The 57,671-nt window shown below is 74.3% G+C and carries 47 protein-coding genes and 2 tRNA genes (1 of these 49 running past the window's edge); 31 read left to right on the top strand and 18 right to left on the bottom strand.

The features are described from left to right. A protein-coding gene (locus ACYVI6_RS04765) for a prolyl oligopeptidase family serine peptidase (protein ID WP_460445267.1) crosses the window boundary here: on the bottom strand, positions 1 to 987 show its 5' end (the start). 1,170 nt of this gene lie to the left of the window's left edge; 987 of the gene's 2,157 nt are visible here — the first part of the coding sequence; the start codon lies at positions 985 to 987; its stop codon lies beyond the left edge, outside the window. A gap of 161 nt (positions 988 to 1,148) precedes the next feature. Between ACYVI6_RS04765 and malQ the strand changes: the two genes are divergently transcribed. Beyond that, positions 1,149 to 3,275, top strand: a complete 2,127-nt coding sequence (malQ, locus tag ACYVI6_RS04760; protein ID WP_460445266.1) for a 4-alpha-glucanotransferase — start codon at positions 1,149 to 1,151, stop codon at positions 3,273 to 3,275. 73 nt (positions 3,276 to 3,348) lie between these two features. Here malQ and pepN read toward each other — a convergent pair whose 3' ends face one another. After that, positions 3,349 to 5,901 (bottom strand): aminopeptidase N, encoded by a 2,553-nt coding sequence (gene pepN / locus ACYVI6_RS04755; protein ID WP_460445265.1) that lies wholly within the window; start codon positions 5,899 to 5,901, stop codon positions 3,349 to 3,351. 163 nt (positions 5,902 to 6,064) lie between these two features. On the opposite strand from pepN, the gene ACYVI6_RS04750 reads away from it, so the two are divergent. Continuing rightward, on the top strand, positions 6,065 to 6,667 hold the full coding sequence (locus ACYVI6_RS04750) for a mycothiol-dependent nitroreductase Rv2466c family protein (protein WP_460445264.1): 603 nt from the start codon (positions 6,065 to 6,067) through the stop codon (positions 6,665 to 6,667). Positions 6,668 to 6,784: 117 nt separating this feature from the next. On the opposite strand, the gene ACYVI6_RS04745 is transcribed toward ACYVI6_RS04750, so the two are convergent. Continuing rightward, positions 6,785 to 7,546: a DUF429 domain-containing protein gene (locus ACYVI6_RS04745; protein ID WP_460445263.1), complete on the bottom strand. Its 762-nt coding sequence runs from the start codon at positions 7,544 to 7,546 to the stop codon at positions 6,785 to 6,787. 27 nt (positions 7,547 to 7,573) lie between these two features. On the opposite strand from ACYVI6_RS04745, the gene ACYVI6_RS04740 reads away from it, so the two are divergent. Together ACYVI6_RS04740 and ACYVI6_RS04735 are read left to right on the top strand one after the other, a co-directional pair. Then, a complete protein-coding gene (locus ACYVI6_RS04740) occupies positions 7,574 to 8,053 on the top strand; it encodes a ribose-5-phosphate isomerase (protein WP_460445262.1) in 480 nt (159 codons plus the stop codon). A 4-nt stretch (positions 8,054 to 8,057) separates the two neighbouring features. Next, on the top strand, positions 8,058 to 8,882 hold the full coding sequence (locus ACYVI6_RS04735; protein WP_460445261.1) for an Fpg/Nei family DNA glycosylase: 825 nt from the start codon (positions 8,058 to 8,060) through the stop codon (positions 8,880 to 8,882). Positions 8,883 to 8,977: 95 nt separating this feature from the next. On the opposite strand, the gene ACYVI6_RS04730 is transcribed toward ACYVI6_RS04735, so the two are convergent. Further along, positions 8,978 to 10,234: a GNAT family N-acetyltransferase gene (locus ACYVI6_RS04730; RefSeq protein WP_460445260.1), complete on the bottom strand. Its 1,257-nt coding sequence runs from the start codon at positions 10,232 to 10,234 to the stop codon at positions 8,978 to 8,980. A 103-nt stretch (positions 10,235 to 10,337) separates the two neighbouring features. Here ACYVI6_RS04730 and ACYVI6_RS04725 point away from each other — a divergent pair, with 103 nt between their 5' ends. Beyond that, positions 10,338 to 11,459 (top strand): SpoIIE family protein phosphatase, encoded by a 1,122-nt coding sequence (locus tag ACYVI6_RS04725; RefSeq protein WP_460445259.1) that lies wholly within the window; start codon positions 10,338 to 10,340, stop codon positions 11,457 to 11,459. Positions 11,460 to 11,481: 22 nt separating this feature from the next. Here the strand turns inward: ACYVI6_RS04725 and ACYVI6_RS04720 are convergent, their stop codons facing one another. The 3 genes from ACYVI6_RS04720 to ACYVI6_RS04710 form a co-directional block, all read right to left on the bottom strand. Next, on the bottom strand, positions 11,482 to 12,039 hold the full coding sequence (locus ACYVI6_RS04720) for a dihydrofolate reductase family protein (RefSeq protein WP_460445258.1): 558 nt from the start codon (positions 12,037 to 12,039) through the stop codon (positions 11,482 to 11,484). A gap of 70 nt (positions 12,040 to 12,109) precedes the next feature. Beyond that, positions 12,110 to 13,348, bottom strand: a complete 1,239-nt coding sequence (locus tag ACYVI6_RS04715; protein WP_460445257.1) for an alanine racemase — start codon at positions 13,346 to 13,348, stop codon at positions 12,110 to 12,112. Continuing rightward, complete coding sequence (locus ACYVI6_RS04710) at positions 13,345 to 14,541, bottom strand: MFS transporter (protein ID WP_460445256.1); 1,197 nt, start codon at positions 14,539 to 14,541, stop codon at positions 13,345 to 13,347. The genes ACYVI6_RS04715 and ACYVI6_RS04710 overlap by 4 nt, the downstream gene beginning before the upstream one ends. A 137-nt stretch (positions 14,542 to 14,678) precedes the next feature. On the opposite strand from ACYVI6_RS04710, the gene ACYVI6_RS04705 reads away from it, so the two are divergent. Continuing rightward, positions 14,679 to 16,016: a D-arabinono-1,4-lactone oxidase gene (locus tag ACYVI6_RS04705; RefSeq protein WP_460445255.1), complete on the top strand. Its 1,338-nt coding sequence runs from the start codon at positions 14,679 to 14,681 to the stop codon at positions 16,014 to 16,016. A gap of 28 nt (positions 16,017 to 16,044) precedes the next feature. Here ACYVI6_RS04705 and ACYVI6_RS04700 read toward each other — a convergent pair whose 3' ends face one another. The 3 genes from ACYVI6_RS04700 to ACYVI6_RS04690 are packed head-to-tail and all read right to left on the bottom strand — an operon-like array spanning position 16,045 to position 20,477. Next, positions 16,045 to 17,166 carry a permease gene (locus tag ACYVI6_RS04700; RefSeq protein ID WP_460445254.1) on the bottom strand — a complete coding sequence of 374 codons (1,122 nt, stop codon included), beginning with the start codon at positions 17,164 to 17,166 and terminating at the stop codon, positions 16,045 to 16,047. A 45-nt stretch (positions 17,167 to 17,211) separates the two neighbouring features. Then, positions 17,212 to 17,976 (bottom strand): UdgX family uracil-DNA binding protein, encoded by a 765-nt coding sequence (locus tag ACYVI6_RS04695; RefSeq protein ID WP_460445274.1) that lies wholly within the window; start codon positions 17,974 to 17,976, stop codon positions 17,212 to 17,214. Between the two features lie 23 nt (positions 17,977 to 17,999). Next, positions 18,000 to 20,477, bottom strand: coding sequence for a patatin-like phospholipase family protein (locus tag ACYVI6_RS04690; RefSeq protein ID WP_460445253.1), 2,478 nt, complete (start codon positions 20,475 to 20,477; stop codon positions 18,000 to 18,002). 193 nt (positions 20,478 to 20,670) lie between these two features. Here ACYVI6_RS04690 and ACYVI6_RS04685 point away from each other — a divergent pair, with 193 nt between their 5' ends. The 3 genes from ACYVI6_RS04685 to ACYVI6_RS04675 all read left to right on the top strand — a co-directional run bounded on the left by ACYVI6_RS04685 (position 20,671) and on the right by ACYVI6_RS04675 (position 23,046). Further along, a complete protein-coding gene (locus tag ACYVI6_RS04685; RefSeq protein WP_284287739.1) occupies positions 20,671 to 20,961 on the top strand; it encodes a hypothetical protein in 291 nt (96 codons plus the stop codon). 91 nt (positions 20,962 to 21,052) lie between these two features. Further along, positions 21,053 to 22,171, top strand: coding sequence for a CDP-glycerol glycerophosphotransferase family protein (locus ACYVI6_RS04680; protein ID WP_460445252.1), 1,119 nt, complete (start codon positions 21,053 to 21,055; stop codon positions 22,169 to 22,171). 35 nt (positions 22,172 to 22,206) lie between these two features. Next, positions 22,207 to 23,046, top strand: coding sequence for a phytanoyl-CoA dioxygenase family protein (locus ACYVI6_RS04675; protein ID WP_460445251.1), 840 nt, complete (start codon positions 22,207 to 22,209; stop codon positions 23,044 to 23,046). 20 nt (positions 23,047 to 23,066) lie between these two features. On the opposite strand, the gene ACYVI6_RS04670 is transcribed toward ACYVI6_RS04675, so the two are convergent. Then, a tRNA-Gly gene (locus ACYVI6_RS04670) sits at positions 23,067 to 23,137 on the bottom strand. Between the two features lie 151 nt (positions 23,138 to 23,288). Here ACYVI6_RS04670 and ACYVI6_RS04665 point away from each other — a divergent pair. Both ACYVI6_RS04665 and ACYVI6_RS04660 read left to right on the top strand, forming a co-directional pair. Continuing rightward, the gene (locus tag ACYVI6_RS04665; RefSeq protein ID WP_460445250.1) at positions 23,289 to 24,530 is read left to right on the top strand and encodes an MFS transporter; all 1,242 of its coding nucleotides are present in this window, start codon (positions 23,289 to 23,291) and stop codon (positions 24,528 to 24,530) included. Positions 24,531 to 24,583: 53 nt separating this feature from the next. Further along, positions 24,584 to 24,660, top strand: a tRNA-Pro gene (locus ACYVI6_RS04660). Between the two features lie 16 nt (positions 24,661 to 24,676). Here the strand turns inward: ACYVI6_RS04660 and ACYVI6_RS04655 are convergent. Next, entirely contained in the window at positions 24,677 to 25,057 is a 381-nt protein-coding gene (locus tag ACYVI6_RS04655; RefSeq protein ID WP_460445249.1) for a VOC family protein, read from the bottom strand. Between the two features lie 119 nt (positions 25,058 to 25,176). On the opposite strand from ACYVI6_RS04655, the gene tig reads away from it, so the two are divergent. The 4 genes from tig to clpX all read left to right on the top strand — a co-directional run bounded on the left by tig (position 25,177) and on the right by clpX (position 29,544). Then, positions 25,177 to 26,556: a trigger factor gene (gene tig / locus ACYVI6_RS04650; protein ID WP_460445248.1), complete on the top strand. Its 1,380-nt coding sequence runs from the start codon at positions 25,177 to 25,179 to the stop codon at positions 26,554 to 26,556. Positions 26,557 to 26,718: 162 nt separating this feature from the next. Next, entirely contained in the window at positions 26,719 to 27,330 is a 612-nt protein-coding gene (locus ACYVI6_RS04645) for an ATP-dependent Clp protease proteolytic subunit (protein WP_460445247.1), read from the top strand. A 49-nt stretch (positions 27,331 to 27,379) separates the two neighbouring features. Beyond that, positions 27,380 to 28,042, top strand: coding sequence for an ATP-dependent Clp protease proteolytic subunit (locus tag ACYVI6_RS04640; protein WP_460445246.1), 663 nt, complete (start codon positions 27,380 to 27,382; stop codon positions 28,040 to 28,042). Positions 28,043 to 28,260: 218 nt separating this feature from the next. Next, positions 28,261 to 29,544 carry an ATP-dependent Clp protease ATP-binding subunit ClpX gene (clpX, locus tag ACYVI6_RS04635; protein WP_460445245.1) on the top strand — a complete coding sequence of 428 codons (1,284 nt, stop codon included), beginning with the start codon at positions 28,261 to 28,263 and terminating at the stop codon, positions 29,542 to 29,544. Between the two features lie 82 nt (positions 29,545 to 29,626). On the opposite strand, the gene ACYVI6_RS04630 is transcribed toward clpX, so the two are convergent. From ACYVI6_RS04630 to ACYVI6_RS04620, 3 genes are all read right to left on the bottom strand, one after another. Next, complete coding sequence (locus ACYVI6_RS04630; protein WP_460445244.1) at positions 29,627 to 31,072, bottom strand: putative bifunctional diguanylate cyclase/phosphodiesterase; 1,446 nt, start codon at positions 31,070 to 31,072, stop codon at positions 29,627 to 29,629. Positions 31,073 to 31,174: 102 nt separating this feature from the next. After that, complete coding sequence (gene valS, locus ACYVI6_RS04625) at positions 31,175 to 33,739, bottom strand: valine--tRNA ligase (protein ID WP_460445243.1); 2,565 nt, start codon at positions 33,737 to 33,739, stop codon at positions 31,175 to 31,177. Between the two features lie 56 nt (positions 33,740 to 33,795). Then, positions 33,796 to 34,338, bottom strand: a complete 543-nt coding sequence (locus tag ACYVI6_RS04620) for a hypothetical protein (protein ID WP_460445242.1) — start codon at positions 34,336 to 34,338, stop codon at positions 33,796 to 33,798. A gap of 402 nt (positions 34,339 to 34,740) precedes the next feature. On the opposite strand from ACYVI6_RS04620, the gene ileS reads away from it, so the two are divergent. Next, positions 34,741 to 37,962 (top strand): isoleucine--tRNA ligase, encoded by a 3,222-nt coding sequence (gene ileS, locus ACYVI6_RS04615; RefSeq protein WP_460445241.1) that lies wholly within the window; start codon positions 34,741 to 34,743, stop codon positions 37,960 to 37,962. Here ileS and ACYVI6_RS04610 read toward each other — a convergent pair. Then, positions 37,927 to 39,741, bottom strand: coding sequence for an aminotransferase class V-fold PLP-dependent enzyme (locus tag ACYVI6_RS04610; RefSeq protein ID WP_460445240.1), 1,815 nt, complete (start codon positions 39,739 to 39,741; stop codon positions 37,927 to 37,929). The genes ileS and ACYVI6_RS04610 overlap by 36 nt on opposite strands. Before the next feature lie 268 nt (positions 39,742 to 40,009). Between ACYVI6_RS04610 and ACYVI6_RS04605 the strand changes: the two genes are divergently transcribed. From ACYVI6_RS04605 to ACYVI6_RS04565, 9 genes are all read left to right on the top strand, one after another. After that, on the top strand, positions 40,010 to 41,002 hold the full coding sequence (locus tag ACYVI6_RS04605) for a sugar ABC transporter substrate-binding protein (protein ID WP_460445239.1): 993 nt from the start codon (positions 40,010 to 40,012) through the stop codon (positions 41,000 to 41,002). A 2-nt stretch (positions 41,003 to 41,004) separates the two neighbouring features. After that, a complete protein-coding gene (locus ACYVI6_RS04600) occupies positions 41,005 to 42,567 on the top strand; it encodes a sugar ABC transporter ATP-binding protein (RefSeq protein WP_460445238.1) in 1,563 nt (520 codons plus the stop codon). Continuing rightward, positions 42,564 to 43,583, top strand: a complete 1,020-nt coding sequence (locus tag ACYVI6_RS04595; protein ID WP_460445237.1) for an ABC transporter permease — start codon at positions 42,564 to 42,566, stop codon at positions 43,581 to 43,583. The genes ACYVI6_RS04600 and ACYVI6_RS04595 overlap by 4 nt, the downstream gene beginning before the upstream one ends. Then, a complete protein-coding gene (locus ACYVI6_RS04590) occupies positions 43,570 to 44,430 on the top strand; it encodes an N-acyl homoserine lactonase family protein (RefSeq protein WP_284287722.1) in 861 nt (286 codons plus the stop codon). Before ACYVI6_RS04595 ends, ACYVI6_RS04590 begins: the two co-directional genes overlap by 14 nt. Further along, positions 44,427 to 45,899 (top strand): amidase, encoded by a 1,473-nt coding sequence (locus tag ACYVI6_RS04585; RefSeq protein WP_460445236.1) that lies wholly within the window; start codon positions 44,427 to 44,429, stop codon positions 45,897 to 45,899. Before ACYVI6_RS04590 ends, ACYVI6_RS04585 begins: the two co-directional genes overlap by 4 nt. Then, positions 45,896 to 47,041 carry a LacI family DNA-binding transcriptional regulator gene (locus ACYVI6_RS04580; RefSeq protein WP_460445235.1) on the top strand — a complete coding sequence of 382 codons (1,146 nt, stop codon included), beginning with the start codon at positions 45,896 to 45,898 and terminating at the stop codon, positions 47,039 to 47,041. Before ACYVI6_RS04585 ends, ACYVI6_RS04580 begins: the two co-directional genes overlap by 4 nt. Then, entirely contained in the window at positions 47,031 to 47,768 is a 738-nt protein-coding gene (locus ACYVI6_RS04575) for an SDR family oxidoreductase (RefSeq protein WP_460445234.1), read from the top strand. Before ACYVI6_RS04580 ends, ACYVI6_RS04575 begins: the two co-directional genes overlap by 11 nt. Positions 47,769 to 47,863: 95 nt before the next feature. Continuing rightward, entirely contained in the window at positions 47,864 to 49,252 is a 1,389-nt protein-coding gene (locus tag ACYVI6_RS04570) for a bifunctional folylpolyglutamate synthase/dihydrofolate synthase (RefSeq protein WP_460445233.1), read from the top strand. Beyond that, on the top strand, positions 49,249 to 49,674 hold the full coding sequence (locus ACYVI6_RS04565; protein WP_460445232.1) for a DUF4233 domain-containing protein: 426 nt from the start codon (positions 49,249 to 49,251) through the stop codon (positions 49,672 to 49,674). Before ACYVI6_RS04570 ends, ACYVI6_RS04565 begins: the two co-directional genes overlap by 4 nt. A 47-nt stretch (positions 49,675 to 49,721) precedes the next feature. Here the strand turns inward: ACYVI6_RS04565 and ACYVI6_RS04560 are convergent, their stop codons facing one another. Further along, positions 49,722 to 50,609 carry a hypothetical protein gene (locus ACYVI6_RS04560; protein WP_460445231.1) on the bottom strand — a complete coding sequence of 296 codons (888 nt, stop codon included), beginning with the start codon at positions 50,607 to 50,609 and terminating at the stop codon, positions 49,722 to 49,724. Positions 50,610 to 50,712: 103 nt separating this feature from the next. Between ACYVI6_RS04560 and ndk the strand changes: the two genes are divergently transcribed. The 6 genes from ndk to rodA all read left to right on the top strand — a co-directional run bounded on the left by ndk (position 50,713) and on the right by rodA (position 57,152). Further along, positions 50,713 to 51,135: a nucleoside-diphosphate kinase gene (gene ndk / locus ACYVI6_RS04555; RefSeq protein ID WP_460445230.1), complete on the top strand. Its 423-nt coding sequence runs from the start codon at positions 50,713 to 50,715 to the stop codon at positions 51,133 to 51,135. Positions 51,136 to 51,274: 139 nt separating this feature from the next. Beyond that, positions 51,275 to 52,294: a rod shape-determining protein gene (locus ACYVI6_RS04550; protein WP_460445273.1), complete on the top strand. Its 1,020-nt coding sequence runs from the start codon at positions 51,275 to 51,277 to the stop codon at positions 52,292 to 52,294. Between the two features lie 136 nt (positions 52,295 to 52,430). Further along, entirely contained in the window at positions 52,431 to 53,294 is an 864-nt protein-coding gene (gene mreC, locus ACYVI6_RS04545) for a rod shape-determining protein MreC (protein ID WP_460445229.1), read from the top strand. Beyond that, positions 53,291 to 53,803, top strand: a complete 513-nt coding sequence (mreD, locus tag ACYVI6_RS04540) for a rod shape-determining protein MreD (protein ID WP_460445228.1) — start codon at positions 53,291 to 53,293, stop codon at positions 53,801 to 53,803. The genes mreC and mreD overlap by 4 nt, the downstream gene beginning before the upstream one ends. Before the next feature lie 5 nt (positions 53,804 to 53,808). Further along, complete coding sequence (gene mrdA / locus ACYVI6_RS04535) at positions 53,809 to 55,992, top strand: penicillin-binding protein 2 (protein WP_460445227.1); 2,184 nt, start codon at positions 53,809 to 53,811, stop codon at positions 55,990 to 55,992. Further along, positions 55,989 to 57,152: a rod shape-determining protein RodA gene (gene rodA / locus ACYVI6_RS04530; RefSeq protein ID WP_460445226.1), complete on the top strand. Its 1,164-nt coding sequence runs from the start codon at positions 55,989 to 55,991 to the stop codon at positions 57,150 to 57,152. The genes mrdA and rodA overlap by 4 nt, the downstream gene beginning before the upstream one ends. 6 nt (positions 57,153 to 57,158) lie before the next feature. Here rodA and ACYVI6_RS04525 read toward each other — a convergent pair. After that, positions 57,159 to 57,671: class F sortase (locus ACYVI6_RS04525; RefSeq protein ID WP_460445225.1), on the bottom strand; the 513-nt coding region annotated here is incomplete at its 5' end.

Raw genomic sequence — 57,671 nt, 5'->3', positions numbered from 1 at the left:
GCTCGCACCCGCGTCGCCGGCGGTCAGCAGCGCGACGGGGTCGGCGACGGCCAGCCGTCCGCGCGGGGCGTCGCGGTCGGTGAACAGGTAGGCGCGCCCGTCACGGCCGACGTGCACGCCGGTCTGCGCGTCGACACCCTGCTGCACCACCCGCAGGTCGGGGTGCGCGAGGTCGCCGCCCTGCAGGTCGGCCAGCCACAGGTCGTTGCGCGGTGCGGTGCCGTCGGCGGCGCTCACCACCAGCCAGCGACCGTCCATCGACACCGAGACGCCGTAGTAGTTGGTCTTCACCAGCCCCTCGCCGAAGACCAGCTCGTCCGAGGCGGGGTCGGTGCCGACCCGGTGCAACCAGACCCGGCGGTGGTACTGCTGCTCGCTCTCGGGCAGACCGGCCGGGTCGAGCCGCCGCACGTAGTAGAACGCCTCGCCGCCGGGCAGCCAGGCCACGGGGGAGTAGCGCGCCCGGTCGATCGGCCCGTCGACGACCTCGCCGGTCGCGACGTCGAGCACCCGCAGCACCGACTCCTCGCGGCCGCCCTCGCTGAGCTGGTAGGCCAGCAGGTGCCCCTCCTTGCTGGGTTGCCAGGCGTCGAGCGTCGTCAGCCCCGCGGGGTCGAGCGCGGCCGGGTCGACCAGCACCCGCTCGGTGCCGTCGGGGTCGACGGTGAGCAGCACCGCGTGCTCCTGCCCGGCGACCCGGCGCACGAGGAACTGCCGCTCGCCCCGCCAGGTCGGCGCGCTGACCACCCCGGCGCCCAGCAGCTGCTGCACCCGGTCGCGGAAGTGCCCGCGGGTGGCCCACTCGCCGCGGTGGGCGGCCAGCAGCGCGTCCTGCCCCTGCAGCCAGGCGGCGGTCTCGTCCGACGCGGCGTCCTCCAGCCACCGGTAGGGGTCGGCCACGTCGTGGGTGGGCGCCTCGGCGGGCAGCCGCTCGACCAGGTCGAGGCGGCGGGCGGCGGGCACGGAGGGGTGCGGTTCGGTGGCCATGCAGTGAGCCTAGGACGCGGGGCCGTGGCAGGATCGGGCCGCCCGGACGCCTCTGTGGACGCAGCGCGGCGATCCACACGCCCGGCCTGTGGACCGACCCGTCCGTCCACCGGGGCACCACCGGGCGCGCACCCCGACCACCGACCCGAGAGGCTCTGCTCGTGCCCGACACCGAGACCCCCGCCCCGCAGCTCCTCGAGCTCGCGAGGTCGCTGGGCGTCGCCACGGAGTACTGGGACTGGCAGGGCGAGCACGTCACCGTGCCCGAGGGCACGGTCCGCGCCGTGCTGGAGGCCCTGGGCGTCGACGTCTCGACGCCCGAGGCCGTGCGGCTGTCCGCCGTCGAGCTCGACGAGCGTCCGTGGCGTCGCGTGCTGCCGCCGTCGGTCGTCGTCCGCCAGGGTGCCCGCACCGCCGTGCCGGTGCACCTGCCGCACGGCACGTCGGTTGCGGCGTGGATCGAGCTGGAGGACGGCGGTCGCCGCGAGCTGGTGCAGCAGGAGCGCTGGGTCGAGCCGCGCGTCGTCGACGGCGGTCAGGTGGGCGAGGCGTCCTTCGAGCTGCCGGCCGACCTGCCGCTCGGCTGGCACCGCCTGCGCGCCCGGGTGGGCGACGCCGAGCCCGCGGTCGCCGCGCTCGTCGTCACGCCCGACCGGCTGACGCTGCCCGCGTCGGTGGCCGGCCGCCGCGCGTGGGGCGTCATGACCCAGCTGTACCAGGTGCGCTCGCGCCGCTCGTGGGGCGTCGGCGACCTGGCCGACCTGGCCGAGCTCGCGTCGTGGACGGGTGGTGACCTCGGTGCGGACTTCGTCCTGGTCAACCCGCTGCACGCCGCCGAGCCGGTGGCGCCCATGGAGCCCTCGCCCTACCTCCCCACGACGCGCCGGTTCGTGAACCCGCTCTACATCCGGGTCGAGGCGATCGACGAGGTCGCCTACATGCCCGCCGCGCAGCGCCAGCTGCTCGAGTGGCAGGCCGAGGCGGTGCAGGCGACGAACGGCGACGACACCATCGACCGCGACGGCGCCTGGGCCGCCAAGCGGTCGGCGCTGGAGACGGTGTTCCGCCTCCCGCGCAGTCCCGGCCGGCAGATCGCCTTCGAGCGGTACTGCGTCGAGCAGGGCGAGGGGCTGGTCGACTTCGCCACGTGGTGCGCGCTGGCCGAGGAGCACGGCCCGGCCTGGACGCAGTGGCCCGAGCAGCTGCACGACCCGCGGTCGGCCGCCGTCGCCGAGGAGCGGGAGCGGCTCGCCGACACCGTCGAGCTGCACCGCTGGATGCAGTGGGTGGTCGACGAGCAGCTCGCCACCGCGCACCGCCGGGCGCGCGAGGCCGGCATGCGGCTGGGCGTCGTGCACGACCTCGCGGTCGGCGTGCACCCCGAGGGCGCGGACGTGTGGGGGCTCGGCCCCGCCCTGGCGCGCGGCGTCACGGTCGGCGCGCCGCCCGACCCCTTCAACCAGCAGGGCCAGGACTGGTCGCAGCCGCCGTGGCGCCCCGACCAGCTCGCCGAGCTCGGCTACGCGCCCTACCGCGACATGCTGCGCACCGTGCTGCGGCACGCGGGCGGCATCCGCATCGACCACGTCATCGGGCTGTTCCGGCTGTGGTGGGTGCCGGCCGGCCAGCCGCCCACCGAGGGCACCTACGTGCGCTACGACCACGAGGCGCTGGTCGGCATCCTCGCCCTCGAGGCGCAGCGGTCCGGCGCGCTCGTCGTCGGGGAGGACCTCGGTGTGGTCGAGCCCTGGGTGCGGACCTACCTCGAGGAGCGCGGGGTGCTGGGCACCTCGATCCTGTGGTTCGAGCGGCAGGAGGGCGGGGTGCCGCTGCGGCCCGAGGCCTGGCGCGAGCTGTGCCTGGCGTCGGTGACCACCCACGACCTGCCGCCCTCGGCCGGGTACCTGGCCGGCGAGCACGTCGACCTGCGGGCCCGGCTCGAGCTGCTGACCCGGCCCGTCGAGCAGGAACGGGCCCTCGACGAGGCCGACCGCGCACAGGTGCTCGACGCCGTGCGCGCCCGCGGTCTGCTGCGCGAGGGCGCCGGCGAGCAGGAGGTCGTCGAGGCGCTGCACCGCTACCTGACCTGGGCGCCGTCGCGGCTGCTCGGCGTGGCGCTCGCCGACATGGTGGGCGACCACCGCACGGTCAACCAGCCGGGCACCGACGAGGAGTACCCGAACTGGCGGGTGCCGCTCGCCGACGGCTCGGGCACCGTGCTGCTGCTCGAGGACGTCGTCCGCAGCCGTCGCGCCCGTTCGCTCGCCCGCGCGGTCCGCACCCGCTGACGCCCCCGGTCACGCCGACCGCCCGCGACCCTGACGGGTCGCGGGCGGTCGGCTGTCTGCTGGCCGTGCCGGTTCAGGCCTCGTGGTCGCGGGCCTGCACCCGCAGCGCGCGGGCGACGGCGTCGCGGTTCTCCGACACCAGACGGCGCAGGGCCGCGACGGCGTCAGGGTGCGCCGCGAGCCAGGCGTCGCTCGCCTCGAGCAGCGACTCGTCGGCCAGCACCGACGGGAACAGCCCGAACACCAGCTGCTGGGCGATCTCGTTCGTGCGGTTCGCCCAGATGCCCTCGAGCGCGTCGAAGTACCGGCTGACGAACGGCCGCAGCAGCTCGACGTCGTGCACCCGGCCGAAGCCGGAGATCACGGCCTCCTGCAGGGCGTTCGGCAGCGCGTCCGACTCGACGACGCTGCTCCAGGCCTGCTCCTTCGCCTCGGACTTCGGCACCGCGGCCCGCGCGGCCGCGGCGGCGCGCTGGCCGCTGGCGGTGTTGTCGCGGGCCAGCTCGGCGTCGACCTCGTCGACCGAGGCGGCGCCGGCGGCCACGAGGGCGCCGAGCAGCGTCCAGCGCATGTCGGTGTCGACGGCCAGGCCCTCGAGCGGGTCGGAGCCGTCGTACAGGCCACGCACGCCGGCGGCGTGCTCGGGTGCCCGGGCCGACGCGGCGAAGGCCGAGACCAGCTGCAGCTGCCGGTCGCTGCCCGGCTGGGCCGCGAGGGCCAGCTCCTGCAGCCGCGCCGCGGCGTCGGCGCGCACCTGCTCGCGGCGCTCGGGGGCGACGTACATCCGGGTGGTGGTCGCCAGCTGGGCGAGCAGCAGCCGCAGCACGGTCGAGTCCCGCTCGGTGCCGATGGCCTCGAGCACCAGGGTGGCGAAGTCGCGGGCCGGGCGCTCGGCGTCGCGCGTCGAGTCCCACGCCGACGCCAGCACCAGCGAGCGCGGCATCGAGTCGGTGAACGTGCCGAGGTGCTCGACGCCGGTGGCCCACGAGCGCTCGTCGAGCCGGATCTTCGTGTAGGCCAGGTCGTCGTCGTTGACCAGCAGCAGGTCGGGGCGCTTGCTGCCGACCAGCTCGGGCACCTCGGTGCGGTCGCCGACGACGTCGACCTCGACCCGCGCGGTGCGGGTCAGGGCGCCGTCGACGAGGTCGTAGGCGCCGATCGCCAGCCGGTGCGGACGCAGCACCGCGTGCGCCGCCGGGGCGGTCTGCAGCACGGCGAGCGAGGCGATGGTGCCGTCGGCCGCCTCGGTGACCTCCGGCGCGAGCGTGTTGACGCCGGCGCGCTGCAGCCACTGGGCGCTCCAGCCGCGCAGGTCGCGGCCGCTCGTCTCCTCCAGCTCGTGCAGCAGGTCGGCGAGCGTGGTGTTGCCCCACGCGTGGGCCTTGAAATAGCGGCGCAGGCCCTCGACGAACGCCTCGAACCCGACGTAGGCCACCAGCTGCTTGAGCACCGAGGCGCCCTTGGCGTAGGTGATGCCGTCGAAGTTCACCTCGACGTCCTCGAGGTCGCGGATGTCGGCGACGATCGGGTGCGTCGACGGCAGCTGGTCCTGGCGGTACGCCCACGACTTCTCGGCGGTGCCGAACGTCGTCCAGGCCCAGGGCCACCGGGTGTTCTCGGCCTGCGCCATGGTCGAGGCCCACTCGGCGAACGACTCGTTGAGCCACAGGTCGTCCCACCAGCGCATGGTGACCAGGTCGCCGAACCACATGTGCGCCAGCTCGTGCAGGATCGTCAGCGCGCGCCGCTCGATCATCGCCTCGGTGACCTTCGACCGGAACACGTAGCTCTCGAGGAACGTCACCGCCCCGGCGTTCTCCATGGCCCCGGCGTTGAACTCCGGCACGAACAGCTGGTCGTACTTCTCGAACGGGTACGGCAGGTCGAAGACGCGCTCGAAGTACTCGAAGCCCTGCGTCGTGATCTGCGCGATCTCGTCGGTGTCGAGGTGCTCGCCGAGCGACCGGCGGCAGTAGACGCCGAGCGGGATGGTGCGGCCGTCGCTGCTGGTCAGCTCGCGGTGCTCGTGGAAGTACGGGCCGGCCACGATGGCCGTGATGTACGAGGAGATGACGGGCGTCGGCGAGAACGACCAGGTGGCGCTGCCCTCGCCCGCGGGCACCGGCTCGGGGGTGGGGGAGTTCGACACCACCACCCAGTGGTCCGGCGCCGTCACCGTGAAGGTGAAGCGGCCCTTCAGGTCGGGCTGCTCGAACACCGCGAACACGCGGCGCGAGTCGGCGACCTCGAACTGGCTGTAGAGGTAGACCTCGTCGTCGACCGGGTCGACGAACCGGTGCAGGCCCTCACCGGTGTTCACGTAGAGGCAGTCGGCGACGACGCGCAGCTCGTTCTCGGCCTGCAGCCCGTCGAGCTGCACCCGCACCCCGTCGAACACCTGCGCCGGGTCGAGCGCCGCGCCGTTCAGCTCGACCTCGTGCACCTGCTTCGCGATCAGGTCGACGAACGTGCTCGAGCCCGGCGAGCTCGAGGAGAACCGCAGCACGGTCGTCGAGCGGAACACCTCCGGCCCCGTGGTGAGGTCGAGCGTCACGTCGTACGACGCGACCGCGAGGTGCGCGGCGCGCTCGGCGGCCTCGTCGCGGGTCAGGTTGATGCCAGGCACAGCACGGCTCCAGCTGGGTGGGGGTGTTCCGGGTCTCGGAGGGCCGGGCCATCGTGCCACGCGGTGCTCGTGGCCCGCGCCCGGGAATGGCGTCGCCGGGTGGGGGCTTGCATGCTGGCGACGACCCGACGTCCGACGACGTCCCGACCCGCGTGGAGGCACCGTGACCGACAAGGCCGACTTCTGGTTCGACCCCATCTGCCCCTGGGCGTGGATGACGTCGCGCTGGATGGGCGAGGTGCAGCAGGTGCGCGACGTCGAGGTCGAGTGGCACGTCATGTCGCTCGCCGTGCTCAACGAGGGCCGCGACCTGCCCGAGAAGTACCGCGACATGATGGACCGCGCCTGGCTGCCGGTGCGCGTGGTGACCGCCGCGAAGGAGCAGCACGGCCAGCAGGTCGTGAAGCCGCTCTACGACGCGATCGGCACCCGCATCCACCCGGGCGGCGAGGAGGACTACCGCGTCGCCGTCGCCGGTGCGCTGGAGGAGGTCGGCCTGCCCGCCGAGCTCCTCGAGGCCGGTGACTCCGACGCGTACGACGAGCAGCTGCGCGCCTCGCACCAGCAGGGCATCGACCAGGTCGGCGAGGACGTCGGCACCCCGGTCGTCGCGGTGAACGGCGTCGCGTTCTTCGGCCCCGTCGTCACCCCCGCGCCCAAGGGCGAGGCCGCCGGCCGGCTCTGGGACGGCGCCGTGCTCGTCGCCTCGACCCCCGGCTTCTTCGAGCTGAAGCGCTCGCGCGACCAGGGCCCCGACTTCAGCTGAACCCCGCACCCCCTTTCCGCGCGTCAGCCCGGTCTGCGCACGTCAGCCCGCTCGGGAGCCGCTCCCGGGCGGGCTGAGCCGCGCAGACCGGGCTGAGGTGCGCAAAGGCGTCGGGGGTCAGACGACGATGCGGGCCGGCACCGTGCGGCGGACGTCGGTGGCGCAGCCCCCGAGCTGCCTGCCCAGCACCCGGGCCGTCCCCGCGGCGAGCCGGCGGGCCGACCAGGCGGCGGCCAGCGCGTCGAGGGCGTCGTCGACCGGGACGCCGAGCAGCGCGTCGTCCGCCAGCGCGGCCAGGACGTCGAGGTGCAGCGCCGCGGTGAGCCGCTGCACGCGCTGTGCGACGCCCACCGCGGACCGCTTGCGGCGCAACGGTCCTGGGCCGCCCATGGCCGCGAACGAGCACTCGGGGTGCACCTCGGCGACCCGCTCGGCGGCGTCCGGCGGCCCGACGAGCAGGGCCCGCTCGACCGACACCACCTTGTCGGCCAGGCCCCAGGTCTGCGTCGCGATCCCCGGGCCCCCGCCCGCGCGCGACGCCTCCTGGGCGACCACCCGGTGCGGGTGCAGCGAGCCGCCGCTGGCTCGTCGCGATGCGGCGACGGCGGCCCGGTAGGCAGCCAGCGGCGGCGTGGGGAACACCGACGAGCCGCCGGAGCCGGCCGCGGCGAGCAGCGTCTTCGCCTCGACGTCCGCCGCTCGCGGGTCGCCGTCGACCAGCCCGATCGGGCAGTCGAGACCCACGACGGCGACCTCCGCGAGCAGCGCCACGACGTGGTCGGCGTCCAGCCCGGCGCGCCAGCGCACCGCGCCGTCGTCCGCGACGAGGGCGGCGACCCACCGCTCGCGCACCCCGTCGACACCGGCCACCGCGCGCACGATCGCGACCCTGCCAGACTGTGCGGCATGCGCGTGCACATCGGCGGCGACCACGCCGCGTTCGACCTGAAGCAGCACCTCGTGCAGCACCTCGAGGCGCAGGGGTTCGACGTCGTCGACCACGGCCCCGACCACTACGACGCCGACGACGACTACCCGGTCTCGGTGCTGCGCGCCGCGATGGGCGTGCGGTCCGACGAGGGCAGCCTCGGCGTCGTGCTCGGCGGCTCGGGCAACGGCGAGCAGATCGCGGCCAACAAGGTCGAGGGCATCCGCTGCGCGCTGGCGTGGAGCGTCGAGACCGCCCAGCTCGGCCGGGCGCACAACGACGCCCAGGTGGTGTCGGTCGGCGCGCGCATGCACGCGCTCGAGGAGGCCACGCACATCGTCGAGGCCTTCCTCGCCACCTCGTTCAGCCACGACGAGCGGCACCTGCGCCGGCTGCGCCAGGTCGCCGCCTACGAGGGCACCGGCGAGCTGCCCCCGGTCGTCGGCACCGAGGGATAGGCGCTTGCCAGAGGGTCACTCGATCCGGCGCGACGCCACCCAGCTGAAGGCCGCGCTCGGCGGCCAGGTGCTCCGCGCCAGCAGCCCGCAGGGCCGGTTCGCCGAGAGCGCCGCGCTGCTCGACGGGTTGGTGCTGCGAGCGACCGACCCGCACGGCAAGCACCTGTTCCTCGACTTCGCGCCGACGCCGCGCTCGAAGCCGGTGCGCTGGCTGCACGTGCACCGCGGGCTGTACGGCGTGTGGATGCTGCAGCGGCACGACGGCGTGGAGCCGCTGCCGCCGCGCGGCGCCGTCCGGCTGCGGCTGTCGTCCGAGACGCACACCGCCGACCTGCGCGGGCCGACGGCGTGCGACCTGGTGACGCCGCCGGAGGTGCAGGCGATCCACGACCGGCTCGGCGCCGACCCGCTGCGGCCCGAGAGCGATCCCGAGCGCGCGTGGGAGCGCATCCACCGCTCCCGGGTCGGCATCGGCGCGCTGCTCATGCAGCAGGAGGTCGTGGCCGGCGTCGGCAACGTGTACCGCGCCGAGGTGCTGTTCCGGGCGCGCGTGGACCCCTACCGGCAGGGCCGCGACCTGACCCGCGCGGAGTGGGACGGCATCTGGGCCGACCTCGTCGAGCTCATGAGGGCGGGCGTCCGCAGCGGCCGCATCGTGACGACGCTGCCGCAGGACCGCGAGCGGACGTCGGGTCGGGCCCGCCGGGTCGACGCGCACTACGTCTACCGCCGGGCCGGTGAGCCGTGCCGGGTCTGCGGCACCCCGGTGCGCACCGCCGTGCTGGTCGCCCGCAACCTGTTCTGGTGCCCCGTCTGCCAGGCCCACTGAGCGCGCCCCATACACCGCCGAGATGCGAGTACCGGTTCACCTGGACGGCGTCCGGTGAACCGGTACTCGCATCTCGGCGGGGGTGGGGGAGCGGGCTAGAAGGCCCAGCCGCCGCCGGGCTCGACCGCCGCACGCAGCGCCGTCGACAGCCGGGCGAGGGTTCCCGGCGTCCGCTCCGTGACCAGCCCGGCCCGGGCCAGGGCCGCGAGCGGCGCGCCGCCCGCGTAGGCCGCACCGAGCTGCTTGACGTCGACCTCCACGTCGGCCGGGTCGGACGTCGGGGTGCAGGTCGCGCCGTCCGGACCACCGGACAGCCGCCAGCGCCGGGCGTTCCACGGGCACAGCGCGTCCGACACGTCGAGCACCACGTCGACGTCGTGGGCGTAGGTGCGCTGGGCGAGGGCGCGGTCGACGTCGATCAGCCGCAGCCACAGCTCGTCGCCGGCCCGCGCCCTCGGTGTGCGGGCGTCGACGAGCAGCCGCAGCAGCGGGTCGTCGACCGGCACCGGCGGGGTGAGGGTGCTGCTGCTGAGGTCGAAGTCGGTGACGCGGGTCCAGAGGGCGTGCGCGGTCGGCGTGTCGACGGACTCCAGCGCGAACACCGTCGTGACGCCGTCCGGGTTGCCGTCCTTCCAGTCGACCTTGCGGCGCAGCAGCGCGTAGCCGGTGGGCGTGCCGTCGCGACGCGCCACCAGCAGGCGCATCGGCTCGACGTCGCCGCGGCGCACGTCGAGGTCCAGCAGCTCGACCCGGGCGAAGTGCGCCGGGCGCGGCACGGCCCCGGGACGGGTGCGGCAGGCCCGCTCGTACACGTCGTGCACCAGGTCGGCGTGCCGCTCGACGGACGCCGTCTCGTAGCTCACCTGCACCTCGTCGGAGCCGGCGACGGGGAACAGCTCGGGTGCCCGGCCCAGCGTCAGGCGCAGGCCGGTGGTGGCCAGGCCGTACCCGTACCGCTGGTAGATCACGGCCTCCGACGCGTGCAGCCCGGCGACGGCCTCCTCGCCGCGCTCGTGCAGGCCGTGCAGGTGGTCGGTCATCATCGCCCGCAGCACGCCCCGCCGCCGCTGCCCGGGGTGCACCGCGACCCACGACAGCCCCGCCATCGGCACGGTGCGCACCCCGGCCCCACCCACGCCGTCCGGCACGGTGAGGCCGAGCGAGAACGTCGTGTTCAACCCGGCGAGCGTGCCGTCCGGGGCGCGGACGCCGAAGGTGCGGTCCCACTCGAAGAAGAACAGGTCCTCGAGCAGGTCCGCCTCGCCGAAGACGAACCCCCACTGGTCGAGGCGCAGCACCTCCTCCTGGTGCTCCGGACCGAGGCGGACGACGGTGTGCGCGCTGGTGCTCATGCCCACCAGCCTGTCGACCGCTCGCGTGCCGGGCAACGCCCTTTCGGCGGCGCGCTCGCGGGCGTCGCGCAGGAGCGGGTCGGTTCGTCGCTAGGGTGCGCACGTGGCAGCCACCGCGACCGGCCGGGTCGGCATGCGCCGTCCTCGGACGTCGGTGTGGCTGCGGGTGCGCTCGACCGTGCGGTACCGCCTGCTGCCGAGCACGGCGTTCCACCTGCTGTCCCTGACCGCGCTGGCCGTCGTCATCACGTTCGCCTCGATCTACCGGCAGGACCTCGTGCCGCTCTCGGCGTTCACCCTGGTGCTGGTGGCCGGTGGGTTCCTGCTGCGGCCCCGCGAGCTGCTGCTCGTCTGCGTGCTGGTGGCGGTCGGCGTCTGGTACGCGGTGATCACCCGGCCGGACACCGGCACCCCGTTCAACAAGGGTCTCGTCGTCGTGCTCGTCGCGAACGCGGTCGTCATGGTGTTCGTGGCGCGCAGCCGGGCGCGGCTCGGCCTGCAGGGCACGCTCGGCGAGTCGATGCTCGTCGACCTGCGCGACCGGCTGCGAGCGCAGGGCGAGCTGCCGGCGCTGCCCGACGACTGGGACGCCGAGGCGCTGCTGCGGTCGGCGTACGGCGAGGCGTTCTCCGGCGACTTCCTGGTCGCCAGCCGCTCGACCGACGGCACGCACCTCGAGGTCGCGCTGGTCGACGTGTCGGGCAAGGGGGCGGCGGCCGGCACCCGGGCGCTGCTGCTGTCGGGCGCGTTCGGCGGGCTGCTCGGCTCGGTGCCGGCCCGCGACTTCCTGCTGTCGGCCAACAAGTGGCTGCTGCGCCAGCGCTGGCACGAGGGCTTCGCGACGGCCGTGCACGTCGACCTCGAGCTGGCCACGGGCAAGTTCCGGGTGGCCCGCGCCGGGCACCCGCCGGCGGCGCACTACCAGGCCGGGTCGGGCCGGTGGGTGCTGCTCGACGAGCAGAGCGGACCGCTGCTCGGCGTGATGGACGGCATGGAGTTCACCGGGTACTGGGGCACGCTCGAGCGGGGTGACGCCCTGATGCTCTACACCGACGGGGTGGTCGAGACGCCCGACCGCGACCTCGACGTCGGGATCGACCGCATGCTCGGCCAGGCCGAGCTGCTGGTGCGCGACGGGTTCCACGGGGGGTCGCGGCGCATCGTCGACAGCGCCCGCGCCGGCGAGAGCGACGACCGCGCGCTCGTGCTCGTCTGGCGCTCGTAGCCGTCGCGGCGTCGACGGGGCCTCAGCCGCGGACGACGCGGTGCCGCAGGCAGGTGCGGCCGCCGACCCGCTCGACGCCCACCGTCTCCAGCGCCCGCTTGGGCACGCCGTCCGCGAACAGCCGGACGCCGCCGCCGAGCAGCACCGGCACGACGTCGATCGCCAGCTCGTCGACCAGGTCGGCGGCGAGCAGCTGCCGGATCAGGGTGGCGCCGCCGACGACCATGACGTCGCGGTCGCCGGCGGCCTCGACGGCCTGGCGCACGGCCGACTCGACGCCGTCGGTGACGAAGGTGATCCAGAGCCGCTCGTTGCGCTTCGGGGGCACCGCCGGGGCGGTGTGCGTGACGACGAAGAGCGGCACCTGGTACTCGTAGGAGTCCGCGTAGCCGTCGGGGTCGTCGGCGAGGTCGTACGAGCGCCGACCCATGAGCACCGCACCGGTCTGCGCCTGCAGCCGCCGCATGTACTCGCTGGCGAGCAGCTCGTCGATGTCGGGGTACAGCGCGTCGAACCCCCCGGCGGCGTCCTGCACGTACCCGTCGAGCGACGTGCTCGCTCCGGCGATCACCTTGGCCACGTGCGGTCCCTTCCTCGTGCGCGGGTGCTGTCGAGGGGGAGACCGCACGCCGGCGTCCCGCTCATCGGTGCTACCCGAAGTTCTGGCCCTCGCCGCGGTACGTGGGCACGGTGCCGGTCACCGCGTCGCCCTCGACCAGGTGCAGCCGGTCGAAGCGCTCGCACAGCTCACCGGCCTTCGCGTGGCGGAACCACACCCGGTCGCCCACCCGCAGCCCGCGCGCGGCCGCGCCCTGCACCGGCGTCTGCACCTCGCCCGCCCCCTCGGAGCGCAGCAGCCGCAGCCCGGCGGGGGCCACCGGCGTCGGCTGCCGCAACCGGCCGACCGGTCCGGAGGCGATGTAGCCACCGCCCGCGAGGGTCGCGACGTCCGGCGCCGGACGCCGCACGACGGGCAGCGCGAACCACGCGGCCGGGCGCGGACGGAACGCCCGGTACCGGTCGAACAGCGTGGGGCAGTAGAGCCCCGAGCCGGCCGTCAGCTCGGTGACCGCCGTGTCGCGGGCCGTCGCCTCGAGACTGCCGGTGCCGCCGCCGTTCACCAGCTCGAGCTCGTCCCCGCAGGCCCGCTCGACCGCCCGCACGACGGCCGCCCGGCGCACCGCGAGGTCGGCCAGCGAGCGGCGCTTCACCAGCCGGACGGCGGGCGAGGCGTCGGGCAGGCCGGCCACCTGCGCCTCGTAGAACATCACGCCGACCACCCGGACGCCGGGGGTGCGGGCAGCCGTCGCGGCGAGCGCGCCCGCGTCGTCCGGCGAGTGCAGGGGCGAGCGGCGCACGCCGAGGTGCAGCCGCCCGAGCCGCAGCGACGCGTCGACGTCGAGGCAGACGCGCAGGGGTGCGTCGCCCAGCAGGTGCGCCGCGGCCGCGAGCAGCCGCAGCTGGTCGGGGCCGTCGACCATGACCGCGACGGCGCGGCGCAGCACCGGGTCGGCGGCCAGGTCGGCCAGGGCCGCGCGGTCGGCGGTCGGGTAGGCCACCACCACGTCGTCCGTGACGCCGGTGCGCACCAGCCACGCGGCCTCGCGCAGCGAGTAGGCCAGCACGCCGTGGAAGCCCGGGTGCGCGAGCGCCCGTCGCACCAGCTCGCGCGACCGCACCGACTTGCTGGCCACCCGGATCGGCAGGCCGCCGGCGCGCCGCGCGAGGTCGTCGGCGTTGCGGTCGAACGCGGTCAGGTCGACCACGGCGAGCGGCGGGTCGAGGTCGCGGGTGGCGCGGTCGAGCCGTCGGCCCAGCTGCGCCGGCGTCTCGACGTCCGTCCGGTCCGAGGCGGTGCGCGGGTGCTCGGCGCGGGTGGTGCTGGTCATCGGGCCTCCTGGGCGGCGGTGCGGCGGGCGGCGAAGGCTGGTGCCAGACCGGTGACGGCCAGGCCCGCGACGAGCGGTGCGAGGTACCCGGCGCGCAGCGACCCGGCGGTGCCGAGCGCCCCGACGACGGCGCCGCCCGCGAGCACGCCGACGTAGTTGGCCAGGTTGAGCCGGGCGATCGCGGTGTCGCGCAGCCGGTCGGGCAGCCGGTCGGTGGTGGCGAAGGCGAGCGGGGCGACGACGGCGAGGCCGAGCCCGGTGAGCCCGAAGCCGGCGACCGCCACCGCCGGGCCGCGCGCCAGCACGACGAGCAGCAACCCGACGCCGCCCACCAGGCCGGCCGCGCGCAGCACAGGTGCCGCCCCGACCCGCCGCACCGCCAGGTCGGCCAGCGCCCGCGACAGCAGCGACGTCGCCTGGTAGGCGGCGTACCCGAGCGAGGCGACGGTGAGGGTGCCGCGCAGCTCGTCGCGCACGTAGAGGGCGCTCCAGCTGGAGACGGCCGAGTCGACGACGTAGTAGCAGACCACCGCCGCGCCGACGACGAGCAGCGGTCGCCAGCGCGCCGGCTCGGTCGGGCCGCTCGGTGCGCTCGCCCCGCTCGCTGCGCCCGCTGCGACCTCGGCCGGCAGCGCCCCGCCCAGCCCGCGCAGCGCGGCGGCGAGCAGCAGCACCAGCGCCGTGACGACGAGCACCGCGGGCGTCAGGCCGATCTGCAGCCGGGCGCCCAGCGACGTCCAGAGCGCGCCGGCGATGCCGCCCAGGCTCCACGCGGCGTGGAACTGCGCGAGGACGCTGCGACCGAGGGCGCGCTGCACCGCGACGGCCTGCATGTTCGTGGTGGCGTCGACCGCGCCGACGGCCACGCCCCAGAGCGGGAAGGCGACGAGGAACATGCCCTTGGCGGGCGCCAGGACGGTCAGCGCCGCGCCCACCGCGATGCCCGCGACCGCGACCTGCAGCACGGTCCCGCTGCCGACCCGCTCGGCCGCCGCGCCGGCCAGCACGCTGCCGAGGCCGGCCGCGAGCGCGACCCCGACCACCAGCAGCGTGATCGCCAGCGGGCCCACCGACCACCGGTCGCTGTACGCCGGCAGGTGCGTGAGCAGCGCGGCGAACGTCAGGCCCTGCGCCAGGAACGCGGCCGCCACGAGCAGGCGGCGGCGGGCGAGGCCGGGCCGGGCGGTGGGCACGGGCCCATCATGGGTGGTGCCGCCCGCCGCGGTCAGCAGGTCGGCGAGGTCGGGCGAGGTCGGGCGAGGTCGGGCGAGGTCGGGCGAGGTCGGGCGAGGTCGGTGTGGCGGCCCGCGCGGCATGGCATCGTGCGGCTGTGGCTGCACGCACCTGGACCAACTGGGCCCGCACCGAGACGGCGCACCCGGTGCGCGTGGTGACCCCGCGCTCGGTGGACGACGTCGCGCAGGTGGTCACGACGGCGGCGGCGGCCGGGCTGCGGGTCAAGCCGGTCGGCGCGGGGCACTCGTTCACCGGCGTCGCGGTCACCGACGGCGTGCAGGTGCGGCCCGAGGGCCTCGCGACCCGGTTCGACGTCGTCGGCCCGACGACGGTGACCGTCGGTGCCGGGTGGCGGCTGCACGACCTCACCCGCGAGCTCGAGCGGCACGGCCTGGCGATGGCGAACCTCGGCGACGTCGACGTGCAGACGCTCAGCGGCGCGGTCGCCACCGGCACGCACGGCACCGGTGCCGCGCTCGGCGGGCTGGCGTCGCAGGTGCGCGGCCTCGAGCTGGTGCTGGCCGACGGCACGGTCGCCACCTGCGGCCCGGGCGAGCCGTTGTTCGAGGCGGCGCGGCTCGGGCTCGGCGCCGTCGGGGTGGTCACCGCGCTGACGCTCGAGGTGGTGCCGGCGTTCGCGCTGCGCGCCCACGAGGGCCCCGGCCGGCTGCCCGACGTCCTGGACGGGTGGCTCGAGCACGCCACCGCGCACGACCACTTCGAGTTCTACTGGTTCCCGCACACCGACCGCGTGCTGCTGAAGCAGCACGACCGCGTGCCGCCGGGCACGCCGCTCGAACCGTTGTCGCCCAGGCGGGCGTGGGTCGACGACGAGCTGCTGTCGAACCGGGTGTTCGAGGCGGTGAACCGGCTGGCGGCCGGCATGCCGCGGCTGGTGCCGGCCCTCAACGCGGTGTCGGCGCGGGCGCTCACCGCCCGCGAGCACGTCGACGCGAGCTACCGCGTCCTCGCCTCGCAGCGGTCGGTGGTGTTCCGCGAGACCGAGTGGGGGTTCCCGCGCGCGGCCGTGCCCGACGTCGTCCGCGCGATCGACGCCTGGGTGCGGCGCTCGCACGAGCACGTGCCGTTCCCCGTCGAGGTGCGGGTGGGCGCGGCCGACGACCCGTGGCTGTCGACGGCGCACGGCCGCGACACCGGCTGGGTGGCCGTGCACCAGTACCACCGCATGCCGCACCAGCGGTACTTCGCGGCGGTCGCGGCGATCGCGGCCGAGCACGGCGGCCGCCCGCACTGGGGCAAGCTGCACCCGCTCGGCGCCGAGCAGCTGCGCACGCTGTACCCGCGCTTCGACGACGCCGTGGCGGTGCGCGACCGCGTCGACCCCGCCGGCGTCTTCGCCAACCCCTACCTCGACCGGGTGCTGGGCCGGACGCCGGACCGGGTGGACCGGGCGGCCCGGACGGCCGGCTGACCGCCCGGCGGCGACGCCGTCCAGCGGGTCAGGCGGCTGCGAGCAGGGCCCCGCCGACCAGCCCGGCCGCGGCGACGACGCCCACGGTGGCAGCCGTCGTGCGCCAGCCCATCGCGCCGCCGACCATCACCGCCGAGGGCAGGCTCACGGTCGGCAGCACCACGAGCAGCGCACCGAGCACCCACGGGCTCGCCCCGGCGGCGGCCAGCGCCAGGAGCACGGGGATCTCGCCGCCGGTCGGCAGCACGAGCAGGGCGCCGACGACGCAGCAGCCGACGACCACCAGGGCCGAGGGTCCACCGCTGCCGAGCACCGGCACCAGCCACGGGCCCAGCACCCCGACGAGGAACACCAGCACGAGGTACTCGGGCACCAGCAGCACGGCCAGCCGCGCGAACGAGCGCAGCACCCGCACGGGGGCCGGCCGGTCCGCCACCTCGGGCACGGGCGGGGCCGTGCGCAGCGGCTCGATCACCAGCGGCTGCACGGACGTCGCCGTGGTGCCACGGCGCCCGGCCCGGCGCAGCGCGGCCCGGTCGCCGACGCCGCCGAGCACCGTCGCGGCCCCGAGCACCAGCACGACGCCCAGCAGCGCGCGCACCGCCGTCCACTGCCAGGGCGCGAGCAGCGCGAGGAACACCAGCACCGCCGGGTTCAGCACCGGGTTGCCGAGCCAGAACGCGAGCGCGGCGGCTCGCGGCACGCCGGCCCGGCGCATGGTCACCGCGACCGGCGCGGTGCAGCAGGTGCACATCATCGTGGGCAGCGAGAGCAGGCCGCCGCGCAGCGCGCCCCGCGCGCCGTCGCCGGTGGCGCGCCGCCACAGGGCCGGTGCGACGAGCGCGTCGACGAGGGCCGCCACGACGAGCGCGACCACCAGCGCCTTCCACACCGCGCCGGTGTAGGCGGCCGTGAACGACCAGCCGCGCTCGAACCAGCTCGACCCGCCGGTCGCGCGCTGCAGCACGTCGCTGCCCGGCCAGCTGCGGCTGCCGTGCAGCTGGCGCACCCGCTCGCCGTAGGGCAGCCACTTGGCCCAGGTCAGCCCCGCGGCGGCGGCGACGAGCACCACGAGGACGGCGACGCCCTGCCGGGTGCCGCGCGCGGAACCCGTGGGGCCGGTGGAGGTGGTGCCGGTCACGGAGGTCACCCGGCCACTGTGGACCGCCTGCGGCGTCCTGTCGTGCGGTCGTCCCTAGGCGAGCAGGCCCGCGGCCACCCGCAGGTCGGCCACGAGGGCGTCGTACGCCTCCTGCCGGTGCTCGGCGTCGGCCCGCAGCACCGACGACGGGTGGACGGTCGGCATCATCCGCACCGGCACGCCGGCCAGCTCGCGCTCGACGACCCGGCCGCGGTCCTGCGTCACCTTCACACCCGGGCCGATGACCGAGCGGGCGGCGGTGGCGCCGAGCACCACGACCAGCTCGGGCCGCACGGCGGTCAGCTCGGCCTCGACCCACGGCCGGCAGGCGGTCACGTGGCCGACGTCCGGCGTCTGGTGGATGCGTCGCTTGCCGCTCTGGGTGAACCTGAAGTGCTTCACCGCGTTCGTCACGTACACGTCGCGGCGCTCGATGCCCGCGTCGTCGAGCGCCCGCTGCAGCAGCTGCCCGGCCGGCCCGACGAACGGGATGCCCCGCTGGTCCTCGACGTCGCCCGGCTGCTCGCCGACCAGCACGATCCGCGCCTCCGGGTTGCCCGCCGAGAACACCACCTGGGTCGCCGGCTCCCAGAGCTCGCAGCCGCGGCACCCCGGTGCGGCGGCCTTCAGCGCGTCGACGTCGGCGCGCGGGGGCACCCACTCCTGGGCGCCGGGCCGCTCCGGCCGATCCGGCCGCTCGGACCTCGCCTGCGTCGTCATGGCCGCCACGCTCCCACCGGCCGCCGCCGCGAGCCACGTGAAGTCGGCTGCCGCACCGTTCGGGTGTCGTGCACGCCCCTCGGACGGTGCCGCCGCCACCTGCTGCACCCCGGCTGCCGGCCTCAGGCGTCGACGGGCCGCGCCGCACCGTCCAGGACGTCGGCCTCGGCCGCGGCCCCGTCGAGGTCGACCACCTGCTGCGGGACGCCGTCGAGCGCCGCCCCGCCGGCGACCACCGGTGCGGCCTGCGGCACCGCCACCTGCGGAGCCGCCGCCTGCCGGGCTGCCGTCTGCAGGGCCGCGGCCCGCCGGCCGGCGCACCACCCCAGCTCGCGGTACGCCTCGAAGCGCTGGTCGGTGTAGAGCTGGTCGGCGGTCGAGTGGTTGGGGAACCGCGGGTCGCTGTGCTTGATGGAGCGCAGGTCCCAGGGCACCTGGTCGGTGAGCACGGTGCGGGCGTAGAACAGCCGGCCGTGCCGCACCCCCCGTCCCTCGTCGGGGTAGGTGATCGACCCGGTGACGACGTCGTGCTGGGCCAGCCCGGTCTCGGCGTCCGGCGTAAGCGGGCGCGGGTCGACGGAGATCTCCACGCCCAGCTCGGTGCGGGCCAGCGCGATGGCGTCGCCGAGCGAGTCCATCGCCTCGGGCGAGCCGCCGCTGGCGTCGAAGCAGAACACCTCGGTGCAGCCGCGCCGCAGCAGCTCGACCAGGCCGAGGTTCTCGTAGTGCCCGCCGTCGCTGACGAAGAGGAACTTGCCGTTCAGCGCGTTCATGCCGAGCAGCTCGCGCCACAGCTGCGACGGCCGCGGCCGCAGCCGGGCGCTGCTCGTGGTCGACCACCGCCCCGCCCAGCGCGGGTTCGGCACCCACACGCCGAGGCGCACGTTGGCCAGCGCCAGCAGGAACGTCAGGTGCCGGCGCGTCATCTTGCCCATCGACGGCGACACCGCGGCGCCCGACATCGCGACCGCGGCCGGCAGCGTGAAGTCGTGCACCCGGCTGGCGGCCACCTCCTCGAACAGCTCGGTGCCGACGTACCCGACGAGCGGTCCGCCGAGCTGCTCCTGCTCGAAGGTGAAGCTCGTGACGCCGCGGCCGGGTGCGGTGTCGCCTTTGCTGGAGATGTTCGCCGCCGCGCAGACGACGAGCCGCGGCCCGCGCGCCCGCCCCATCTGCGACAGCCGCACGGGCAGGCCGTAGTCGCGCTCGGTCGCCGTCGGGGGGGAGGCGGGGTCGGCGGGGTCGGACCGCACCCGCTTCAGGGCGAAGGCCGAGCAGAGCCGCCGCCGGTAGAACGGGTGCATCGACCACGACGTCAGGTCGCCGAAGAAGTACACGAGCGCGTAGACGGCGAGCGCGCCGGCTGCCACGAGCGCGACGCCGCGCGGGGCGGACGGCGAGCGGACGGTCAGGTACATGGCCAGCACGAGGCCGGCGCCGAGCAGCAGCGGTCCGGCGACCGTCGCGGCCACGAACACGAACGCGCGCCGGACGCCGCTGGACGCCTTCTGCCAGTAAGTGCGCAGCGTGCCCGCCGTCTGCAGCACGTGGTCGGGCTCGGTCAGCCGTGCCCGAAGCTGCAGCAGCACGGCGACGGCGACGGTGATCGCGCTGCCGCCGCCGACGGCCGCCGTGACGGCGCTGGCCTGCGAGACCACGGCGGGCGCGACGGCGCCGCCGACGAGGCCCGAGGCGGGCACCTCGGTCACCGCGTCGGCGCCGGTGCGCACCAGCACGGCCAGCAGCGCGGGGAAGCCCAGGCAGACGACGGCCGCCGCCACCGCGGTCAGCACCAGCCGCACCGACCAGCGTGCGCAGAACCGTTGCACGGCATCGAGCTTCACGCTCAGGGTGATGCCGAGCGCCCCGACCAGCACCCCGAAGACCGCCAGCGCCGCTGGCACGGCCCACGACCAGGTGCGCACGACGTCCGACAGCTCGACGCCGGCGGCGTCGGTGTGCAGCACCGGCAGCGCCGAGCGGTAGAAGAGGCCGACCACCACCCCGACCGGCACCACGACCAGCCCGATGCTGACGAGGTTCACGACCAGACCGAGCAGCATCCGCCAGACCAGCGCGACCTTGCCCACCAGGCCCGGCGCGAGGTAGCTCGACCGGTTGCGCAGGTAGCGCTCCTCGGGGGAGCGCGGCGCGAACGGCGGCTGCTCGCGCAGCAGGTCGGCGTCGCTGTCGTCCGGGTGCCCGGTGCGGCCGACCATCGTCCAGGCCGCCGCGATGTACGAGCCGCCGCTCACCGCCGACAGGTACTCCGCGTCGTCGAGCACCCCCTCGTCCTGCAGCGCCTGCAGCGCCCCGAGGTTGAACGACGCCGAGCGGATGCCGCCGCCGCTGCAGCAGACCCCGATGCGCTCGGTGCCGGCGACGGGCAGGGGCTGCACCAGGCTGGTCAGCACGGGCGGCTCGGACGGCGGCACCGGCGGCGGCGCGACCGTGGTGCACGCCGCGACGGCGCGCTCGCGAGGGCTGCGGTACCGGTCGGCGGCCTTGGCGGTGGCCATGCTCGGCACCTGCGCGACCCACGCCTGCTCCAGCTCCCTGAGCCGGCCGGCCTCGTCGTCCGGTCGTCTGGCGATCTTCATGTCGGCCTCCCCGGGCTCGACCTCCAGGCGTACTCCTGTCGCTCGTCGAGGGTCAACGATCTGTGCGCAGCCGGCGACGCGCGGTGCCCGGCGGGTGGGCGTTCGTCCCGTTTTGCCGGAGAAGCGGTGCATGCCGTGCGCGTCGCGGGGCAGCGCGCGGGTCAGGAGCACGCGCCGACCGGGGAGACCGACGATGAGCCTGCCGCGGACCACCGCCGTCGCGGCGGGCGACCGCTGGACCGACCCGGACGGCGTCCGGATGCCGGCTGGGGAGGTGCACGCGTGGCTGCCGGGCCAGAACCAGACCGTCTGCGGGATGGCGCTCAGCCGGTCCCGGCTGCTGCGCTTCCCGCACGTGACCTGGGCGGACGTGCAGCCCTCGACCGGCCGCGACGCCGACCGGGTGGGCTGGGTCCGTCCGCGCTGCGCGGCCGCCACCGGTCGCGACCGGCGCTCCTGGCACCGGACCGACCCTCGACCCTGACTGCCGGATCTGCCGGATCGGCTAGACTGGGGACGGCTGGAGGGTCGGGACCGTGCCCTGTTCGGCGTCCGACACCTCGAGGGGAGCCACCATGCGATTCGTCTACCAGTCGTTCGCCGGCCGGTACTGCGACAACCCGCGTGCCGTCCACGAACGACTCCTGCAGCAGGGCAGCGAGCACGAGCACGTGTGGCTCGCCGACCCCGCCCACGAGCACACGTTCCCCGACACCGTCACCACGGTGCGCATCGGCGACGACGCCGCCGTGCAGGCCCTCGAGGCCGCCGACGTGCTGGTCGCGAACACGCACACCGAGGTCGAGTGGCGCAAGCGCGAGGGCGCGACGTACCTGCAGACCTGGCACGGCACCCCGCTCAAGCGCGTGCACCACGACGTGCTCTGGGCCCCCGAGGGCCGGCTGGCGCGGCTCGACCGCGACGTCGCCCGGTGGGACGTCATGGTCTCGCCGAACGCCGCCAGCACCCCGCGGCTGCAGGGCGCGTTCCGCTTCGCCGGGCCGATGATCGAGACCGGCTACCCGCGCAACGACGTGCTGGTGCGCGACGACGGTCAGCGCCGCGCCAAGATCCGTGCCGAGCTCGGCGTGCCGGACGGCGTGCGCGCCGTGCTCTACGCGCCGACCTGGCGCGACGACGTCTACTTCGACGCCTCGAAGCCCCAGGTGCGGCTGCCGCTCGACACCGAGCGCTTCGCCGAGGTGCTGGGCGAGGACTGGATGCTGCTGCCCCGGCTGCACTCCATGGTCACCGACCGCATGCCGCCGCTGCACGGGCACGGCGTCTACGACGTCTCGTGGTACCCCGAGGTGGCCGACCTCTACCTCGCCGCCGACGTCCTGGTCACCGACTACTCGTCGTGCATGTTCGACTTCGCGGTCACCGGCAAGCCGATCCTGTACCTCGCCCCCGACCTCGACCGGTTCCGCGACAGCGTGCGCGGGTTCTACTTCGACCCGCTGCCCGGGCTGCCCGGCCCGCTGCTGACCGAGACCGACCAGGTGCTCGACGCGCTGCGCGACCTCGACGCCGTGCAGGAGCGGTTCGCCGGCCGGTACGCCGCCTTCCGCGACACGTTCGGCTCGCTCGAGGACGGCGACTCGACCGACCGCGTGCTGCAGCAGGCCCTGGGCATCGTGGTGCAGGCAGACCCCGTCCTGGGCGGCGCGGCGGGGTCGTCGACCGCAGACTGAGCGCGACCGGTCAGGGCAGACCCAGGAGGCGCGACGTGGCGCACGGCACCACCGACCAGCAGGCGACGACCGACCCGGGGCCGGTCCACGACGCCCTGTACGGCGACGGCATCACCGCCCTGCGCGGCGCCTTCGACGTCGGGTTCGTCGACGCGATGCGGCACGACGTCGAGGTGGCGTTCGCCGACGCGCGCGGCCGCGAGGGCGGTGCGGTCGGTCGCGGACCGAACCGCTGGTACGTCGAGCTGCACCCCGAGCAGCTGAGCGGCTTCGTCGAGCTGGTCACCCACCCGTGGGTCGACGCCGCCTGCCGGGCCGTGCTCGGCGACGACTACCACTTCGCCGAGGTCGGGTTCGACGTCCCGCTGCCCGGCGCCGTCGACCAGCCCTGGCACCGCGACTTCCCGATGCCGGCCGCGACCCGCGACGAGCACCGGCTGACGTCGCTCGCCTTCAACCTCACGCTGGTCGACACCACCGCCGACATGGGCCCGTTCGAGATCGCCGTCGGCACCCAGTGGGACGACAGTCCCGAGTTCGACCACGGCATGTTCCCGCCGAAGTCGCACCACGGCCGCTACGAGGGGCTCGCGCAGCGCAAGATGCCGCAGCGCGGTGACGTCTCGGTGCGCTCGGCGCTCACCATCCACCGCGGCACGCAGAACCACTCGCAGCTGTCCCGCCCGGTGCTCGTCCTGGGTGCGGACGCGGCCGACGCCGAGCAGCTCGTCGAGCACTCGCCCCGGGTGACGCACGGGTTCTGGGACGCGCTGCCGCAGCAGGTGCGCGACCACCTGCGCTGCCCCGTCGTCGACCGCCTCGAGCCGATCGTGCAGAAGCACACCATCGAGGGCCTGGTGATGGGGGCGTCCTGAGGCGCCTGAGGGCTGGTCGGAGCGGGCGACGGGAATCGAACCCGCGTAGTCAGTTTGGAAGACTGAAGCTCTACCATTGAGCTACGCCCGCGTGCGCCCCACCACCTGCTGAGCAGGTGCGGGGGCGCGAGACGACAGGGTACCGGCCCCCGACCAGCGGGTCCGCCGGCCGTCGTCCGCAGGCTCCCCGCGCGGTGCGGCACGGGTCCAGGCACGACCCGGCGCATCGAGAGGGACGACGAGTGGCGATCACGGACGCGGTGCGCGTCGGACCGGTGCGGCGCTCGCTGCTCGCGCTGGCGTTCGGCGCCTTCGGGCTGGCGACCGGCGAGTTCGTCGCGCTCGGCCTGCTGCCGCAGATGGCCGACGGGGTGGGCGTCTCGATCCCGCGGGCCGGGCACTTCGTCTCGGCGTACGCGCTCGGGGTCGTGGTCGGCGCGCCGCTGCTCACCGCCGCCGCCGTCCGGCTGCCCCGCAAGGGGCTCATCATCGCGCTGGCGCTCGCGCTGGCCCTCGGCAACGTGGGCTCGGCGATCGCGCCCGACTACACGTCGCTGCTCGTGCTGCGCTTCGTCGCCGGGCTGCCGCACGGCGCCTACTTCGGCGTCGCCGCCGTGATGGCTTCGCACCTGGTGCCCGAGGCGCGACGCAGCCGGGCGATGGCGGTGGTCTTCGGCGGGCTGACCCTCGCGAACGTCGTCGGCGTGCCGCTCACCACCTTCATGGGACAGCAGACCAGCTGGCGGTGGGTGTTCGGGCTGGTGGCCGTGCTCGAGGTGCTGGCCGCGCTGGCGATCCTCGCCGTCGTCCCCCGCGAGCGCCCCGAGCACGCGGCCGAGCGGCCCTCGCTGGCCCGCGAGCTCGGTGCCTTCCGCAGCTCGCAGGTCTGGCTCACCCTCGCGATGGCGATCATCGGCGGCGGCGCCATGTTCGCCACCTTCAGCTACATCGCGCCGATGATGACGAAGGTGGCCGGGTTCTCCGAGTCGGCCGTGACGCCGCTGCTCGTGCTGTTCGGCATCGGCATGACCGCGGGCAACGTCGTCGGGGCCCGCCTGGCCGACCGCTCGATGATGCAGGCGATCTACCTCGCGCTCGGTGCGGAGGCCGTCGTGGCCGCGCTGTTCTTCCTCACCGCCCGCAACCAGGTGACCGCCGCGATCACCGTGCTGCTGTTCCCCTTCGCGGCGATGATGATGATCCCGTCGGTGCAGTCGCGGCTGGTCGGCCTGGCCGGCGGCGCCCCCAACCTGGCCGCCGCCTCGATGCACTCGGCGTTCAACATCGCCAACTCGATCGGCGCCGCGATCGGGGGAGCGGTCATCACCGCGGGTGCCGCCTCGCGCGAGAGCTACGCCCGCATCAACCTCGCCTCCGCCGGCATCGCCCTCGTCGGCCTGGCCATCGCCGTGCTCACCGGCACCCTCGCCGCCCGCACCCGCCGTCGCGCCGCCGAGGCCCCGCTGCCCGTCGGCGTCGGCTGAGCCCGTCGAACGCGGCGGCGGGCGCACCCCGCCGTCCACTACCCTTCGACCGACGGGGTGTGGCGCAGCTTGGTAGCGCGTCCGCTTTGGGAGCGGAAGGCCCCCGGTTCGAATCCGGGTACCCCGACCAGCACGGCGCTCTGGTGTCAGGCCACGCAGAACTCGTTGCCCTCGGGGTCGAGCATCACGACGTGGCCGAGGACGCCGGGGGCGTAGTGCTCCTCGCGCACCTGCGTCGCACCGGCGTCCAGCAGCTCGGCGACCTTCGCCCGCACCAGCGGCACCCGTTGGTCGTCCGGGCGGCCGGGGGCGACGCGCACGTCGACGTGCACCCGGTTCTTCGCGGTCTTGCCCTCCGGCACGCGCAGGAAGCCGATCGCGGGCAGCCGACCGGCGGGGTCGACGACCGAGGCGCCGTCGGGGTCGTCGTAGCCGGGCTCGGCGACGTACCCGAGCGCGAGCGCCCAGAACGCCGCGAGCCGGTGCGGGTCGGCCGCGTCGCAGCCGAGCGTCCAGTGCGTCGTCACGCTCGCGAGGGTAGGCGCCGCGCGCGCGATTGGGGCCTGGGCGCAGGCGCGGATAGCATGGGGGGTCGTCGGCAGGCGGTCCGTCTGCCCGACCCCCGATCCCGTTGGAGAACCCCGCAGTGAAGAGCGACGTCGAGACCCTGAACCCCACGCGCGTGAAGCTCACGGTCGAGGTGCCCTTCGACGAGCTGCAGCCCAGCGTCGACGCGGCCTACAAGACCATCGCCGCCCAGGTGCAGGTGCCCGGCTTCCGCCGCGGCAAGGTGCCCGCGCGCATCATCGACCAGCGGGTCGGCCGCGGCGCCGTGCTCGAGGAGGCGGTGAACGACGCGCTGCCGAAGTTCTACGGCCAGGCCGTCGAGCAGGCAGACCTGCGCCCGCTCGGCCGGCCCGAGGTCGAGGTCACCCAGGCCCCCGACCCGCAGGACGGCGGCGACCTGAAGTTCAGCGTCGAGATCGACGTGCGCCCCGAGATCACGCTGCCCGACCTCGGCGGCCTGGCCGTGACGGTCGACGACGTCGAGGTCGGCGACGACGACGTCGAGGCCGAGGTCACCGCGCTGCGCCAGCGCTTCGGCACCCTGGTGGGCGTCGACCGCGCGGCCGTCGAGGGCGACTTCGTCTCCATCGACCTGTCGGCCGAGATCGACGGCGAGGAGATCGACTCCGTCACCGGCGTCTCCTACGAGATCGGCACCCGCAACATGCTGGAGGGCCTCGACGACGCCCTCGTCGGCATGTCGAAGGACGAGACCAAGCACTTCCAGGCCCCGCTCGCCGGCGGCGACCGCGAGGGCCAGTCGGCCGACGTCACCGTCACCGTGCAGTCGGTGAAGGAGCGCGAGCTGCCCGAGCTCGACGACGACTTCGCCCAGCTCGCCAGCGAGTTCGACACCCTCGACGAGCTGCAGGCCGACCTGCGCCAGAAGGCCGAGCGCACCAAGCGGCTGCAGCAGGGCGTGCAGGCGCGCGACAAGGTGCTCGACCAGCTGCTCGACACCCTCGCCATCCCGGTGCCCCAGTCGCTCGTCGAGGCCGAGGTGCACCAGCACCTCGAGGGTGAGAACCGGCTCGAGGACGACGAGCACCGCGCCGAGGTCACCGAGAGCGCGACCAAGGCCATCCAGGCGCAGCTGCTGCTCGACGCGATCGTCGAGCAGGAGCAGGTGCAGGTCACCCAGCCCGAGCTCGTCGAGTACCTGGTGATGAACGCCCAGCAGTACGGCATGTCGCCCGACGCCTTCGCCAAGGCCGTCGACGAGGCCGGCCAGGTGCAGGGCATGGTCGCCGAGGTGGCTCGTCGCAAGGCGCTCGCGGTCGTGCTCGAGCAGGCCACCGTCACCGACGCCAGCGGCAACGTCGTCGACCTCGAGGCCCTGCGCCCCGAGGAGCCGTCGATCGCCGACCAGCTCGAGGAGGTCGAGGTCGTCGACGCCGACGAGACCGACCAGACCGAGCCGGCCGAGGACGACGCGGACGGCGAGCCCGCCCGGGCCTGACCGTCCCCCGCACGTCGAGGGCCCGTCGCAGCACACGCTGCGGCGGGCCCTTCGTCGTCCCTCCGCCCGTGGCGAACACGGGCCGTCCGGGGGAGTGGGGCGTCGGGGGTGGACGTTAGGGTCCGTGACAGGCAAGCACGTCAGCACACCACGGGAGACAGCGTGAGCGAGAACACCGTCGAGGCACGGGGCCCGCAGCAGGGCGTCGGGCTGGACGACAGCATCTACAACCGCCTGCTGAAGGAGCGCATCATCTTCCTCGGCTCCGACGTGCGCGACGACAACGCGAACGCGATCTGCGCCCAGCTGCTGCTGCTCGCCGCCGAGGACCCCGAGAAGGACATCTGGCTCTACATCAACTCGCCCGGCGGCTCGGTCTCGGCCGGCATGGCGATCTTCGACACCATGCAGTTCGTGAAGCCGGACGTCGCGACGGTGGCGATGGGCCTGGCCGCGTCGATGGGCCAGTTCCTGCTCTCGGCGGGCACGCCCGGCAAGCGCTACGCCCTGCCGCACGCGCGCATCATGATGCACCAGCCGTCCGGCGGCATCGGCGGCACCGCGTCCGACATCCGCATCCAGGCCGAGCAGATGCTGTACATCAAGCAGCAGATGGCCGAGCTGATCGCGCAGCACACCCACCAGAGCGTCGAGCAGATCACCAAGGACTCCGACCGCGACCGCTGGTTCGGTGCGGACGAGGCCCGGGAGTACGGCTTCGTCGACCACGTGGTCGCCAGCGCGGCGCAGGCCCAGGGCGGCGGCACCGAGTGACCGCGCCCTCGACCACCACGACCCCACGACCGACTTGGAGCACCGCGCGATGAGCGTCCCCACCCCCTACGGCCGGGCCGGCGGCCTGCACGTGCCCGCCCCCTCCAGCCGGTACATCCTGCCCCAGTTCGAGGAGCGCACGTCCTACGGGATGAAGCGACTCGACCCCTACACGAAGCTGTTCGAGGACCGCATCATCTTCCTCGGCGTGCAGGTCGACGACGCGTCCGCGGACGACGTCATCGCGCAGCTCATCGTGCTCGAGTCGCAGGACCCCGACCGCGACATCCTGATGTACATCAACTCGCCCGGCGGCTCGTTCACGGCGCTCACGGCGATCTACGACACGATGCAGTACGTGCGTCCCGACATCCAGACGTACTGCCTCGGGCAGGCCGCCTCCGCGGCCGCCGTGCTGCTGGGCGCCGGTGCGCCGGGCAAGCGCTACGCCCTGCCGAACGCGCGCATCATGATCCACCAGCCGGCGATGGAGGGCGCGGGCGGCATGGCCAGCGACCTCGAGATCCAGGCCAACGAGGTGCTGCGCATGCGCACCTGGCTGGAGGAGACGCTGGCCTCGCACAGCGGCCGCACCGCCGAGCAGGTCCGCGTCGACATCGAGCGCGACAAGATCCTCACCGCCGAGCAGGCCAAGGAGTACGGCCTGATCGACGAGGTGCTCGCCAGCCGCAAGGCCTCGACCGAGGACTGAGCGTCCGCGGCCCGGCCCCGGTGCGTCCGGGGCCGGGCCGCTCACCCCTGGTGCGGCGGCGACGCGACCGGCGTCCGCTCTCGGCGGAACCTCTGGTCCCGCCCGCCGACACCGGGTTTCAATGAGTCAGGAGCGTCGCGGGCCGGGGTACGGTCTCGTGACCAGTCCGGCACCCGACAGCGGGTCGACCGGGCGAGACGTCGAGGGAGGTCCGACAGGTGGCGCGCATCGGCGACGGTGGTGATCTGCTGAAGTGCTCGTTCTGCGGCAAGAGCCAGAAGCAGGTCAAGAAGCTCATCGCCGGGCCAGGCGTGTACATCTGCGACGAGTGCATCGACCTCTGCAACGAGATCATCGAGGAGGAGCTGGCCGAGACCAGCGACCTCGGTCTCGACGAGCTGCCCAAGCCGCGCGAGATCTTCGACTTCCTCGAGCAGTACGTCGTCGGCCAGGAGCCGGCGAAGAAGTCGCTCGCGGTGGCCGTCTACAACCACTACAAGCGCATCCAGGCCGAGGAGCCCACCCGCAAGGGTGAGGAGTCCATCGACATCGCCAAGTCGAACATCCTGCTGATCGGCCCGACGGGCTGCGGCAAGACGTACCTGGCGCAGACCCTCGCGCGCATGCTCAACGTGCCGTTCGCCATCGCCGACGCCACCGCCCTCACCGAGGCCGGCTACGTGGGCGAGGACGTCGAGAACATCCTGCTGAAGCTCATCCAGGCCGCTGACTACGACGTCAAGAAGGCCGAGACGGGCATCATCTACATCGACGAGGTCGACAAGATCGCCCGCAAGAGCGAGAACCCGTCGATCACCCGCGACGTCAGCGGCGAGGGCGTGCAGCAGGCGCTGCTGAAGATCCTCGAGGGCACCACGGCCAGCGTGCCCCCGCAGGGTGGCCGCAAGCACCCGCACCAGGAGTTCATCCAGATCGACACGACGAACGTGCTGTTCATCGTGGGCGGCGCGTTCGCCGGGCTGGAGAAGCTCATCGAGCAGCGGGCCGGCAAGAAGGGCCTCGGCTTCGGTGCGCAGCTGCACAGCTCGGTCGACCTGCAGGGCGACACCTACGGCGACGTCATGCCCGAGGACCTCATGAAGTTCGGGCTGATCCCCGAGTTCATCGGCCGCCTGCCGGTCATCACGACCGTGGCCAACCTCGACCGCGACGCCCTGGTCAACATCCTCACCAAGCCGCGCAACGCGCTGGTGAAGCAGTACAAGCGGATGTTCGAGATCGACGGCGTCGAGCTCGAGTTCACCGACGACGCGCTGGAGGCGGTGGCCGAGCAGGCCATCCTGCGCGGCACCGGTGCCCGCGGGCTGCGCGCGATCATCGAGGAGGTGCTGCTCCCGGTGATGTTCGACGTGCCCAGCGACGACGAGATCGCCCGCGTGGTGGTCACCCGCGAGGTCGTGCTCGACAACGTCAACCCGACGATCGTGCGGCGCGACGCCCCCGAGCCCCGCAAGCGCGCACCGCGCGAGAAGTCGGCCTAGCCCCAGACCGTCCGCCGGACGCCTGCGGCCGGGCGATGCGGCGGGGCCCCGCGGTCGTGCCCCCTGCGGGGAGGTCCTGCGGTCAGGCGTGGCCGACGGCGGGGGCGGGCGCCGTGGCCCGTGCGTTCGCCGCGTGCTCGCTGGCCCAGGACAGCACCTCGTCGGCGACCATCGGCTTCGCGAACCAGAAGCCCTGCAGGTCGTCGCAGCGCAGCTCGTGCAGGCGCTCGGCCGCCGCGAGCGACTCCACGCCCTCGGCCACGATGGTGAGCCCGAGCCGGTGGCCCAGGTCGATGATGGCGGTGACCACGGCGTCGTCGTCCGGTGAGCGGTCGAGCGCGGTGATGAACTGCCGGTCGATCTTCAGCTGGTGCACCGGCAGGCCGCGCAGCTGGCTCAGGCTGGTGAACCCGGCGCCGAAGTCGTCGACCGCGACCTGGATGCCGCGGGCGCGCAGCGCGCCGACCACGGCGCGCGCCTGCTCGGGGTTCTCGGTGACGGCGCTCTCGGTCACCTCGAGCACCAGCTGCGAGGCGGGCCAGCGGTGCAGGGCCAGCACCTCCTCGACGATGCCGAGCAGACCGTGCTCGAGCGACACCGGGCTGATGTTCACCGCGATCGACGCCTCCAGGCCGGCCTGGCGCCAGCGGCTCGCGTCGCGCACGGCGGTCAGCAGCACCCAGCGGGTCAGGGCGTGGATCAGGCTGGTGCGCTCGGCGATCGGGATGAACTCGGCCGGCAGCAGCAGCCCGCGCTCGGGGTGGTGCCAGCGCAGCAGCGCCTCGAAGCCGGTCAGGCCGTGCGACCCGGCGGCGATCACCGGCTGGTAGCGCACGTGCAGCTGGTCCTCGAGCATCGCCTCGCGCAGGTGCGACAGCGTCTCGAGGCGGTCGGGGGAGTGCTCGTCGTTCGCGGCGTCGTAGCGCGTGACGCCCGACCGCGCGCGCTTGGCCTGGTACATCGCGACGTCGGCGTGCTGCAGCAGGTCGCTCAGGGTGCGTCCGTCGCTGGGCGCCACCGTGACGCCGATGCTGGCCCGCACGTCGAGGCTCACCCCGCGGGCGCGGAACTCGCGCAGCGTCAGGCCGCCCAGGATCCGCTTCGCCCGCACCACGGCACCTCCGGCGCTGACCGGCCCGGCGATGAGCACCGCGAACTCGTCGCCGCCGAGGCGGGTGACCAGCGCGTCGGGCCCGGCCGCCGCCACCAGCTGCTGCGCGACCTCGACCAGCACCTCGTCGCCGGCGGCGTGCCCCAGCGTGTCGTTGACGTCCTTGAAGCCGTCGAGGTCGACCAGCAGCAGGGCGGGACCGTGGCTGCCGTCCCCGTCCATGTCGGCGATGCCACCGAGCACCCGCTCGGCCTCCTCGGCCAGCATCGTGCGGTTGCCCAGCTGGGTCAGCGGGTCGCGGCGAGCCATGCGGTGCCGCTCGCGGTCGCGGGCGACGAGCAGCACGACGAGCGCCGCCGCCGCCAGGGCGCTGCAGACCGCGAACGCCACGGTCAGCCAGAGCGCGATGCCGTTCATGGTCGGACCTCCGGGCGCGTCAGCAGACGCCGACGTGACGGAGCGACGCCGACCACACCCGGATCGGCAGCAGAGGGGGTCTGCTTGAGGCGGACGCGCCCGCTAGCTGGTCACCTGCTCGGCCGCCAGCTCGCTCTCCGTGACGGTGACGACGTCGCCGCCGGTGACCACCTCGAGGTCGCGCACCCGGCCGGCGGCGCGCAGGTCGGCCAGGCCGGCCTGCAGCAGCCCGGCCTGCTCGGCCGGGGCGGTGACGACGGCCCGCAGCACCTCGGTGCGTTGCGACACCTTCGCGGTCGACTTCACCCCGCGCAGCCCGGCCAGCGCCTGCCCGACGGCGGGCAGCACCAGCGGGTCACCGCCCACGTTCACCTCGGCGGCGGCCGGCCAGGCGGCGCGGTGCACCGACCCGGCCTGCCACCACGACCAGGCCTCCTCGGTCGCGAACGGCATGAAGGGCGCGAAGAGCCGCAGCTGCACCGACAGCGCGACCGACAGGGCGGCCTTGGCCGACGCGGCACCGGGCCCCTCGCCATAGCCGCGTTCCTTGACCAGCTCGACGTAGTCGTCGCAGAACGTCCAGAAGAACCGCTCCGAGACCTCGAGCGCCCGGGTGTAGTCGAAGGCCTCGAACGCGGCGGTCGCCTCGGCCACCGTCTCGGCGAGCGCCGTCAGCATCGAGCGGTCGAGCTCTTCGGTGACCTGGGCGGTCTCGGCGGTCAGCGCGTCGTCACCGGCGATGTTCAGCACGAACTTGCTCGCGTTGAGCACCTTGATCGCGAGCCGGCGGCCGACCTTCATCTGGCTCTCGTCGAACGGCGAGTCCATGCCCGGGCGCGCCATCGCCGCCCGCCAGCGCACGGCGTCGGTGCCGAACCGGTCGAGGATCTCGGTGGGCACGACGGCGTTGCCCTTGGACTTGCTCATCTTCTTGCGGTCGGGGTCGACGACGAAGCCGCTGATCATCGAGCGCTTCCACGGCAGCGAGCCGTTCTCGTAGTGCGCACGCACCACGCGGGAGAACAGCCAGGTGCGGATGATCTCGTGGGCGTGGGTGTTCAGGTCCATCGGGAAGGTGCGCGCGAACAGGTCGGGGTCGCGCTCCCAGCCGCAGGCGATGTGCGGCGTCAGCGACGAGGTGGCCCAGGTGTCCATCACGTCCGGGTCGCCCACGAAGCCGCCGGGCACGCCGCGCTGGTCGGCGGTGAACCCCGGCGCAGGGTCGGAGGACGGGTCGACCGGCAGCGACGCCTCGTCGGCGACGATCGGCCGGTCGTGGACGATCTCGCCGGCGTCGTCGAGCCGGTACCAGACGGGGAACGGCACGCCGAAGAACCGCTGCCGGCTGATCAGCCAGTCGCCGTTCAGCCCGCCGACCCAGTTCTCGTAGCGGTGACCCATGAACTCCGGCGTCCAGCCGAGCTCGTGGCCACGCTCGAGGAACGTCTGCTTCAGGGCGTCGTCGCGGCCGCCGTTGCGGATGTACCACTGGCGGCTGGTGACGATCTCGAGCGGCTTGTCGCCCTTCTCGAAGAAGTTGGCCATGCGCTGCGTGGCCGTCGGCTCGCCGTCGAGGTCGCCGGTGGTGCGCAGCGCGGCCACCACGGCCTCGCGCGCGCTGAACGTCGTCTTCCCGGCCAGCTCGTCGGCGTACAGCGCGCGGCCGGCGTCGGTCGGCAGCCACTCGGGGACGTCGCGCAGGATCCGCCCGTCGCGGCCGACCACGGCCCGCGTCGGCAGCTGCAGCTCGCGCCACCACTGCACGTCGGTGAGGTCGCCGAAGGTGCAGCACATGGCGATGCCGGCGCCCTTGTCCATCTCGGCGCCGGGGTGGGGGAGCACCGGCACCTCGACCCCGAACAGCGGCGAGGTGACGGTGGTGCCGAACAGCGGCTCGTAGCGCTCGTCGTCCGGGTGGGCGATCAGCGCGACGCAGGCCGGGATCAGCTCGGGGCGGGTGGTCTCGATGTGCACCGGACCGTCGGCGCCGTGGAACGCGACCCGGTGGTAGAAGCCCGGGTACTCGCGCGCCTCGAGCTCGGCCTGCGCCACCGCCGTCTGGAACGTGACGTCCCACAGGCTGGGCGCCTCGCTCTGGTAGGCCTCGCCCCGCGACAGGTTGCGCAGGAACGCCTTCTGCGCGACCGCCCGCGAGTCGTCGCTGATCGTCTCGTACTTGGTCGACCAGTCGACGCTCAGCCCCAGCTGGCGCAGCAGCGCCTCGAACGCCTGCTCGTCCTCCTGGGTCAGCCGGGTGCACAGCTCGACGAAGTTGGGGCGGCTGACCGCCACCTGGCGCTTCGGGTCGGGCTTGGCCGGCGGCTCGAAGTCGGGGTCGTACGGGAGCGACGGGTCGCAGCGCACACCGAAGTAGTTCTGCACGCGGCGCTCGGTCGGCAGACCGTTGTCGTCCCACCCGATCGGGTAGAAGACCTGCTTGCCGGCCATCCGCTGGTAGCGCGCCACCAGGTCGGTGTGCGTGTACGAGAACACGTGCCCGACGTGCAGGCTGCCGCTCACCGTCGGCGGCGGGGTGTCGATGGAGAACACCTGCGCCCGCTCGGCCGTGCGGTCGAAGACGTAGGTGCCCTGGTCGCGCCATACCCCGACCCACCGGTCCTCGAGTCCCTCGAGGGTCGGCTTGTCGGGCACGCGCGGGCTGGTCATGCGGACGATTCTGCCAGCCCGTCGCCGGTGCCTCGTCCCGATATCCACAGGGGGGTTCAGTGCTGCAGCGCCCACAGGTCGTCGACGGCGGTCGCGGCGCGTTCCAGCGGGTCGCCCTCCGGCACGATCAGCGCGAAGACGACGACCGACAGGTGCTCCGAGGTGCGCCAGCACAGCGCCTTGCCGGGATGGAGCGCGGGCGGACCCGGCGTCCCCGGGTGCCCGAGCGCGGGGAAGCGGAGCGTCTGGGTGCAGCTGACGTCGCCGACGTGCGAGATCGGCTCGGCGGTCAGGTGCAGGTCGAAGGCGCCGGTGGCGTCGGTGCGCACGACCATCGCGTGCAGCCTGCGCATCGGGAGGGTCGCCTGCCCGTAGGCCCGACCGTCGTACGCGTTGCCCCCGGCGTCGTCCCGCACCGCCTCGCGCCAGCTGGTGGGCCCGCGCTCGGCGCTGAAGTCGCCGGCACCCGAGATCACCGGGTACCCCGCCAGCACGTCGGGCAGCACCACGGGCCTGGTGTCGTGCGGACGCAGCGCTCGCGGGGCCAGCACCGCGGCCGCCACGACGAGCAGGAGCGCACCGACGACGGCGGCCACCACGGTCCAGGGCCGTCGCCGCCGAGCGACGGGGCGCGGAGGAGGTGCTGCGACGGCTGCCCAGGCGGGTGCGGCGTCCCACGGCGCGGGCGGCTGCGTGGGGTGCGCGGTCACGTGCCGGTGTCGGCGTGCCGGTGCGGCGACTTGACCGGGTATCACCCTCGAGGTGCGCCGGTCGGTGCGGGTACCATCCTCAGCAGGCGTCGAACCGGCCATCACCGGGGAGCCTCCGGAAGAACGGGGCGCGAGCCCTCACTAGAACCGGGCGGACCGGCCCGCACCAGCAGCCGGATGACGAGCGGCCCCCTGAGACGGGGCAAGCGAGGTGGTACCGCGGTGCCGCCCGGTTCGCCGGGTGACGTCGTCCTCGCGGGCAGCGACCGACGTCCCGCGAGAGGCACCCCGATGACGTACCCCAAGGTCAGCGACGAGCACGCACCCGCGACGGTGCCGGCGTCCCCCCGCTTCCCGCAGATCGAGGAGCGCATCGGCCGGTACTGGGACGCCGACGGCACGTTCCGGGCCAGCGTCGAGCAGCGCGACGCCGGGCCCGACGGCAGCAACGAGTTCGTCTTCTATGACGGCCCGCCGTTCGCGAACGGCCTGCCGCACTACGGCCACCTGCTGACCGGGTACGTGAAGGACGTCGTGCCGCGCTTCCAGACGATGCGCGGGCGCCGCGTCGAGCGCCGGTTCGGCTGGGACTGCCACGGCCTGCCCGCCGAGGTCGAGGCCGAGAAGCAGCTGGGCATCCGCCACAAGTCCGAGATCGACGCGATGGGCGTCGCGACGTTCAACGACGTGTGCCGCTCGTCGGTGCTGACGTACACCAAGGACTGGGAGGAGTACGTCGACCGGCAGGCGCGCTGGGTCGACTTCGACAACGACTACAAGACCCTCGACACCGACTACATGGAGTCGGTCATGTGGGCCTTCAGGTCGTTGTGGGACAAGGGGTTGATCTACGAGGGCTTCCGGGTGCTGGCGTACTGCTGGCGCTGCGAGACCCCGCTGAGCAACACCGAGACCCGCATGGACGACGTCTACCGGCAGCGTCAGGACCCCGCGGTCACCGTCGGGCTGCGGCTCGAGACCGGCGAGCTGGCGATGATCTGGACGACGACCCCGTGGACGCTGCCCAGCAACCTCGCGGCTGCCGTCAACCCCGACGTCGACTACGTCGTGGTGACCGGCCCGGCCGAGGGCCCCTTCGCGGGCGAGCGCCTGGTGCTCGCCGCCGAGCGCGTCGGCCGCTACGAGCGCGAGCTCGGCCTGACGAGCGTCGCCGACGCCGAGGAGCAGGGCCGGCTGGTGCAGCGGCTGAAGGGCACCGACCTGCTGGGCCGCCGCTACACGCCGCCCTTCGACTTCTTCGTCGGCCGGGAGAACGCGCACCGGGTGCTGGCCGCCGACTACGTCACCACCGACGACGGCACCGGCATCGTGCACATCGCCCCCGCCTTCGGCGAGGAGGACAAGGTCGTCACCGACGCGGCCGGCATCGAGCCGGTCGTGCCCGTCGACAGCAAGGGCGAGTTCACCGCGGAGGTCCCGCCGTACGCCGGGATGCACGTGTTCGAGGCCAACTCCGTGATCGCGCGCGACCTGCGCGAGCGGGGGCTGCTGCTGCGGCTCGAGAGCTACGAGCACCCCTACCCGCACTGCTGGCGCTGCGGCGAGCCGCTCATCTACAAGGCGGTGTCGAGCTGGTTCGTGCAGGTCACGAAGATCAAGGACCGCATGGTCGAGCTCAACCGCGACATCACCTGGGTGCCCGACCACATCCAGGACGGCTCGTTCGGCAAGTGGCTGTCGAACGCGCGCGACTGGTCGATCAGCCGCAACCGCTACTGGGGCAGCGCGATCCCGGTGTGGAAGAGCGACGACCCCACGTACCCGCGGGTCGACGTGTACGGCTCGCTCGACGAGCTCGAGCGCGACTTCGGCGTCCGCCCCGACGACCTGCACCGGCCGTACGTGGACGAGCTGACCCGCCCGAACCCCGACGACCCGACCGGCCGCTCGACGATGCGCCGGGTGCCCGAGGTGCTCGACTGCTGGTTCGAGTCGGGGTCGATGCCGTTCGCCCAGGTGCACTACCCGTTCGAGAACCGCGAGTGGTTCGAGCACCACTACCCGGGTGACTTCATCGTCGAGTACATCGGCCAGACGCGCGGCTGGTTCTACACGATGCACGTGCTGGCCACGGCGCTGTTCGACCGCCCGGCGTTCCGCAGCGCGCTGAGCCACGGCATCCTGCTCGGCGACGACGGCCGCAAGATGAGCAAGAGCCTGCGCAACTACCCCGACGTGCGCGAGGTGTTCGACCGCGACGGCTCCGACGCGATGCGGTGGTTCCTCATGTCGTCGCCGGTGCTGCGCGGCGGCAACCTGGTCGTCACCGAGCGCGGCATCCGCGACGGCGTCCGGCAGGTGCTCATCCCGCTGTGGAACGCCTGGTACTTCTTCTCGTTGTACGCCAACGCCTTCGACGGCGGGAAGGGCTACGACGCGCAGTGGTCGACGGCCTCGACCGACGTGCTCGACCGCTACCTGCTGGCGAAGCTGCGCGGGCTGGTGACGGACGTCGGCGAGCAGCTCGAGGTCACCGACATCAGCGCGGCCTGCGCCTCGGTGCAACGGTTCCTCGACGTGCTGACCAACTGGTACGTGCGCCGGTCGCGCGAGCGGTTCTGGGGCGAGGACGACCGCTCGGCGTTCGACACGCTGTACACGACGCTCGAGGTGCTGACCCGGGTCTGCGCGCCGCTGCTGCCGCTGACGACCGAGGAGGTCTGGCGTGGGCTCACCGGCGGGCGCAGCGTGCACCTCGCCGACTGGCCGGACGCCGAGCAGCTGCCGGCCGACGACGACCTGGTGATCGCCATGGACCGCGCGCGCGAGGTCTGCTCGGTGGTGCTGGGGCTGCGCAAGGCCGAGCAGCTGCGGGTGCGGCTGCCGCTGCCATCGGTCACGGTCGTGGCCTCCGACAGCGCTGCGCTGCAGCGGTTCGCCGACCTGGTGGCCGACGAGGTGAACGTCGGCGAGGTGCGGCTCGCGGCTCCCGGCGACTTCGCCGGCGGCCTGACCAGGCGGCTCGTGGTCAACGCCCGGGCCGCCGGACCGCGGCTCGGCCGCGACGTGCAGGCCGCCATCCAGGCGAGCAAGCGCGGTGACTGGCACGAGTCGGACGGCGTGGTGACGTCAGGCGGGATCGTGCTGCAGGACGGCGAGTACACCGTCGAGCTGGTCGTCGAGGGCGACGGCGACGACGGCAGCGTCACCGGCCTGCTGCCGGGCGACGGCTTCGTGGTGCTCGACACCCGGGTGACGCCCGAGCTCGAGGCCGTCGGCCTGGTGCGCGACGTCGTCCGCGTGGTGCAGCAGGCACGGCGCGACGCCGGCTTCCACGTCAGCGACCGCATCCGGCTCACCGTCGTGGGCGAGCAGCCCGTCTGGGCGGCTCTCACCGAGCACCAGCAGCTGCTGATGGACGAGACGCTCGCCGTGCAGGCCGGGCTGGCCGCCGACCTCGACCTCCTGCCCCCGGGAGAGGGCGTGGCCGAGGCCAGCGTCGGCGACGGGCTGGCCTTACGCGTGCAGGTGGAACGCGTCGACGGCGCGTAGGTCCAGCTCGACGCCGGGCTCGCTGGTGGGCCCGGCGTCGACGGCGGCCGCGCGGTCGTCGAGCGGCGCCAGGCAGGCCGCGGGCAGCGCGAACCAGCGCAGCCGCTCGACCTCGGCGCCCAGCCGGTGCGCGAACGCCGCGCCCCCGTCGTCCGGCACGGCCGGGGCCGACAGCAGGCGGTCCAGCGCGGACGCGCGCTGGTCGACGAGGGAGCCCGGTGCGGGCGGCTGCGCGGTGGTCGGCCACCGGGGCGTGCCGTCGGCGTCGAAGGTCAGGTCCGTCAATCGCACCGGTGCCGCCGCGTCGGAGCGCCGGTGCCGCCAGCGACCCGTGGCCGGCTCGAAGGCGTAGTCGGCGAGCAGCCGGTGCCCGTGCTCGGCCACCAGGAGCACCGCCTCGAGCACGTGCTCGAGCTCCGGCGCCGACATGAGGTAGCCGAGGCTGAGCCGCACCCAGCCCGGCTTGATGCCCGAGCAGCCGTCCGTGACGACCGCGCGGTACGCCTGCGACCGCTCGTCGTCGATGCCGAGCAGCCGGTGGCCGTACGGCGCGGCGCACGAGCACCCGCCGCGGGCCTGCACGCCGAACAGGTCGCTGAGCAGGGTCACGACGAACTCGTGGTGCAGCAGCCGCCCCTCCGGGTGCCGCACGAGCAGGCTGATGACCGGCAGCCGCTCGGCGACCTGGTCGCCGAGCACCTCGATGGCCGGGTGGTCGGCCCACGCCTGCAGCGCCCGCTCGACGTGGTGCCGTTCGCGAGCGGTGATGACGTCGACGCCGATCGCCCGCTTGAGGCGGAAGGCCAGCCCGGCCCGCACCGACTCGACGATCGCCGGGGTGCCGCCCTCCTCGCGCTCGTGGGGGGAGGCCACGTAGTCGTGCTGGCTGGCGCCGACGTAGGAGACCGTGCCACCGCCCACGACCGCCGGCACCCGGTTGCGCAGCAGCGACGCGCGCACCACCAGGACGCCGGGCGTGCCGGGGCCGCCGGGCAGCTTGTGCGGGCTCATGAACACGGCGTCCTTGGCCGCGAGCGGGTCGTCGGCCGGGTGCATCTCGATCTCGGTGTACGGCGCCGCCGTGGCGTAGTCCCAGCACGCCAGCGCGCCGTACCGGTGCAGCAGCCGGCTCACCGCACGGGTGTCGGCCAGGATGCCGGTCACGTTGCTGGCGGCGGAGAACGAGCCGACGACCAGCGGACGACGTCCCGCCCGGCGCAGCTCGTCCTCCAGCCGGTCGAGGTCGACCCGCCCGGTGGCGTCCTCGGGGATCGTCACCACGTCGGCCAGCGACTCGCGCCAGGGCAGCTCGTTGGAGTGGTGCTCGTAGGGGCCGAGCAGCACGAGCGGTCGTTCGTCCGCCGGCACGTGCTGCTCGAGGTGCCACCGGTCCTCGGCCGCCGACGGGATGCGCAGGCCGAGCACCTCGACCAGCTTGTGGATCGCGGCGGTGGCGCCGGAGCCGCAGAACACCACGGCGTCGCCCGCGTCGGCACCGACCGCGGCGGCGATCTCGGCCCGGGCGTCCTCGCGCAGCAGCCCGGTCTGGGCGCCTGTGGCCGACGACTCCGTGTGGGTGTTGGCGTAGCGGGGCAGCACCTGCGCGCGGATCCAGTCCTCGACGAGGTCGATGGAGCGCCCCGTCGCCGTCCAGTCGGCGTAGACCGCGCTGCGCGCCCCGTACGGCCCGTCGAGCACCAGCCCGGCCCCGATGACGCCCTCGCGCACCCGGCGCAGCACGGGGGTCTCGGGCGGGTGGCTCTGCGTCCGGTCGGTCATCTGCTGGCTCCTGGGTCTCGCGACGTTCTCCCCGTGGTGACGATCGCGTCCGTCACCAGGTGCTACGTCGGGAGACCGGTCCCGGGTTCACCACCTCGGGCAGGCGCGTGGACGACCGGGCGACCTGAGTGGTGAAAACCATTTCACGCCGGCTCGACCACAGCCTCCAGCGGCGAACTCAAGTCGTTGCCACAGGGCCCTTGACGGCGTCGCAAGCCGTCCCTAGGTTCTGTGAAATCGATTTCTCACCACTCCCGGAGGATGGCCCATGCGGTCGAAGCTGCTCGTCGCCGGCGCGGTCGTCGCCGGTCTCGCCCTGACCGCCTGCAGCTCGGCGGCCGAGAACGCCGGGTCGGGCTCGACGCCGGCCGCACAGTCCGGCGGCAAGAAGTCGATCGGCCTCATCACGTTCTCCGGCACCGACCCCTCGGCCAACATCGTGGTCGCGTCGGCGAAGGAGAAGGCCGCCGCGCTGGGCTACGACGTCACCGTCATCGACGCGCAGGGTCAGGTCGACCAGGCCAACACCGCGATGCAGAACCTCGTGCAGCGCAAGGTGTCGGGCATCGCGGTGACCGTGTTCCCGACGTCGTCGCTGGCCGCGGGGCTGGCCGCGACGGGCCCGGCGAACGTGCCGGTGGTCAGCAGCGGCGGGGGCACGGCCCCGGGCATCGCGGTGAACGTCGACGACAGCCAGGGCGAGAAGGTCACCCAGCAGCTGATCGACGACTCGAAGGGCGCCGGCGACGTGCTGACGCTCACCTACCTCGGCGGTCGCCCGTGCCAGCTGCGGCTCGCGTCCTTCAACGAGACGGTCGCCGCGAAGGCGCCTGGCCTGAAGGTCTCGCGGCAGGCGGTGACCGTGCCGGGCCAGGTCGAGTCGGCCACCAACGCCACGCTGGCCTGGCTCGCGGCGCACCCGAAGGGCTCTGCACCGTCGTTCTCGATCTACGCCTGCTTCGACGACCCGGCGCTCGGTGCCGTCGCGGCGCTCAAGCAGACGAAGCGCGACGACGTGAAGGTGTACTCGTTCAACGGTGTCCCGCCCGCCCTGGCCGCGGTGCAGGACGGCACGATGACGGCCACCCTCTGGTTCGATCAGAGCGCCGTGGGCGGCACCCTCGTCGACGTGCTCGACAAGTCCATCAAGAACGGCGCCTCGGGCGACTCGCAGCAGGTGCCGGCGCCCTCGGTGCTGGTCACGAAGGCGAACTACGACGCGTTCGCGACGGAGCACCCGGACGCCGTCAAGGCCGGCTGATCGTGAGCCAGGCAGACGCGCCGGACCTCGGCGGCGCCCCCGTCGTCGAGGTCCGTGACGTCAGCAAGCGCTTCGGGGCGATCGCCGCCCTGACCCAGGTGTCGGCCGCCTTCCGGCCGGGCGAGGTGCACGGTCTGGTCGGCGCGAACGGCGCCGGCAAGTCGACGCTCATCAAGGTGCTCTCCGGCGCGCACGTCCCCGACGAGGGGCAGGTGCTGGTCGACGGCACCCCGGTGGCCCTGGGCTCGCCCCAGGCGGCGCACGACCTGGGACTGGCGTTCATCCACCAGGAGCTCTCCCTGGTACCGAAGTTCTCGGTGCTGCAGAACATGGCGCTCGGGCAGTGGGACCGCGGCCCGGCCCGGCTGCTGACCTGGCGGGCGCTGCGCACCCGGGCGAAGGAGGTGCTCGGCACGCTCGGGCTCGAGGTGCCGCTCGACACCCCGGCCGAGCACCTGTCGATCGCCGACGCCTGGCTGGTCAGCATCGGGCGCGCGCTGGTGCACCGGGCGCGGCTGGTGGCGATGGACGAGCCGAGCGCGTCGCTGTCGGCGCAGGAGTGTCGTCGGCTGTTCGGCGTCGTGCGGCAGCTCGCCGCCGGGGGCGTGAGCGTGCTCTACGTGTCGCACCGGCTCGACGAGGTGGTCGACCTGTGCCAGACGGTCACCGTCTTCCGCGACGGCCGGGTGGTCGAGCGGCTCGAGGGTGCGGCCATCACCCGGCCCGCCCTGGTGCGCGGCATCGTCGGTGGCGAGCACGTCCCGGCGGCCGCGGAGGCGTCCGGCCGCGCCCCGGCGGCCGACGTCGAGCCCGCCCTGCGGGTGCGCGGGTTGCAGCGGGCCCCGCTGGTGCGCGGGGTCGACCTCGACGTGCTGCCCGGGGAGGTCGTCGGCCTGACCGGACTGGTGGGCAGCGGCCGCACCGAGGTCGCGCGGATGGTCTTCGGCGCCGACCAGCCCGACGCCGGCGCCATGTGGATCGACGGGCGCCGGCACGCCCCGCGCGACGTGGTCGCCGGCATCCGGGCCGGGGTGGCCCTGGTGCCCGAGGAACGCCGCTCGCAGGCGCTCTTCCTGCAGCGCAGCATCGACTTCAACGTCAACCTGCCCACGATGGCCAGCACCCGCACCGGGCCGCTGCGCCTGCTCTCGCCGCGCCGGCGCCGCGACCGGGCGGAGGGCATGGTGCGCCAGCTGCGGATCAAGACGCGTTCCACGCAGGAGCCCGTGCAGCACCTGTCCGGCGGCAACCAGCAGAAGGTCGTCATGGCCAAGTGGCTGGTCGGGTCGTGCCGCGTCCTGCTGCTCGACGAGCCGTCGCGCGGGGTCGACGTCTCGGCACGCACCGAGATCTACCGCGTCATCCGCGAGCAGGCGGCCGCCGGCACGGCGGTGCTCGTCATCTCCTCCGAGTACGACGAGCTGGTCGGCTGCGACCGCGTCGTCGTGCTGCGCGAGGGCCGCGTCACCGCCGACATCCCGGCGGCGGAGCTCACCGAGTCCGCCGTCCTCACCGCGTCGTTCGCCGAGCCGCCGCCCGTCGACCACACCCAGGAGAGCGCATGACCCAGACCACGACGTCGACCGCAGCCGGCGCCGCCGTCGCCGAGCCGGTGTCCGCGCGCTCGCCCGGCAAGGTGGCGCTGGCCGTGGCCGGCAAGTACGGCACGATCATCGGGCTGGCGGTGATGATCGTCGCGCTGTCGATCGCGGCGCCGGGCACGTTCCTGTCGGTCTCGAACTTCACCAACGTGCTGACGCAGAACAGCCTCATCGCCATCGTCGCGTGCGGCCTCACCCTGCCGCTCGTGGTCGGCGAGTTCGACCTGAGCATCGGGTACCAGGCCAGCTTCGCCGGCGTCCTCTGCGTCGGCCTGATGAGCGACCAGGGCCAGCCGCTGTGGCTCGCCGTCGTGGTCGGCCTGCTCGTCGGGGTGGTCGCGGGCCTGGTGAACGGGCTGCTGGTCACCGTGCTCGACGTGAACGCGCTCATCGCGACGCTGGGCATCGGCACGGTCATCGTCGGCGTCAACTACGCGTACACCGGCGGCATCCCCAAGACGCTGGTGGGGCACCCGCACTTCCTCGACCTCGCGCTCGGCAAGGTCGCCGGCATCCCCAACCCGATCGTCTTCATGGCGCTCGCGGTCGGCCTGCTCTGGCTGCTGCTCAACCGCACCGTGCTGGGTCAGCAGATGCAGGCCGTCGGCGGCAACGCCGAGGCGGCACGGCTGTCCGGGGTGCGCGTGCAGCGGGTGCGGGTGTGGGCCTTCGTCATCGCCGGCCTGATGGCCGCGGTGGGCGGCGTGCTGCTGTCGTCGCGGGTGGGCAGCGGCCAGCTGACGGCCGGCGACGCCTACCTGCTGAACTCGTTCGCCGCGGTGTTCCTCGGCTCGGCCGCCCTGCGCGACGGCGAGTTCCACATCCTCGGCACGCTCATCGGCGTGCTGACCGTCGGGTTCGGGTACAACGGGTTGGCGATCCTCGGCGCGCCGACGTTCTTCCAGTACATCTTCAGCGGCGGTCTGCTCGTGGTCGCCGTCGCCCTGAGCACCGTTGCGAGGCGCTATGCACGTCGTTGACCGCCCCACCCCGCCACCCGTCGTCACCGACGACGTCGCGCGGCACCGGGAGAAGGCCCCGCGCTACCGCGTCACCGCCGTCAACGTCGGCAACATGCGCGTCGACGCCTCGGAGATGTCGTACGGCAAGTCCTTCGGTACGAAGGTCGACATCCCGGTGTGGTGCGCGGCCATCGAGGGTGGCGGCCGCCGGGTGATCGTCGACACCGGCATCAGCGACCCGCAGTGGACGGCGCGGCTGATGTGCCCCACCTGGCAGGCGCCCGAGCAGACGATCGACGGCGCGCTCGACCGGCTCGGCTGGTCGCGCTCGTCGGTCGACGTCGTGGTGAACACGCACCTGCACCACGACCACTGCGCCAACAACTCCGCCTTCCCGAACGCCGAGTTCTTCGTGAGCCTCGCCGAGTGGGAGTTCGCGCAGGCGCCGATCGCGACGCAGCGGGTGCTCTACAACGAGTCGTGGCTCAACCACCCGCTCGGCCTGTTCGACTACACGCTGGTCGACCGCGACCACTTCGACGTCGCGCCCGGGCTGCGGCTGGTGCGCACGCCCGGTCACACGCCCGGTCACCAGTCGCTGCTGGTGCAGACCGACGACGGCGTGCTGTGCGTCAGCGGCGACGCGGTGAACAGCCGCGAGAGCCTGGCCGACGGCACGCCGTGCGGCCTGCTCTGGTCGACCGAGCACGGCATCGAGAGCGTGGCCCGCATCCGCGACCTCGCCGACGCCGTGCTCATGTCGCACGACACGCAGGTGACGCCCTTCCAGGAGGGCGGCTTCCCGCGAACCGAGGCGCTGCAGGCGGCCGAGACCGCCGCGGCCCGCCAGGAGGAGGACGCATGAGCGAGCCGTCGTTCGAGTCCGCGACGGCGCTGGCCGCGCGGCTGCGCAGCGGTGAGACGACCGCGGTGGAGGTGGCCGAGGACTGCCTGCGGCGCATCGACGCGGGCAACACGCAGGTGAACGCGTTCACCGTCGTCACCCACGACCTGGCGATGCAGCAGGCCCGCGACCGCGACCGCGCACTGGCCGCGGGCGCTCCGGTCGGCCCGCTGCACGGCGTGCCGGTCGCCATCAAGGACCTCTTCGACCTGCGCGCCGGCGTGCCGGGCACCTTCGGGTCGGTGCCGCTCAAGGGTTTCACCCCCGACACCACCACCTCGTACGTGCAGCGGCTGGAGGACGCCGGCGCGGTGATCGTCGGCAAGACGAACGCGCCGGAGTTCGGGCACAAGGGCGTCACCGACAACCTGGTGAGCGGCCCGACGCGCAACCCGTTCGACCTGACGCGCAACGCCGGCGGCTCGTCTGGCGGAGCCGCCGCGGCCGTGGCCGCCGGGCTGGTGCCGCTCGCCCAGGGCACGGACGGCGGCGGCTCGGTGCGCATCCCAGCCGCCTGGTGCGGGCTGTTCGGCATCAAGCCGAGCTTCGGGCGGGTGGCCGAGGTCGCCCGACCCGACGCCTTCATCTCGTCGAGCCCGTTCGTCAGCGCCGGCCCGCTGGCCCGCTCGGTCGGCGACGCCGCCCTCATGCTGTCGGCCATGGCCGGGCCGCACCCGCGCGACCCGTTCAGCCTGCCGGCGTCCCCGGTCGACCTCGCTGCGCTGCCGGCCGACCCGGCGTCGGTGCTGCGGGGACTCCGGGTGGCCTGGAGCCCCGACCTCGGCGGCTTCCCGGTCGACCCGCGGGTCGCTGCGGTCGCCGCCCGTGCGGTCGAGGCGATGGCGGCCGCGGGTGCGCGGGTGGAGCAGGTCGACGTGCGGCTGCCCGCCGACCAGCAGGAGCTCGCCGCGCTCTGGAACCGGCTCATGGGGGTGCTCTACGCCGACAGCCTCGAGGGGGTGAAGGCGTGGGGGTTCGACCTGGTGCGCGACCACCTCGACGAGCTCAGCCCGGCGTTCCGCGACATCGTGCTCGGCGCGCTCGACCGCAGCGCGATGCAGGCGCGCGCCGACGAGCGGTTGCGCAGCCTCGTGCTCGACGCCGTCGCCGACGTCCTGCAGGGTGTCGACGTGCTCGTCACCCCCACGCTCGCCGTGCTGCCCGTCGCGAACCGCGACGACGGCACCACCACCGGTCCCAGCGAGGTCGGCGGCGTGCCCGTCGACCCGTCCATCGGGTGGTGCCTGACGTACCCGTTCAACTTCACCGGTCACCCCGCCGCCTCGGTCCCCGCCGGTCTCGCCGACGGGCTGCCCGTCGGCCTGCAGGTGGTCGGGCAGCGGCACGACGACGCAGGCGTGCTCGCGGTCGGTGCGGCGCTCGAGGCGGTGCTGCCCTGGGCCACCACCTACCCCGGTGCCGGGGCGTGAGCGCCGACCGCCGGCCGGGAGACGGCCCGGTGACCATGGCCGACGTCGCCAGGCTGGCCGGCGTCTCACCGGCCACGGTGTCCCGGTACCTGAACGGCGGCAAGGTCGGCGAACGGATCGGCGAGGACGTGCGGCGCGCGGTCGACCAGCTCGGCTACCGGCCGAACCTCGTCGCCCGCGGTCTGCGCAAGCAGGTGGCCAGCGTGTGGGCGTGCGTCATCCCCGACATCGAGAACCCGTTCTTCACCTCGATGGTGCGCGGCGTCGAGGACGTCGCCCGGCCGCTGCGCTACTCCGTGGTGCTCGCCAACACCGACGAGGACCCCGCCACGGAGGCCGACTACCTGCAGATGGTGGTGGCGCAGCGGATGGCCGGGGTGATCATCTCGCCGACCCGGCAGAGCACCGACGTGTCGCACCTGCAGCAGGCCGGCATCCAGGTGGTGTGCGTCGACCGCGAGGTGTCGCAGCCCACGGACGCCGTGCTGGTCAACAGCGCTGCCGCCGCGCGGCAGGCCACCGAGCACCTGATCGCCGCCGGCTGCACCCGGATCGCGTGCGTCACCGGCCGGGCCGACACCACCGTCGGCGCCGAGCGGCTGCGCGGCTACCGCGAGGCGCTGCTGGCGGCCGGGCGCCGGCTCGACGGGCAGCTCGAGCACCACTGCGACTTCCACGCGGAGTCGGCGCACGCCGCGACGTCCTCGCTGCTGCGGCTGCCCGAGCCCCCCGACGGCATCTTCGTGGCGAACAACCAGATGACCCTCGGCGTGCTGCGGGCCCTGCAGGAGGCCGGGCAGCGCGTGCCGCAGGACGTCGCCGTCGCCGGCTTCGACGACCTGCCCTGGTGGGCGCTCTCGGCGCCCACCGTCACCGCGGTCGCCCAGCCGACCTACCAGATGGGTCGTGCGGCGGGCGAGATGCTCGCCGCCCGGCTCGCGGGCGACCGGCAGCCGCCGCGCGCCCGTTACCTCGACGCGGTGCTGGTGCGCCGCCAGAGCTCCCGGCTCGGCGGGGTGGTCGACGCGCCCGACCTCGCGCTGCCGCCGCTGCCCGTCACCGCGGGCTTCGCGCCGTCCACCACGCCGTCCACCACGTCCTCAGCCACGCCGTCCACCACAGGAGCCCCGCATGCCCGTTGAGACCCGAGACCTGACCGGCACCGTCGTCGCCGTCACCGGCGCCACCTCCGGCATCGGGCAGGCGACCGCCCGGCTGCTCGTCGAGCACGGGGCACGGGTGGCCGTGCAGGCGCGCCGGGCCGAGCAGCTGCAGCTGCTGGTCGACGAGCTCGGGGCCGACCGCGCCGTCGCGGTGCCGGGCGACGTGCAGGACCCCGCCAGCGCCGAGGCGCTCGTCGCCGGTGCCGTCGAGGCGTTCGGACGCCTCGACAGCGTCGTGGCGAACGTCGGCATCGGCGCCTACGGCGGCATCCTCGACGCCAGCGACGACGACGTGACGACCATGCTGCGCACCAACGTCGACAGCAGCGTCTGGGCCCTGCGCTCGGCCGTGCGCCGGTTCCGTTCCCAGGGCGACGGCGGCGACGTCGTCGTCATCAGCTCGGTCGCCGGGCTGCGCGGCGGCGGGAACGAGGCGGTCTACGCCGCGACGAAGTTCGCCCAGGTCGGCCTGGCCGGCTCGCTCGACCGCGAGGTGCGCGAGGAGGGCATCCGGGTCAGCACCATCTGCCCGGCCGGCGTCGAGACCGGCTTCGCGATCGGCGCGGGCCGCACCGAGGGCGACCCCGCCCTGGCCGACTTCCTGCGCGCCGACGACGTCGCGCACTGCGTGGTGACGGTGCTGGAGCAGCCGCGCCGGCTGCGCACGACGCTGTGGGCGCTGTGGAGCATGGCCGAGCCGAGCTGACCCGGGGCCGCGCCGGGCCACGCCGGGAGGCGCCGGGAGGCCGGGTCGTGCGCGGCCGGGTCGGCGCCGGAGTGGGCGGCTCCTAGGATGACGGGATGAGCAGCGGACGACCGGACGCCGAGCAGGTCGCCGCGCAGCGCGAGGCCGAGCTGCACCGGCGGCTGCGCGAGGTCGAGGCGGCGGTGCTCGCCCGGGCGCCCGAGAACCAGGTCGACCCGTCGCTGCGTGCCATCCGCGAGCTGATGGACCTCATGGGCGACCCGCAGCGGACCGTGCCGATGATCCACGTGACCGGCACCAACGGGAAGACGTCGACGGCCCGGATGATCGAGCGGCTGCTGCGCGAGCTGGGCATCCGCACCGGCCGGTTCACCAGCCCGCACCTCACCGACGTCCGCGAGCGCATCGCGATCGACGGCCAGCCGATCTCGGCCGAGGCGTTCGTCGCCGCGTGGGACGACGTCGCGCCGTTCCTGGAGATGGTCGATCGGCACAGCGCCGAGCTGGGCGAGCCGGTCATCAACTACTTCCAGGTGCTCACGGCCATGGCGTTCTCCGCCTTCGCCGAGGCCCCGGTCGACGCGATGGTCGTCGAGGTCGGGCTCGGCGGCACGTGGGACTCCACGAACGTCGCCGACGGGCAGGTCGCGGTGATCACGCCGATCGCCATCGACCACGAGCGGCTGCTCGGCTCGACGCGCGCGGCCATCGCGGGGGAGAAGGCCGGCATCATCAAGGCCGGTGCCGTGGCGGTGCTCGGGCTGCAGGAGCAGGACGCCGCCGAGGTGCTGCTGCACCGGGCCGGTGAGGTGGGCGCCGACGTCGCCGTCGAGGGCCAGCAGATCGGGGTGCTGGCGCGCGAGGTCGCGGTGGGGGGCCAGGTCGTCACCGTGCAGGGCCTCGGCGGGGTCTACCCCGACCTGTTCCTGCCGCTGCACGGCGAGCACCAGGCGCACAACCTGGCCTGCGCCCTCGCGGCCGTCGAGGCGTTCGTCGGCGGCGGTCGCGACCGGCTCGACCTCGACCTGGTGCGCGACGCCGTCGCCGGCATGGACTCGCCCGGCCGGCTGGAGGTCGTGCGGCGCAGCCCGACCGTCGTCGTCGACGCCGCGCACAACCCGGCCGGTGCGGAGGCGCTCGCCGGCAGCCTGGAGGAGGCGTTCGCCTTCAGCCGGCTCGTCGGCGTGGTGGCCGTGCTGCAGGAGAAGGACCCGCTCGGCATCCTCGAGGCCCTCGAGCCGGTGCTCGACGAGATCGTGGTCACCCGCACGTCGTCCAGCCGGTCCACGCCGCCGGACGAGCTCGCGGCGGTGGCCGAGGAGGTCTTCGGCGAGGACCGGGTGCACGTGGCCCGCGACCTGCCGACCGCCCTCGACGTCGCCGTGACCCTCGCCGAGCGCGACGGCGACCTCGGGGCCGGTGTGCTGGCGACCGGTTCGGTCACCATGGCCGCCGAGGTGCGCATCCTGCTGGGCGCGTCGTGAGCGACCCCTCCACCGACCCCGCCGCCGAGCCGGTGCAGACCGCGCGGCCCCCGCGCTCGCTGCGCCGCACCTTCGCGTCGATGGTGCTGGTGGGCGACGTGTTCGTCGCCGGCTTCGCGGCGCTCGCCGCCAAGGACCTCACGACCCTGCCGGGCAGCCAGATCGTGATCGGCTGGCTGGTGCTCACGGTGCTGGGCCTGCTCGCCGCGGGCATGCTGCGCTCGCGCGCCGGCTACGCCCTCGGCTGGGTCGAGCAGGTGCTGCTGCTGCTCACCGGCGTCTGGCTGCCCGTCATGTGGTTCATCGGGCTCGCGCTCGCCGTCACCTGGGTCGTGCTGCTGGTGAAGGGCGCCCGGGCGGACGTCGTCACCGCCCGCCGGCTCGTCGAGGAGCAGGAGTGGCAGCGCACGCACGGCGGCTGACCGCACCGTCCCGGTCGGGCTGAGGCGGCCCCGGCGGTCCCGGCGGGTCACGGCTCGTCGGCGACCTCCTCGGGCGGCGGGGTGCCCGGCAGGCCGAGGTCGCTCCAGGGCAGCAGCCCGGTCGACAGCAGCACCGCCACCGGGCGCCCGTCGGACGTCTCGCCGACCGCGCCCGGGAAGCCGCCGTCGCCGCCGGTCGACACCACGTAGGCGGCTGCGCTCCCGCGCGGGGTGGCCGGCGTGCTCCACCGCAGGCAGTCGGCGACGTCGAAGGCGTCGATGGCCGCGGCGTCCAGGGTGGCCGCCGCGTCGCCGTGGTTCCCCACCCGCGCCTGCGCCGCCACGCCGGCCAGCGCGAGCAGCCCGTCGCCGGTCCCGGCGCCGAGCTCGTCGACGTCGCGCCAGCGCGCCACCCGGCCCGGGGCGACGCGCACCTCCACGGCGGCGACCTCCAGCCAGTCGGGGTGCGCCGGGTCGTCCGGGCGCCACAGCAGCAGCGTCGCCGGGTGCAGCCCCTTCGGCACCCGCAGACCGTCGCCGGCCTCGCCGTAGGGCACGCCCTGCCCGTCGAGCCCGGCGATCCGGCCGTCGCGCACGTCGAGCGTGCCGAGGGCGACGGCGCGGGTGCGGCCGGCCGGCTGCTGCCACGTCGGGTGCGCCGGCACGGGACCGGGTCGCAGGTCGAGCGGGTCGCCGGCACGATCGAGGTCGCAGGGCGCGATGCGCACGCGGTCGAGCTCGAGCCCGCCCGCGGTGGCGGTGGGGCTCGGCCCGGCCGGCCGGGGCGGCGCCGGCGTGCGCGGTGCCGCGTCGTCGGCGGGCTGCGCGGACGCGGGCGCCCGTCCGGGCAGGGCGTCCCACGGTCGCTGCCAGGCCAGCACCGCGCCGACGACGACGAGCGCCAGGGCGACCGACGTCCGGGTGTCACGGTCCACACGTGCAGGTCGGCGGGGTGAGCGACCGGCTTGAGGGGTGCGTGGCGGCCGTCGCCGGGTCGGTAGGGTCGGGGCCGACGTCCGACTCCCGAAAGGCCACACCATGACCGAGCGCAGCCTCGTCCTCGTCAAGCCCGACGGCGTGCAGCGCCGCCTGACCGGCGAGATCCTGCGCCGCATCGAGGCCAAGGGGTACGCGCTCGTCGCCCTCGACGTGCGGTCGGTCGAGCGGGCCACCCTCGAGCAGCACTACGCCGAGCACGAGGGCAAGCCCTTCTACGAGCCCCTGCTGGAGTTCATGTCGTCCGGGCCGGTCGTCGCCGTCGTCATCGAGGGCGAGCGCTGCATCGAGGCCTTCCGGTCGCTCGCCGGCGCCACCGACCCGACCGTCGCCGCGCCGGGCACGATCCGCGGCGACCTCGGCCGCGACTGGGGCCTGAAGGTGCAGCAGAACCTCGTGCACGGGTCCGACTCGCCCGAGTCGAGCGCCCGCGAGATCGGCATCTGGTTCCCCGAGCTGGGCTGACCGCGAGGTCCGATCTGCACGACGTCTTCACGACCGAGCCCGTGCAGCGAGGGCCCTGGGCGGACGCCGGAGCCGCGTACGATGGGTGCCTGCCCTGCCCGACTCGTCCCGAGAGGTGCACCCCCGCTCCATGAGCAGCATGTCCTTCATCGGCCGTGACATGGCCGTCGACCTCGGCACCGCCAACACCCTCGTCTACGTGCGGGGGCGGGGCGTCGTGCTCGACGAGCCCAGCGTCGTGGCGATCGACGAGCACACCGGCAAGCTGGTGGCCGTGGGCCTCGACGCCAAGCGCATGATCGGGCGCACCCCGGGCTACATCAAGGCGATCCGCCCGCTGAAGGACGGCGTGATCAGCGACGCCGACACCACCGAGCGGATGCTGCGCTACTTCATCCACAAGGTGCACAAGCGCTCGCGCTTCGCCCGGCCGCGCATCGTCATCTGCGTGCCCAGCGGCATCACCGGCGTCGAGCGTCGGGCGGTCGAGGACGCCGCGAGCCACGCCGGCGCCCGGCGGGTCTACATCATCGAGGAGCCGATGGCCGCCGCGATCGGCGCCGGGCTGCCCATCGAGGAGCCCACCGGCAACATGGTGGTCGACATCGGCGGTGGCACCACCGAGGTGGCGGTGATCAGCCTCGGCGGCATCGTGACCGCGCAGTCGATCCGGGTCGGCGGCGACGAGCTCGACAGCTCGATCATCCAGTACGTCAAGAAGGAGTACTCCTTGATGCTGGGCGAGCGCTCGGCCGAGGAGATCAAGATGAGCATCGGCTCGGCGGCGCCGCTCGACGGCGACCCGAAGGCCGAGATCCGCGGTCGCGACCTGGTCTCGGGGCTGCCGAAGACGATCACCGTCGGCTCCGAGGAGATCCGCAAGGCGATCGAGGAGCCGGTGAACGCGATCGTCGACGCCGTGAAGTCGACGCTCGACAAGTGCCCGCCCGAGCTCAGCGGCGACATCATGGACCGCGGCATCGTGCTGACCGGCGGCGGCGCCCTGCTGAAGAACCTCGACGACCGGCTGCGCCACGAGACCGGCATGCCGATCCACGTCGCCGAGGACCCGCTCATGTCGGTGGCCCTCGGCTCCGGCCGGTGCGTCGAGGACTTCGACGCCCTGCAGCGCGTGCTCGTGCCCGAACGTCGTCCGTGACCGAGCGCGTCACCACCACGCGCCGACCGTGAGCCCCCCGCGCGGGTCGCTGCGACCCCCTGCCACTCCGCCCCGGGCGCCGCGCCCGTCGCGGCGCGGTGTCGACCGGTCGAGGCGGCCGGGCCGCTCGCGGGCGGTGCTCGCCCCGCTGGTCGTGCTCACGGTGCTGCTGCTGCTCGCCGACGCCGCCGCCGCGCTGGGCGGCGTCACCGACCGCCTGCGCGGGGCGGTGTCGGCGGTGCTCGGCCCCGCGGAGGGCCTCGCGTCCGCCGCGGGCGGCAACCTGGCCGACGCCGCGCGGGGCCTGACCGGCGGCACCTGCGAGCAGACCGAGGCCCTGCGTCGCGAGAACGACGCCCTGCGGCTGCAGGCGGCCAGCGGCGACGACGACCGGCGCCGGGCCGCCGAGCTCGACGGGCTGCTGCGGGTGGCCGGCCTCGGCGGGTACCGCGTCGTGCCGGCCCGCGTGGTCGCCGTCGCCCAGCGCCAGGACGACGCCCACCGGGTGACCGTCGACGCCGGTACCCGCGACGGCGTGCGCCCCGAGATGACCGTGCTCGACGGCGACGGCCTGGTCGGTCGCGTGCTGCGCGCCGGGCCGACCACCGCCGACGTGCTGCTGGTGACCGATCCCGACTTCTCGGTGGGGGTTCGGCTCGAGCGCACCGGCCGCATCGGCGTGGCCACCGGCGCGGGCGACGACCCCATGCACCTGAACCTGCTCGACGCGCAGACCGACGTGCAGCCCGGCGCCCGGCTGGTGACGCTCGGCAGCGAGGGCGACCGCCCGTTCGTGCCCGGCGTGCCGGTCGGCGAGGTGCGCTCGGTGCAGATCAGCCCGGGCACCCTCTCGCGCAGCGGCACCGTCGCGCCGTTCGTCGACCCCGGCACCCTCGACCTCGTCGGCGTCGTCGTGCAGGCGCCCCGCACCGACCCCCGCGACGCCGTGCTGCCCCCGAAGCCGACGAAGACCGCCACGAGCACGCCGGGCACGCCGTGACGCCGGCGCGGGTGGTGCTGGCCGCTGGGCTGATCGTGCTGGCCCAGGTGCTCGACGTCGCGGTGCTGGCCCGCTGGTCGCTGCCCGGTGCCTCGCCCGACCTCACGCTGCTCGTCGTCGTCGCGCTCGCCCTGCTCGGCGGCAGCCGCGTCGGGGCCTGCGCCGGGCTCTGCGCGGGGCTGCTCGCGGATCTCGTGCCCCCGGCCACCGGGCTGCTCGGGCTCACCGCGGTCGGGTACGGCCTGGCCGGCGCGGTGGCGGGGCGCTGGCACCGGCCGGTGGCCCGCTCGGCGCTGCTGCCGCTCGTCGCGGCCGCTGCGGCGTCGCTGGTGTCGACGTGCTGGCGGCTGCTGACCGCGCTGGTCGCGCTCGGCGCCGCACCGGGCTGGGCCGGGTCGCTCCTCGCCGGCGCGGCCTACGCCGTCGTCGGCGCGGCGCTCGTGGTGCCGCTCGTGGTGGTGCTCGACCGCGTGGTCGAGCCCGACGTGCCGGAGGTGGCGCGGTGGTAGGCCGGGTGACCCGGCGGCGCACCGACGGCCGCCTGCTGCTGGTGGGCGTGCTCGTGCTGAGCCTGCTGGTGACGCTGGTGGCCCGGCTGTTCACCGTGCAGGTGCTCGGCGCCGAGGGCTACGCCGCCGCGGCGTCGACGAACCGCGAGCGCGAGATCGTGACGCCGGCCGTGCGCGGCCTGGTGCTCGACGACCGCGGCCGGCCGCTGGTGGCCAACCGCTCGGCGCTCGTGGTGTCGGTCAGCCGCACCACGCTGCTCGACAGCGACGACGAGGGCCGGGCGCTGATCGGCCGGCTGGCCACCGTGCTCGGCGAGCCGTTCGACGACGTGTGGGGTCGCACGCAGCTGTGCGGCACGAAGGGTGCGCCGCGGGCGCCGGTCTGCTTCAACGGCGCGCCGTACCAGCCGGTGCCGGTGGCCGAGGACGTCGACCCGAAGGTCGCGCTGCAGATCATGGAGCGGCGCGAGGACTTCCCGGGGGTGACCGCCGAGCTGCAGGCGGTGCGCACGATCCCCGAGCCGCTCGGCGTGAACGCCGCCCACCTGCTGGGGTATCTCGGCCCGGTGACCGACGCCGAGCTGCGGGCCAGCTCGCAGGCCGCCCGCGACGGGCGCGCCGAGCTGCAGCGCACCGACCAGATCGGGCGCGCCGGGCTCGAGAAGCAGTACGACGACGCGCTGCGGGGTACCCCCGGCGTGCAGACCGTCGGCGTCGACATCCGCGGTCGCATCACCGGCACCCTCGAGCAGTCCGCGCCGGTGGCCGGCGACCACCTCGTCACGAGCATCGACGCCGAGGTGCAGCGGGCCGCCGAGCAGGCGCTCGCGAAGGGCATCGCCGCGGCGCGCGAGCGGCAGGACCCGGGCGGCCGCGGGCTGCTGAAGGCCGACTCGGGCGCGGTGGTGGTGCTCGACGTCCGCACCGGCCAGGTGGTGGCGATGGCCAGCTCGCCGACGTACGACCCGCGGGTCTGGCTCGGCGGCATCACCACGAAGCAGCTGGCCAGGCTGTCGGACGCCGACGCCGGCACGCCGCTGGTGTCGCGCGCCACGCAGGGCCAGTTCCCCGCGGCGTCCACGTTCAAGGTGATCTCGCTGCCGGCGGCCGTGCAGAGCGGCTACGACCTGCACGGCACGTACCAGTGCGGCAGCTCGTACGAGGTCGGCGACCGGGCGTTCCACAACTACGAGTCCGAGGCGTACGGCGCGATCGACCTGCACCGCGCGATCGTGGTCAGCTGCGACACGATCTTCTACAAGTTCGCCTACGAGACGTGGCTGCGGCTGGGCGGGCAGTCCGCGACGAGCGACAGCAAGGACCCGTTCGTGGCGATGGCCAAGGCGTTCGGGCTCGGTGCGAAGACCGGGGTCGACCTGCCCGACGACAGCAGCGGGCGCATCCCCGACCGGCAGTGGAAGCAGGACTACTGGAAGGCCACGAAGGCGCTGAGCTGCAAGCGCGCGAAGACCGGGTATCCCGAGGTCGAGCGCGACGACCCGGCGCGCGCCCGGTTCCTGTCGCAGCTGGCGAAGGAGAACTGCGCCAGCGGGTACGTGTTCCGGGCCGGTGACGAGGCGAACTTCTCCATCGGGCAGGGCGACGTCACGGTCACCCCGCTGCAGATGGCGCTGGTCTACGGCGCGATCGCGAACGGCGGCACGCTCTGGACGCCGCACGTCGCCAAGGCGGTCGTCGCACCCGACGGCCGGGTGGTGCGCCGCGTGCAGCCGGACGTGGCGCGCAAGGTCCCCGTGCGCCCGGAGGTGCTGCGGTTCCTGCGCAGCGCGCTGCGCGGCGTCGTGACGTCGGGCACCGCGGCGGGCGCGTTCCGCGGCTTCCCGGTGGCCGTGGCGGGCAAGACCGGCACCGGCGAGGTGTACGGCAAGCAGGCCACGTCCTGGTTCTCGTCGTACGCGCCGGCGAAGGACCCGCAGTACGCGGTGGTGGCCGTGGTGAGCCAGGGCGGCACGGGTGCCGGGACGTCGGCCGGCATCGTCCGCGACGTCTACTCCGCGATCTACGGGGTGCGGGGGTCGAAGAAGGTCGCCGAGAAGGCGGCGCTGCCCGGCGGGAGGCCGCCGGCGAAGCTGCCCACGGTGCGCGCCGACGGCACGATCGTCACGCCCGAGGGGCCGGTGGCGCCCACCGAGGGCCTGCCGGACGCCGGCACCCGGAGCGCCCGGTGAGCGTCGTCGGGGCGCTGCTCGACCGCGGCACGCGGGCCCGGCGGGCGCGCGAGCACGGCAGCGTGCTGGTGCGGCTCGACTGGCCGCTGCTGCTCGCCGCCCTGGCACTGTCGCTGGTCGGCGCGCTGCTCATCTGGTCGGCCACCCGCCGCACCCTGGGCGACGCGCTGGTCACCAAGCACCTGGTGAACCTGGTCATCGGCCTGGTGCTCGGCGCCGGCGTCTCGCTCGTCGACTACCGCGGGCTGCGGGCCTACGTGCCGGTGCTGTACCTCGCGGCGGTGGTGGGTCTGGTCGTCGTCATCACGCCGATCGGGTCGACCATCAACGGCTCGCACTCGTGGATCGTGCTGCCCGCCGGCTTCTCGGTGCAGCCGTCGGAGTTCGCGAAGGTCGCGCTCGTCGTCGCCATGGCGCTGCTGCTGTCGGAGCAGCGCGACGTCGACGACACCCCGCGGCACGCCGACGTCGCGCTCGCGCTGCTGGTCGCGGCGGTCCCGCTCGGGCTGGTGATGCTGCAGCCCGACCTCGGCTCGGCGCTGGTGCTGGTCGCCCTGCTGCTCGGCGTGGTCACCGTCTCGGGTGCGCCGGCGCGGTGGGTGGCCGGGCTGCTGGTGGTCGGCGCCCTGGGCGTCGGCCTGGCGCTCACCACCGGCGTGCTCGACGGCTACCAGAGGGACCGGCTGACCGCGTTCGCCGACCCGGCCGCCGACCCGCGCGGCATCGGCTACCAGACCCGCCAGGTGCGCATCGCGATCGGCGGCGGCGGCACCTGGGGGCAGGGGCTGTTCCACGGCGCGCAGACGCAGGGGGGCTTCGTGCCGTACCAGCAGACCGACTTCGTGTTCTCGGTCGCGGGGGAGGAGCTGGGCTTCGTGGGTGCCGGCGCGGTGGTCGCCCTGCAGGCGTTCGTGCTCTGGCGCGCGCTGCTGGTCGCCCGCCGGGCCGAGGAGCTGTTCGGGCGGCTGGTCGCGGTGGGCGTCGCGTGCTGGTTCACGTTCCAGGTGTTCGAGAACGTCGGCATGAACCTCGGCATCATGCCGGTCACCGGGCTGCCGCTGCCGTTCGTGTCGTACGGCGGGTCGTCGATGTTCGCCTCCTGGCTGGCGATCGGCCTGCTGCAGAACGTGCGCCTCGGCATGTCGGCTCGCGCGAGCTGACCGGTTCTAGCTGGCGTAGACCACGAGGTTGTCGCGGTAGTGCCCCTGGGCCCGGTCGAACGTGCCGCCGCAGGTGATCAGCCGGAGCACCGGCCCCGGCACCGGGCCGTAGACGTCGGCGGTCGGGAATCGTGACTTCGCGTACTGCTGCACCTCGTCGACGGTGAAGCGCACGACCCGTCCGCCGGCGAGCAGCACCTGCACCTCGTCACCGGGGCGCAGCTCGCGCAGCCGGAAGAACACGGCCGGTGCGGTGCTGGAGTCGACGTGCCCCGCGATGACCGCCGGGCCCCGCTGCCCGGGTGCCGGCCCGACGTCCAGCCATCCGGCGCGGTCGGGGTCGCGCGGCACCTCGATGCTGCCGTCGGCCGAGATGCCGAGGTGCTCGAGCGACGTCCGGACGCCGATGCGGGGGATCCGCAGCTCGACCGGCTGCGCGCCCGCCGGCACCGCCCCCGCCGTCGCGTCCGGTGCCGGCAGCGGCTCCGCCGCCACGCCCGGTGGCGCCGCGCCCGGTGC

The sequence above is a fragment of the Angustibacter aerolatus genome (genome assembly GCF_054776675.1).
This window is presented reverse-complemented; position numbering and strand designations above follow the sequence as displayed.

Excerpts from the sequence above, each read along its gene's own strand:
- ileS (WP_460445241.1), top strand. The coding sequence starts at position 34,741 with ATGACGTACCCCAAGGTCAGCGACGAGCACGCACCCGCGACGGTGCCG.
- ACYVI6_RS04630 (WP_460445244.1), bottom strand. The coding sequence starts at position 31,072 with ATGAACGGCATCGCGCTCTGGCTGACCGTGGCGTTCGCGGTCTGCAGC.
- ACYVI6_RS04550 (WP_460445273.1), top strand. The coding sequence starts at position 51,275 with ATGTCCTTCATCGGCCGTGACATGGCCGTCGACCTCGGCACCGCCAAC.
- ACYVI6_RS04605 (WP_460445239.1), top strand. The coding sequence starts at position 40,010 with ATGCGGTCGAAGCTGCTCGTCGCCGGCGCGGTCGTCGCCGGTCTCGCC.
- ACYVI6_RS04685 (WP_284287739.1), top strand. The coding sequence starts at position 20,671 with ATGAGCCTGCCGCGGACCACCGCCGTCGCGGCGGGCGACCGCTGGACC.
- ACYVI6_RS04690 (WP_460445253.1), bottom strand. The coding sequence starts at position 20,477 with ATGAAGATCGCCAGACGACCGGACGACGAGGCCGGCCGGCTCAGGGAG.
- ACYVI6_RS04680 (WP_460445252.1), top strand. The coding sequence starts at position 21,053 with ATGCGATTCGTCTACCAGTCGTTCGCCGGCCGGTACTGCGACAACCCG.
- ACYVI6_RS04640 (WP_460445246.1), top strand. The coding sequence starts at position 27,380 with ATGAGCGTCCCCACCCCCTACGGCCGGGCCGGCGGCCTGCACGTGCCC.
- ACYVI6_RS04570 (WP_460445233.1), top strand. The coding sequence starts at position 47,864 with ATGAGCAGCGGACGACCGGACGCCGAGCAGGTCGCCGCGCAGCGCGAG.
- ACYVI6_RS04595 (WP_460445237.1), top strand. The coding sequence starts at position 42,564 with ATGACCCAGACCACGACGTCGACCGCAGCCGGCGCCGCCGTCGCCGAG.
- ACYVI6_RS04715 (WP_460445257.1), bottom strand. The coding sequence starts at position 13,348 with ATGACCAGCACCACCCGCGCCGAGCACCCGCGCACCGCCTCGGACCGG.
- ACYVI6_RS04610 (WP_460445240.1), bottom strand. The coding sequence starts at position 39,741 with ATGACCGACCGGACGCAGAGCCACCCGCCCGAGACCCCCGTGCTGCGC.
- ACYVI6_RS04585 (WP_460445236.1), top strand. The coding sequence starts at position 44,427 with ATGAGCGAGCCGTCGTTCGAGTCCGCGACGGCGCTGGCCGCGCGGCTG.
- ACYVI6_RS04575 (WP_460445234.1), top strand. The coding sequence starts at position 47,031 with ATGCCCGTTGAGACCCGAGACCTGACCGGCACCGTCGTCGCCGTCACC.
- ACYVI6_RS04740 (WP_460445262.1), top strand. The coding sequence starts at position 7,574 with ATGCGCGTGCACATCGGCGGCGACCACGCCGCGTTCGACCTGAAGCAG.
- ACYVI6_RS04590 (WP_284287722.1), top strand. The coding sequence starts at position 43,570 with ATGCACGTCGTTGACCGCCCCACCCCGCCACCCGTCGTCACCGACGAC.
- ACYVI6_RS04730 (WP_460445260.1), bottom strand. The coding sequence starts at position 10,234 with ATGAGCACCAGCGCGCACACCGTCGTCCGCCTCGGTCCGGAGCACCAG.
- ndk (WP_460445230.1), top strand. The coding sequence starts at position 50,713 with ATGACCGAGCGCAGCCTCGTCCTCGTCAAGCCCGACGGCGTGCAGCGC.
- valS (WP_460445243.1), bottom strand. The coding sequence starts at position 33,739 with ATGACCAGCCCGCGCGTGCCCGACAAGCCGACCCTCGAGGGACTCGAG.